Consider the following 56,787-nt stretch of genomic DNA (forward strand, 5'->3'; position numbering starts at 1 on the left):
GTCACTTTTCATACTGAATATGACCAAACTCCTGGGCAAAACGGTCCACCTGCTGCCAGTCGGTGTACTCCACTTCTTTACTGGTATCCGTTTCGCCCCCCGTCATACGCATAATAAGTTGAATCATGACTCGATCGAACCAGCGATAACGTGGATAGCGCAGCGCGCCGGCAAACACGACACACTGTTTTGGCTGCCAGGGAGAAGACAACAGGAACTTGCGGGTATAGGCGTTGGTCTGTGGCGAACGCTTGTCTGCCTTACGGGCTGTCAGGTTAACGCTAAAAAACGCGCTCGGCATCTGGTTCAACTGCTCAGCATGGCGCTTAACAAACTTATCCAGCGCCGGATGGAAATGGCCATAACGTATTGAGGCGCCAATCAGCACCTGCTGATACTGGCTGAGGTCGACATTATCCGCCTGTAGCAAATCAATTACATCGCAGCGCAGCGTATCCTGCAATTTGCTTGCTATATAAGAAGCAATAGAACGTGTTTGCCCATCACGGCTAGAATAAAGAATCAGTGCCTTCACGGCGTTACTCCTTCTATCAGGATCATTCACGCCAGAACGTCGGCGTGAACAGAACCAGCAGTGTAAAGACTTCAAGGCGCCCGAACAGCATCGTCAGAACCAGGATCCACTTCGCCGGTGCAGGCATAGTAGTGAAGTTATCCGCCACCACTCCCAGCCCTGGCCCAAGGTTGTTCAGCGTCGCCGTTACGGCAGCAAAGGCAGAAAAATCATCAACGCCGGTGGCGATAATCGCCAGCATGCTGACGATAAACACCAACGCATAAGCAGAGAAGAACCCCCATACCGCTTCCAGGATACGTTCCGGCAGCGCACGGTTACCCAACTTGATAGTGTAAACCGCATTAGGGTGCACCAGCCTTTTTAGCTCACGCGAGCCCTGTAAATACAGCAGCAGAATGCGAATCACCTTCAGGCCGCCACCGGTCGAGCCGGCGCAGCCACCAATAAATGCAGAGCACAGCAACAACATCGGCAGGAATAACGGCCACTTGGCAATACTGTCGGTGGTAAAGCCGGCAGTTGTCGCCATAGACACCACCTGGAAGAACGCCTGGTTGACCGTTTCCATACCGGTTTTGTAGACACCATGCCCCCAAAGCACGGCAGTACACACCACTACCAGCGTCAACTGCACGGCAATGAACATGCGGAACTCAGGATCGCGCCAGTAAACTTTCAGGCTGCGGCCGCTCAGCAAGGCGAAGTGCAAGCCGTAGTTACAACCGGAGATCAGCAGGAAAATAGCAATGATGGTGTTGATGGTCGGACTGGCGTAATAACCGATGCTGGCGTCATGGGTAGAGAAACCGCCAATCGCGATAGTCGAGAAGCTGTGGCCGATGGCGTCAAACACCGACATGCCGGCCCCCCAAAGCGCCAGCGCACAGGCAATGGTCAACAGGACATAAATCAGCCACAGGGTTTTGGCCGTTTCGGCAATGCGCGGCCGCATTTTATTATCTTTCAGTGGGCCTGGCATTTCTGCGCGGTACAGCTGCATGCCACCGACGCCGAGGATCGGCAGTATCGCCACTGCCAACACAATGATCCCCATCCCACCCATCCATTGCAGCATCTGCCGATAGAACAAAATGGCTTTGGGTAGCGAGTCCAACCCCACCAGCGTCGTCGCCCCGGTGGTGGTTAAACCGGAAAACGATTCGAAGAAGGCATCGGTCAGCGAAAGGTTAGGCCGTTCCGAAAATAAAAATGGTAATGCCCCGACGCTGCCCAGCACCGTCCAGAACAACACCACAATCAGGAAACCCTCTCGCGGCTTCAGCTCATGCTTTTGTTTACGGTTGGGCCACCACAGCATCAGACCGATGGTTACCGCCACAAAGAAGGTTTGGCTGAACGCCCGCCCAGCCCCATCGCGGTATATCAATGCCACCAGCCCAGGAATAAACATCGTCCCGGAGAACAGGATGACCAGCAAACCAACGATACGGGTTATAGCGCGAAAATGCATTTCAGCACGATCCTTAGCAATTCAGTTGGGGGAATTATTGCGAAATGGGGGTCAATTGCAAATTACCGCGACTGAGATCACGTAATTTATTCCCGAACGCCTCGACACCGGTGACCGGCAAAGTCAGATGCAGCATGACGGAAGCACCATATTCCCCCTGCACTATCCGCCCTTCAGTTTGCTGCAATAAATTTTCTACCAATGCCAACTGAGCATAGTCACATTGCAAAGTATATTCGGCCTGCGGGATTTTGTAGCTCACGGCCAATTGCTTTAATGCCTGCTGCACCCCACTACCGTAGGCTCTCACCAAGCCGCCGGTGCCCAACTTGATACCGCCGTAGTAACGCACTGCCACGGCGGTGATCTCGCCGATTCCACTGCCCATCAGTTGGGCAAGAATGGGTTTACCGGCCGTGCCGGAAGGTTCGCCGTCGTCGGAGAAACCCAACTGTTGTGAGTCAGTCGGTGATCCTGCGACAAATGCCCAGCAATGATGCCTGGCCGCAGGGTGTTCATCACGAACCTGCTGGATAAACGCCTTCGCCGCATCAACCCCGCTGGTCGCTGCCAGCAGGGTGATAAAACGACTCTTCTTTATTTCTTCACTGACACTGACGGGGCCTGCCGGGATCGGGTAAGGCTGCATCAGGCCAGATTCAGATCGCGCGTCATGTTCTCGATACGCTTTTCGTGGATCACGATATTGTCTTCAATACGGATACCACCATAAGGTTTCAGCGCATCGATGCGATCCCAGGCAAAGTGTTGACTGAATTCGCCGCTGCGCCATGGCGCCAACAGGGAATCAATAAAATACATGCCGGGTTCAATGGTTAACACCATGCCAGGTTGCAACACGCGGGTGCAGCGAAGGTACGGGTATTTGGACGGTGCAGCCAGATGGGTACCCTGTTCATCCTGCATAAAGCCGGCAGAGTCATGCACCTGTAAACCCAAAGGATGGCCCAGACCGTGTGGCAGGAATGGCGTGGTTAGCCCCTGCTCAACCATGGCTTCTTCACTGATGCCGGTCACCAGCTTGTGGTTCTTGAGCAATTTGGCGATACGTTGATGCATTTGCACATGGTAATCGGTGTAACGCACTCCGGCTTTGATGGTATCCATCAGTGCCAGTTGCTCACCGTTAAGATCTTTTATCAGGTGCGCGAAATCACTGCCGCTCTGACCAGCGTAGGTACGCGTCAGGTCGGCGGCGTAACCGTTATATTCGGCACCGGCGTCAAGCAGGAAGCTCAGCATTTCTGACGGTGGCTGTTGATCCAGCGTAGTGTAATGCAGCACCGACGCATGCTCATTGAGCGCAACAATGTTGTCATAAGGCACATCGGTGTCGCGATGACCCGTGGCGGTGAGATAAGCCTGGTTGATATCAAACTCACTCATGCCGGACAGGAAGGCCTCATGAGCAGCACGGTGCCCCATAACCGCGGTTTTCTGTGCTTCACGCATGCAGGCCAGCTCGTAGCCAGTTTTGATTGAACGATGGAAATCGAGGTAATTCAGCACCGCTTTCGGGTTGACGTTTTCTGCCAGAATACCGAGATCGCGGGCACGCTGCTGCGCATAGCCGATATAACCCACACGCTCACGCTGGGCAGGAAGCTGCTGCGCGATATCATCAGCATTGGCCAACGGCATCAGTTCAACGGACTTGGTCCAGAAACTCTCCGGCAGTGGCTCAACGCTGTGCCAGTAATCGACCGGCGAATAGAACCACAGCTTCGGTTTGTTAACGCCATCCACCCACAGCCAGCAGTTGGGTACCGAGGTGACTGGCACCCAGGCCTTAAAGTGCGCGTTCACTTTGAACGGGTAGCTGCGATCGTCCTGGAATATCCGTTGCAGCTCTCCTGAGTGAATCAGCAGCGCATCCAGTTTGTTGCGCGTTAACACTTCACGCGCCCGTTTTTGCAGTTCTGCCAGGTGGTCGTTATACAAAGAAGCCAGCGTTTCCATCACAATACCCTTATACATACCATTAGAACGGAATGAGTCATCTTAGCACAGCGTTCAGGTGCACCAACCCTATCCGCTCTGGCATGCGGAGCGGTTCGCAAATCGCTGTAAACGTCGTTACATCCGTAGCTTAACAATTAACCAGGCGATCAGACCAAGCAACGCGATAGCGGCCGCCCACAGGCCGTGATGTTCGAGTAGAACCGCGCCGGCTGCAGCTATGCCTGCCAGACACTGTTGCAGAAAACCACATAACGCCATGGCGTAGGCTCCCTGCTCTTTGGCATCGCTGACCGCCATCGCCATGCTGTTGGGAAACAGCACCGCCTGGCCAAAAATCGTCAGACAATACAAAGCGATGAAGACCGTTATACCGGAAAACCCCGCCAGTACACCGCTCCACCACAGCACCATTATCGCGGCAGTGGTGAGCGCTACGATACTCGTCCCCACCTGCATCAATCGTTTACCCCCAAAGCGTGCAACCGTCCGGTTTACCGTCATTGCTCCTGTAAAGTAAGCCACGCCGATCACCAGCCCCAGCGCCCCAAAGGCGGTAACGTTCAGGCCAAACCCCTGCTGCATGATAAACGGACTCACTTCCTGCAAAGTGACAGTAGTAGCAAACCCCAATCCGCCGACAACAGCCGGCCAGAAGAAACCCGGACGACGCAGAATGTGCCAATAGGTTGCCGCCATGGCCGGGCGCTGGCCCAAGGTGCGACCCGCTTCCAGTGGCAGCGTCCCCATCAGCAACAGGATCGCCAGCCCGGTCAGCCCCATCACCACAAAACCCATCTGCCAGTGTGAATACTGACTGAGCAGCCCGCCGATAAACTGCCCACCGCCCAACGCAGCGATAAAGGCTATCGACAGTACCGAAAGGCGCCTTGCCAGCTCATCACCGCTCCAGTTATCACGAACAATAATGCGCGCGATGATCGCAGCACCCCCGGCGGCAATCCCCTGTAGTGCACGCAGCACTAATAACTGAGTACCGTTACTGCAAAATGCCAGCAGAGCACTGCAACTGATAAACAACGCCAGAGACAATGTCAGCGGCAGGCGACGGCCAAAACGATCGGCCGCAGCCCCCCAGAACAACACCGGCAAGGCGGCACCTATCACGAATATCGATATAGAAAGCTCGGTGGCGCGGCGCGTCATTGCCAGTTCCTGCATCACCGTCGGTAATGAAGGCAAATACACCGTCGTCGCCATCTGCGCCATAAACACCAGCAGACAGGCCAGCGTCATGGTTCTGGCAGGAATACTCCAGAAACCGCTGTGTTTTACACATACCGCTTTACTCATTTCGCACCTCTGCGTGAGAAACATTCTGCTCCGGCAAGTGTATGAAGGCTTTCACACGTCGACAAATCACCATAAAGCATAAAATATAACTTCGTTTTAAATCAAAACCCTAACTCATAGTTATGTGATCAGACCAGCAAATATGCAATCTCTCATTTGCATATTGTTAACATAAAAACCACACTCCTCATCATCTGGTCATACCAGATCAAACGCTGATTCAGGAGATAGACATGCTCTACCAAGGCGAAACATTACAACTGCACTGGCTCGACAACGGCATCGCCGAGCTGGTGTTCAATGCCCCAGGCTCGGTAAACAAGCTCGATACACGCACCGTTGCCAGTTTGGGCGAAGCGCTCGCGGTGCTGGAAAAGCAGACCGAATTGAAAGGCCTGCTGCTGCGTTCTACCAAGGCCGCCTTTATTGTCGGCGCCGACATCACCGAATTCCTTTCGCTGTTTGCTGCCCCGGCTGAAAAGCTGCAGCAGTGGCTGAACTTCGCCAACGCGATCTTTAACCGGCTGGAAGATCTGCCGGTGCCGACCATTTCGGCCATTAACGGCTATGCGCTCGGCGGCGGCTGCGAATGTATTCTGGCGACCGACTTCCGCGTTGCGTCTCCGGATGCGCGTATCGGCCTGCCGGAAACCAAACTGGGTATTATGCCCGGCTTCGGCGGCTCGGTTCGCTTGCCACGCCTGTTGGGTAACGACAGCGCTCTGGAAATTATCGCCGCCGGTAAGGACGTCAGTGCCAAAGATGCATTGAAGGTCGGCCTGGTCGATGCGGTAGTTGCACCGGAGAAGTTGGTGGATGCCGCGCTGAAAATGCTGCAACAGGCGATTGAGGGCAAACTGGACTGGCGCGCCTATCGCCAGCCAAAGCTCGAGCCGTTGAAACTCAGCCCAATCGAAGCGGCCATGAGCTTCACCACCGCCAAAGGCATGGTGATGCAAACCGCCGGAAAACATTATCCGGCGCCTATGACCGCAGTCAAAACCATTGAGGCCGCAGCCAAACTGGGCCGTGATGAAGCGCTGAAACTGGAAAGCGCCAGCTTTGTGCCGTTGGCCCGCTCCAAAGAGGCCCGCGCGCTGGTCGGCATCTTCCTTAATGACCAGTTTGTGAAAGGTCAGGCGAAGAAGCTGGCAAAAGGTGTCGAAGCACCGAAGCAGGCTGCCGTGTTGGGTGCCGGCATCATGGGTGGCGGTATCGCCTACCAGTCGGCGCTAAAAGGCGTGCCGGTTGTCATGAAAGACATCAGCGACAAATCCCTGACGCTCGGTATGAATGAAGCCGCCAAACTGCTGAACAAGCAGCTGGAACGCGGCAAGCTCGATGGCATGAAAATGGCCCAGGTGCTGTCGACCATTCAACCGACACTGGATTACGCCGGTATCGAACGCGCTCAGGTGATCGTCGAAGCCGTGGTCGAGAATCCAAAGATCAAGGCAGCAGTCCTGTCCGAAGTAGAAGGCCTGATCGGTGAGGACACCGTACTGGCGTCCAATACCTCGACCATTCCTATTAATCACCTGGCCAAATCGCTCAAGCGCCCACAGAACTTCTGCGGCATGCACTTCTTTAACCCGGTACACCGCATGCCACTGGTGGAAATCATCCGCGGCGAGCAGACCAGCGACAGCACCATCGCCGCCGTGGTGGCCTATGCCAGCCGTATGGGCAAAACGCCGATTGTGGTTAACGACTGCCCTGGGTTCTTCGTCAACCGTGTGCTGTTCCCGTATTTTGCCGGTTTCAGCATGCTGCTGCGCGACGGTGCGGACTTCCGCCAGATCGACAAAGTGATGGAAAAACAGTTTGGCTGGCCAATGGGCCCGGCTTATCTGCTCGACGTTGTGGGGATTGATACCGCGCACCACGCCCAGGCGGTGATGGCGACCGGTTTCCCTGAGCGCATGAGCAAAGATTACCGCGACGCTATCGACGTGATGTTCGATAACCAGCGTTTTGGTCAGAAAAACCAGTTGGGCTTCTATCGTTACAGCCAGGACAACAAAGGCAAGCCGCGTAAAGACAACGATGAGCAGACCGATGTGCTACTGGCCGAAGTCAGCCAGCCGCGTCAGACCATCAGCGACGAAGAAATTATCGCCCGCATGATGATCCCGATGATTAACGAAGTGGTGCGCTGCCTGGAAGAAAACATTATTGCCAGCCCGGCCGAAGCCGATATGGCGCTGGTTTACGGCATCGGTTTCCCTCCGTTCCACGGCGGGGCGTTCCGCTACCTGGATACGCTTGGCACCGCCAATTATGTTGAGCTGGCCCAGCGTTATGCGCATCTCGGCGCCCTGTATCAGGTGCCTGCCGGCCTGCGCGCCAAAGCTGAACATAATGAAAGCTACTACCCGGTGGCAGCGCCGCTGTCCGATGTCTCCACTGGCCAACCGGCATGAGGTCATAAAGATGGAAAACGTAGTTATTGTTGATGCCGTACGCACGCCGATGGGCCGCTCCAAGGGCGGCGCCTTCCGCCAGGTACGTGCTGAAGATCTTTCCGCTCACCTGATGCGCGCCGTACTGAGCCGTAATCCGTCGCTGGATGCCGCCGAAATTGACGACATTTACTGGGGTTGCGTGCAGCAAACGCTGGAGCAGGGCTTTAACATCGCCCGTAACGCTTCGCTGCTGGCCGAGATCCCACACAGTGTCCCGGCGGTCACCGTCAACCGACTGTGCGGCTCATCCATGCAGGCGCTGCACGACGCCGCACGCGCCATTATGGTCGGCGATGCACACGTCAGCCTGATTGGTGGCGTAGAACACATGGGCCACGTACCGATGAATCACGGTGTGGATTTCCACCCGGGTCTAAGTCGCAGCGTGGCAAAAGCCGCCGGTATGATGGGGCTGACCGCCGAGATGCTGGCCAAGATGCACAATATCAGCCGCCAGATGCAGGATGAATTCGCAGCACGCTCGCACCAACGTGCGCATGCCGCCACCCTGGCCGGCTATTTCAAGAATGAAATCATTCCAACCACCGGCCACGACGCCGACGGTGTGCTGACCCGTTATGACTTCGACGAAGTGATCCGCCCGGAAACCACCGTCGCCAGCCTGGCGGCGTTGCGCCCGGCATTCGATCCGGTCAATGGTACCGTGACCGCCGGTACTTCCTCGGCGTTGTCCGATGGTGCGTCTGCCATGCTGTTGATGAGTGAATCACGCGCCAAAGCGCTTGGCCTGAAAGCCCGCGCCCGCATTCGTTCGATGGCGGTAGTCGGTTGCGACCCTTCCATCATGGGCTACGGCCCAGTGCCTGCCAGCAAGTTGGCGCTCAAACGTGCCGGACTGAGCGTGCAGGACATCGACCTGTTTGAACTGAATGAAGCCTTTGCCGCCCAGTCACTGCCGTGCATCAAGGATCTGGGTCTGTTGGACAGCATCGACGACAAGATCAACCTGAACGGCGGCGCCATTGCCCTGGGCCACCCATTAGGCTGCTCTGGCTCACGTATCTCGACTACCCTGCTGAACAATATGGAACGCCGCGACGTACAGTTCGGTCTGGCGACCATGTGTATCGGTCTGGGTCAGGGAATTGCCACCGTTTTTGAACGCGTTTAGCTGTGTCTGTTGGGGATGACTGCGTCAACACTTCAAACCGCAGCATCCCGCCAAGTTTAGTTGCCGTACTTCCCGCCTGTCAGGGGCGGGTTTTTTTATGTCTGAATTCTGCTGACGCCCCAATAAAAAGGGGCAGCCATTGGCCACCCCGTTTGCTACTGCTTCGCGCCTCAGATAAACGAGAAGGCGTCGCCAAACATATGCGCTTCCAGCGCGCCACGTTCAGCACAGAAGCGTTCGCGAGCGATTTTTGCCATCTCGAAGCGACCGGCAATATAAATGTCGTGCTCTGCCAGCGTCCCGAAATCTTGCAGCACCGCGCTGAGCACCGTGCCACTACGGCCACGCCACTCCTCTTCCGGCTGTTCAACTACCGGAATGACCTTCAGATTAGGATGCTGCAACGACAACGCTTCCAGCTCGCTCAAGTCATACAGGTGCTTCAGCTCACGTCCGCCCCAGTAGATGGAAATATCGCGATCCGGCTGCTGTTCCAGCGCGGCCAACAGAATCGAGCGCGCGTAGGAGAAACCAGTGCCGCCAGCGATCAACACCAGCGGACGGCTGCCTTCTTCACGCAGCCAGGCGTCACCGTGCGGGATATCAACGGTAATCGCCTGCTCTTTCAGAATGCGATCCATCACCGCCATGGCGTACAGATTCAGCTCCGAAGCGCCAATATGCAGCTCAATGTAATCCTGGTCTGACGGAGTGGAGGCCAGTGAGAACGGACGCTTGTCGCGATCATCCATCACCACCATCAGATACTGTCCTGCCTTGAAAGAAAACGGTGCCTCAGGCACCAAGCGTACCCGATAAACCGTATCGGTAATGGCCTCTACGGAGGTCACTTTACAGCTCAATATTGTCATGCGTTCCCTCTGTCGGGTCATCAATGCAAAACTGAGAACAAAGCCTGGCGCTAAAGCGTCGGTTCTCTGTCACTGAAAATTGCGAGCTCATCCCAGATTTCATCGACGCGCGCACGCACCTTTTCATCCATCTGAATCGGACGGCCCCATTCGCGCTGGGTTTCACCCGGCCATTTATTGGTGGCATCCAGCCCCATCTTCGAACCCAAGCCGGAAACCGGTGAGGCGAAGTCCAAATAATCGATCGGCGTATTCTCCACCAAAACGGTATCCCTTGCCGGATCCATTCGGGTGGTGATCGCCCAAATCACATCATTCCAGTCGCGTGCGTTGACGTCATCGTCGCAGACGATAACAAATTTGGTGTACATAAACTGACGCAGGAACGACCAGACCCCCATCATTACGCGTTTGGCATGACCGGCATACTGTTTCTTGATAGTCACTACCGCCAGGCGATAAGAGCAACCCTCAGGCGGCAGATAGAAATCAACAATTTCCGGGAACTGCTTTTGCAAGATAGGAACGAAGACTTCATTCAGCGCCACACCCAACACCGCCGGTTCATCCGGCGGACGGCCAGTATAGGTCGAGTGATAAATGGCGTCACGACGCTGGGTGATGTGGGTGATGGTAAATACCGGGAAGTGGTCGATTTCGTTGTAGTAACCGGTGTGATCGCCATACGGGCCTTCAGGCGCCATTTCACCCGGTTCGATATAGCCTTCCAACACGATTTCCGCGCTGGCGGGCACTTCCAGATCGCAGGAAATACACTTGACCACTTCGGTTTTGTTGCCGCGCAGCAGCCCGGCAAAGGCATATTCAGACAGGGTATCCGGCACTGGCGTGACCGCGCCGAGAATGGTGGCGGGATCTGCGCCCAGCGCAACCGCAACCGGGAAGCGCTCACCGGGATGCGCCTGGCACCATTCGAGGTAATCCAGCGCGCCACCGCGGTGCGACAGCCAACGCATGATGACTTTATTCTTGCTCAGCACCTGTTGGCGATAAATGCCCAGGTTCTGTCGCTCTTTTTGCGGCCCGCGGGTCACGGTCAGGCCCCAGGTGATCAGCGGTGCGGCGTCTTCCGGCCAGCAATGCATTACCGGGATACGGCTGAGATCGACGTCATCACCCTGCCATACCTGCTCCTGGCAAGGCGCTGAACCCAACACCTTGGTCGGCATGTTCAACACTTGCTTGAACTTCGGCAGTTTATCGAACAGATCGCGAAAGCCCTTCGGCGGCTCCGGCTCTTTAAGGAACGCCAGCAACTTGCCGACCTCGCGCAACGAGCTGACATCCTCCTGGCCCATCCCCATCGCTACGCGACCGGGAGTACCGAACAGATTGCACAGCACCGGCATGTCGTACCCTTTCGGGTTTTCGAACAGCAACGCCGGGCCGCCCGCACGTAAAGTACGATCGGCAATTTCTGTCATTTCCAGATAGGGATCAATCGGCTGGCTAATGCGTTTTAGTTCGCCTCTCTTTTCCAGCAACGAGAGGAAATCGCGTAAGTCACGGTATTTCATGCTGATCATTATAACGGCCAGTGAGGAGGGCATTATAGGCCCTCTTCACGGTTGTTGCTGCACTTTTGTTAAACACCGGTAAAGACCTCACCGGCACTCAGTGGCACGTAAACGGCACCAGCGGGCTTAATGCCTGCGTATCCTGATACTCCTGGGTCTCTACGCCGTGACGGAATACCTTGAAACCCTGGTCTCTGGCACTGAAATAACGCAGATCATTGCCTTCAACATGCAACAGGCTGCCCTCGCGCAGCGCCACCACAGATTCGCTCGGATTAACCGCGCAGAACTCCGCCAGGCGCTCATCACGGGTTTCCCCCATGTGACCGCTGATATGGGCGTCAATGTAATGCGGGTTAATCTGCACCGGGAACAGGCTCAACGCCGGCAACACTACGCTATTGCGTACCGGCATGTCATTGGTGGTACGGATACTTGGCGTAGCCACGTTACAACCGGCGCTCCAACCAACATAGGGGATGCTACGTTCACGAACGGCCCGCTGGATCGGGACAACCAGGCCCTTCTCATGCAGCATTTGGTTCAGCATCCAGGTATTGCCGCCGCTGACCAGGATACATTCCGCTTGTTCAAGCGCCGCAGCCGGGGATTCAGCATGGTGAATGCTGGTAACCTTGATGCCCAGAGTTTGCGCCAGCTCCTGCGCACGCTGATCGTAATCACCGCGGATCATGGCATATGGGATAAAGACGGCGGACGTGATAGCACGGCGCGCGATCATCGCCAACAGGTGGCTCTTGGCATAGCCCAGCAGTTCACTCTCACCGGACAGCTTGCCGTTGCTCAACAGAAATAACTCCATTTCTCCCCCTCAATCAAAAACGATGAATACCGTCACATCAGGCGACAGCGCCTCAAGGCATACTGCGACGGTAGCAAATTTTTAGCCCTCTGTTATACCCAAGCCGTGCGGATAAGTGTGTGACCCCTCGCTAATTGCCAACGATTCATGCAGATAGCGACTGTTACATGCTGAAACTTGCATCACTATGTATCCGTAATGGCTTTTGATATGCTTACCGGCTGACAGAAAGGCATGTGAAATTATGGAATCTTGGTATCTATTGTATTGCAAACGCGGCCAGCTCCTACGGGCGCAGGAACATCTGGAACGGCAGGAAGTAAACTGCCTGAGCCCGATCATTACGCTGGAAAAGATCGTTCGCGGCAAACGCATCGCGGTCAGCGAGCCCCTGTTCCCCAACTACTTGTTTGTGGAATTCGATCCTGAGCGTATCCATACCACCACCATCAGTGCAACGCGTGGTGTCAGCCACTTCGTACGCTTTGGTTCAACGCCGACCACCATCCCGCAGAAAGTGATCGAAGAGTTGCAGACTCATACTTGCGAGACCTACGTCGACCCGGAAACGCCGCAACCCGGCGATAGCGTGTTGATCGTCGATGGGATGTTCGAAGGGCTGCAGGCGATTTACACCGAGCCGGACGGCGAAGCACGCTCAATGCTGTTGCTCAACCTGATTAACAAACAGGTCAGCCAAAGCGTGGACAACCGACAGTTCCAAAAGCTGTAATGTAAAAAAGGCGCCCAAGGCGCCTTTTTATTGGATACTCGCGCCTTAGCGCTGCATCGCGTCGTCATGCATCCACTGAGCGACCCGCTTGGCGAAGTAGGTCAACACGCCATCGGCACCGGCACGCTTGAAGCACATCAACGACTCCATCACCGCCGGTTGTTCCTGCAACCAACCGTTTTGAATCGCCGCCATGTGCATCGCATATTCACCGGACACCTGATAGGCGAAGGTCGGCACACCGAAGGTGTCTTTCACCCGACGCACCACGTCCAGATACGGCATGCCCGGCTTCACCATCACCATATCCGCGCCTTCCTGCAGATCCTGTGCAATTTCCTGCAGCGCTTCGTCGCTGTTGGCAGGGTCCATCTGGTAGGTTTTCTTGTTGCCGCCTTTCAGATTGCCGCTGGAACCGAGCGCATCACGGAATGGACCATAGTAGCAAGACGCATATTTGGCAGAGTAAGCCATGATCTGAGTGTTAATCAGGCCCTGATGCTCCAGTTGATCGCGGATCGCACCGATACGGCCATCCATCATGTCGCTTGGCGCCACAATTTCTGCACCGGCTTCAGCATGGGACAGTGCCTGACGCACCAAAATTTCTTTGGTGATGTCGTTAATGACATAACCTTGCTCGTCAATGATGCCGTCCTGGCCGTGGGTGGTGTAAGGATCGAGCGCCACATCAGTCAAAATCCCCAGCTCTGGCACCGCGTCTTTCAAAGCACGTACCGTACGCTGCACCAAACCGTCCGGGTTATAAGCTTCTTCTGCGTGCAGTGACTTGAGGCCCGGCTCAATGACCGGGAACAGGGAGATCACCGGCACGCCCAGCTTGGCAATGGCTTCCGCTTCTTTAACCAGCAGGTCGATGCTCATTCGCGATACACCAGGCATGGATGCCACGGCTTCCTGGCGGTTACTGCCTTCCATGACAAATACCGGGTAGATCAGGTCGTTAACCGTCAGTTGGTTCTCCGCCACCAGGCGACGACTGAAGTCATGACGGCGCACGCGGCGCATACGGCGACCTGGGAAGGTGCCCGGAAATGCATAGCTCATAGTTTTCTCCTAACTCATTCCAGCCGGAATAGCCGGCGGGCGTTCTCATCGATTTTTTGCCCCAGCCATACGGGATCTTCTTGTCGCCAGGCGGCCACCTGCCGGACGATATGAGGCAAAAAACAGGGTTCGTTGCGGCGAGATGCGGGTTTCGGAAGTAAATCCCGGGGCAACAGATAGGGGGCGTCAGTTTCCAGCAACAGACGGTCCGCCGGGATCTGCGGCAGCAACGCACGCAATTCCAGGCCACGCCGCTCATCACAGACCCAACCGGTAATACCCACCGACAGGCCTAATGACAGGCAGCTTTCCAATTCTTCGGCAGTGCCGGTAAAACAGTGCACCACGGCCGCGGGCAGTTTATCCAACCAGGGTGTCAGCAGCGCGACAAATCGTGCGTGTGCATCACGGCAATGAAGAAAAACCGGCATCGCCAGCTCTGCTGCCAGCGCCAGCTGCGCGCTGAATGCCGCCTCCTGCTGTTCTGGTGTAGAAAAGTTACGGTTGAAATCCAGCCCGCATTCGCCAATGGCCGCGACCTGCGTCAAAGAGGCTAACTCGCGGATTTGGTCGGCGGCCCGATGGTCCCAACTGCTGGCATGGTGCGGATGTACGCCGACAGTGGACCAGCAAAAACCCCCATGCTGTTGCGCCAGTTCACTGGCAGCCTGGCTTTCCTGCAGGTCGGTCCCGGTAATCAGCAACCCTGTTACGCCTGCGGCACGGGCGCGATCCACCACCGCCGGACGGTCTTTGGCAAATTGTGAGCTGGTGAGATTGACGCCAATATCAAACATGATGTTCCCAAAGTAAAAGCCGCCCATCGGGCGGCTTGCGACATACTAATTTTTAAACTGCCGGGGGTTCATCACCCTCGTCTTCTTCTTCCGGCTGCGAACGACGCTTACCCGTGTAGAAACGGGCAAAGAACACGCCCACTTCAAACAACAGGTACATCGGGATCGCCAACAGAGTCTGAGAGAACACATCCGGCGGGGTCAACAGCATACCAACCACGAATGCGCCGACCAGAACGTAAGGGCGTTTCTTTTTCAGGTCTTCCGGTGAAGTGACGCCACTCCAGCACAGCAGAATAATGGCAACCGGTACCTCAAACGCCACGCCGAACGCCATAAACAGCGCCATGACGAAATCGAGATAGTTATTGATGTCGGTCGCGATCATCACCCCGACGGGCGCGGTCTTGGCAAAAAAGCCGAACGCCAGCGGGAACACGATAAAGTAGGCAAACGCCATACCGAGATAAAACAGCAGGCTGCTGGAGACCAGTAAAGGCATCATCAGGCGGCGTTCATGCTTGTATAACGCCGGTGCGATAAAGGACCACACCTGATACAGGATCACCGGTGCAGACACAAACACCGAGACGATCATGGTCAACTTGATCGGGGTAAAGAACGGTGAAGCCACATCGGTGGCGATCATGCTCGCCCCGGCGGGCAACTGCTTGATCAGCGGCGCAGACACCAGTTGATAAATGTCATTGGCGAAAAAAACCAGCACCAGGAAGACTCCCAGTATGCTGATAATCGAGTTTAACAACCGCTTACGCAGTTCTATCAGATGACTGATAAGGGGTTGGGTATCTTCAACAGCCATGTTTTAACGATCGCCACTAGGTTGGTGAGACGCTGGGGTTTTATCCACAACAGGTTCTGGTTTTGCCTGAGCGGCCGAAGCGACCGGTTGTTTAACCGGCTCGACCACGGGTTGTGCAACCGGCGGCGCTACCGCAACGACCGGCTCCGGCACGGCAGCCGGGGACGATGCCACGGCCGCAGCTTCTGCCGGCGTCACGCCGTCATGAATAGCTTCAGGATCGGTGACCAGAGGGTTATGGATGGTGTGCGCAGGTTCGGTTTTGTTGTCACTGTCGCCCTGATAAGAACGTTTCAGCGATTCCGCCGCGTCTTTCAGCTCATCCATTGACGCCTTCAGCTCCGGCGACAAATTCTGCATGCCCGCCTTCTCTACCTTTTTCAGACTGTCCTGCAGTTCCTGCAGCTTCAGTTCCTGAGAAAGTTCGTTCTGCACCGAAGCCGCCAAGGAACGCAGCGCGCGGATCCAGCCCGAAACTGTTCTTACCGCAACCGGCAACCGTTCCGGCCCGAGTACCACCAGGCCGATAACCAGAACCAGCAACAGTTCACTAAACCCAATGTCAAACACGGTTTATACCTGCTCTTTGTTCTTCGACTCTTCCGCTTTCACTTCCGGCTGCTTATCGGTAATAGGCTTGGCCGTGAAGTCAGCGTCATCCAGGCTGCTTTTCTCAGCCGTGTTGGTCGGCGGCGTATTTTCATCACCGATCGCCTTTTTGAAGCCTTTGATTGATGCACCGAGATCAGAGCCCAGCGTACGGAGCTTTTTGGTACCAAACAGCAGCACCACGATCACTGCGATGATCAACAATTGCGTAATACTAATACCGCCCATTGCAAATACCTCTATTTTAAAAGGGTTTTTCCAAAATCCGTCGCATTATACGGCAGATTTTTCCAGAGTTTCTAACCAATTCAGGTGGTTCGCTTCCAGCCAATCACCCAGGATACGATACCGGCCGCTATCAGCCACGCGGGGAACACTTCAACATCCCCCAACAGCAAAATCGTACCGCTTACTAACAGTGTAGCGCCAACGCCGAACAAATAACGCGATTGCCCCTGGCGAACCCGCTGGGCCTGCATCTGATTGGTCAGCTTATCAACGCTTTGTTGCAACAGTTTATGCTGCTGCAGGCTATCGTAAAATAATTCAGGCAGTTCGGGCAGTTTCTCGGCCCAAAACGGCGCTTTTTCTTTCAGTGCGCGGATCACTGCCGGTATACCGACCTGATCGCGCATCCAACTTTCCAGAAACGGCTTCGCAGTGGTCCACAAATCCAGCTGCGGATAAAGCTGCCGGCCCAGACCTTCAACATACAGCAAGGTCTTCTGCAATAACACCAGTTGGGGCTGCACTTCCATATTGAAACGGCGTGCGGTATTGAACAGGTTCAACAGCACGTTACCGAACGAAATTTCCGACAATGGCTTTTCGAAGATGGGTTCACACACCGTGCGAATAGCGAATTCGAAATCTTCCACGTTGGTGTCGCGCGGGACCCAGCCAGAATCTACGTGCAGCTCTGCGACCTTGCGATAGTCACGATTGAAGAAGGCGATAAAGTTTTCCGCCAGATAGCGTTTATCGTCTTTGTTCAACGAGCCGACAATACCGCAGTCAATGCCGATATAGCAGGGATCTTCAGGATGCTCATAGCTGACAAAAATATTACCGGGATGCATGTCAGCATGGAAGAAGCTGTCGCGGAAGACCTGGGTGAAGAACACCTGAACCCCGCGTTCGGCCAACAGTTTCATGTTGGTGCCCTGCTTTTCCAGCGTTGGGATATCCGAAACCGGAATTCCGTAAATGCGCTCCATCACCAACACGCTTTCGCGGCAGTAATCGGAATAAACCTCCGGCACGTACAGCATCGGGCTACCGTCGAAATTACGGCGCAGCTGGATGGCGTTGGCCGCTTCACGCAGCAGGTTCAACTCGTCCAGCAAGGTCTTTTCGTATTCGCGCACCACTTCACGCGGACGCAGACGGCGACCATCCGGCATCAGCTTTGGCACCCAGGCCGCCAAACGATACATCAGGCGGACGTCAGCCTTGATAATCGGCCGGATATCGGGCCGAATCACCTTCAGCACCACTTCCTGCCCGGTCGTCTTTAGCCGTGCGGTATGTACCTGAGCTATCGATGCCGAAGCCAGCGCCTGCTGGTCAAAATCATCAAACCAGGTTTCCAGCGGACCGCCCATCGCCAACTCAATATGCTTGCGCGCCAGTGCACCATCGAAGGGGGCAACCCGGTCCTGCAGCAAAGTCAGTTGATCGGCAATCTGTGGTGGAAACAGGTCGCGGCGGGTGGACATCATCTGTCCAAACTTGATCCATACCGGTCCCAGTTCCTGCAAGGCCAAACGCAGACGTTCACCCAGCGGTTTATCTGCATGGCGGTTTGGCATCCAGAACAGCAGACGGCGCCCCACGCGCAGCGGCAACGTCAAGCGCATCTGGGGGATCAGTTCATCCAGGCCATAGCTAAGAAAAACGCGGACGATCAAATACAGGCGGCGTAGTTCGCCAGGGGTCATCGTTTACCCTCCAACTTGTCCATGCGAGCAATCAGCGCTTCGAGGTTGCGAACGGTGGCATCAACTTCCTCGTTGAACCACACAACTTCCAGTGGGCCTGGCGCCACGCGCCACTCTTCCGTCAGCGTTTCCGCTACATAATGCTGTTGGCGCTGGAAGCCTGTTTTCAGCAGGTTCGCGCCCTTACCGAGCGCCTGCGTGATACCCTGCGCGGCAATATCGCCGATATAGGGAGCCAACCATTCAGCCGGATCCCACTCTGCCAGATCGAGCAGCCCAACCAGTTGTTGAACCACCTGAATATCCCCTTCGACGATCAGCTCACCGCTACGCATCAATGGCGAAAGTTGCTGGCGATCTCGCAGCTTTAGCAACACCGAGATGCGGCTACGCACCGTGCAGTCGGCGGTATCTTCAGACTGACCAAGCACATCGACACGCTGCTCACTGAACAGCAACACCAGCGGTGAGGAAAGCTCCTGCAATTCAATACGCAGGACCTTACCCGCCAGGCGCAAACGGGCGGCTTTCATGCTGCGATCGCGGAACAGCAGGCTGTTGAGCGATGTTTCCAGCACGCCGGTCAACAACGGGGTTAACAGCATCGGCATGTCCATATCAGAACTTGAAGCCACGATGCAGAGCCACAATGCCGCCGGTCAGGTTAAAATAGGTCACGTTGTCAAAGCCGGCAGCCCCCATCATGCCCTTCAGGGTTTCCTGATCGGGATGCATGCGGATCGACTCAGCCAGATAGCGGTAGCTTTCCGGATCCTTCACCACCAACTCGCCGATTTTCGGCAGCACGTGGAACGAGTAGGCGTCATAGGCTTTACTTAACGGCGCCAGCAGCGGTTTGGAGAACTCCAGCACCAGCAAACGGCCACCCGGCTTAAGCACGCGGAACATGGAACGCAGCGCTTTGTCTTTGTCGGTCACGTTACGCAGGCCGAAGGAAATGGTAATGCAGTCAAAATAGTTATCCGGGAACGGCAGCGCTTCGGCATTGGCCTGCACATAGTTGACGTTGCCGATAATGCCGCGGTCACGCAGCTTCTCGCGCCCCATCTTCAGCATGGAATCGTTAATGTCCGCCAGTACCACCTGCCCCTGCTCACCGACCATGCGGGAGAACTTGGCGGCCAGGTCACCGGTACCACCGGCCAGATCCAACACCCGCTGCCCACGGCGAACGCCGCTGCAGTCAATGGTAAAACGCTTCCAGATACGGTGGATACCAAACGACATCAGGTCGTTCATCACGTCATACTTTGCAGCTACCGAATGAAAAACATCTGCCACCATGGCCTGCTTCTCGTCTCTAGCTACAGTGCGAAAACCGAAGTCGGTGGTTTCCTGCGGTTGATCTGCCATTGTCCTGCCTGCTATTCAGTCAATTTAGTGTGGATGAGTGTACCAGAACCCTACGCAATACCCCACCTCGCAGCGGCTGTCATGCCTGAGATGCGGAGCGGGGTTCCTCTGCGGAGTCGTCGTCTTCCGCCCCGGGCAACGCGTCAACTTCATCGTCACCCGCCGTCTCGAATTCTTCATCATGCTGCGCACTGGCCTGCTGAGCCAGCAGCGGGTTAATCGGTCTTTTCACCTCAACCCCCAACGCACGGAACCCCTCGGTCTGGCCGATAAGATTACCACGGCCTTCGCTCAGTTTATTCATCGCCTGGCGATAACTCCCCTGGGCCTTGTCCAGGCTCTGCCCCAGCGCCGACATGTCGTCAACAAACAGCCGCATTTTGTCATACAACCGCGCCGCTCTGTCGGCAATGCGCTGGGCATTCTGGCTCTGATGCTCATAGCGCCAAAGGTTGGTGATGGTACGCAACGCCACCAGCAAGGTGGTCGGACTGACCAGCATGATGTTGTGTTTGAGCGCTTCGCTGATCAGCTCCGGCTCACGGTCAATGGCCAGCAGGAAAGCCGGCTCGACCGGAATAAACATCAGTACGTAGTCCAGCGAACGCAGGCCGGGCAACTGCTGGTAATCCTTGCGTCCCAACAGGCGGATATGGCCACGCAGCGAGCCAATATGCTCACTCAGCGCCGCCTCGCGTTCCACTTCATCTTCACTGTTGAAGTAACGTTCGTAGGCCACCAGCGACATTTTCGCATCGATGACCACGTCCTTCCCCTGTGGTAAACGAACGATGACGTCGGGCTGCATACGGCTCTGATGATCCAGCCGCACATTGACCTGGGTTTCGTATTCGTGTCCTTCGCGCAGGCCGGAGGCCTCCAGTACCCGACTTAACACCACCTCGCCCCAGTTACCCTGAGTTTTATTATCCCCTTTCAGGGCCTTGGTGAGGTTAATCGCCTCGCGCGCCATTTGTGCATTGAGCTGCTGCAGATTACGTATTTCGTGGGTCAACGTATGGCGCTCACGCGCTTCCTGGCCAAAGCTGTCCTGCACCTGGCGGCGGAAACCATCGAGTTGCTCACGCAATGGCAGTAACAGGCGGTCCAGGCTTTGCTTATTCTGCTCGTCAACCTTGCGTCCGCTGTGTTCAAAAATGCGGTTGGCCAAATTTTCAAATTGGGTGGTGAGGCGCTGTTCGCTGTTGATCAGCAGACGCTGTTTCTCTTCTGCCGCCATACGGGTTTCTTCCAGGCGGATAGTCACCTCACGCAGCTCGGCCTCCTGAGCGCTGTTAACCTCACGCTGGGCGCGCAGTTCCTGATTCAGCAACTCGCATTCGTTGCGCCAATGATTGAGCTGTTGAAGTTTTTCGTGCCCGGCGGCCAGCTGGCTGTGCAAATTACGCAGTTCCAGATCGCTCTGCCGCATTTGTTGCTCATTACGCTGCAGCGTTTCTTGCCGGGCTGTTGTCTCCTGCTGCGCCTGTTGCAGCGATTGTTCCAGCAGCCGTAGCTCGGTTTCATGCTGTGCATGCGTCTGCTGCACGCGCAGACTGGCGATTAGCCACCCCAGCAGCAGGCCAATTGCCACCCCGCCCATACCGTAAACCAAACTGGTATCCACCCTGCCTCCTGTTACACCTGACCGTTCCGGCGTTTTATGCGCCTGTTGCCCGTCACGTTAAGGGGATGCTGTATGGATGTCCAGTCTGTTTTTGCCCCAACGGCGCAAAATTGCGAAACGCTACGCAAGTCAGACCAGAACTAGCCAAACCACTGGCTTAACCACTTGATGCCAAACGCCCCCGGCGCGAGAATGCCGAACGCCCAGATCATCGCCGAAGTGATATTCGCGACCTGGAAATAACGCTGGGGCATGCCGCAAATGCCACCGACCAGCGGCACCACGGCACGCAACGGGCCGAAGAAGCGACCGATGAAAATGCCCAGTACGCCCCAGCGTTCAAAAAACGCATGGCCACGCGTGAGTAGCTGTGGATTGCGAGAAAGGGGCCACATATGCGCCACCCGGTCTTGATAGTGATAGCCAATCCAGTAAGAGAGCCAGTCGCCGAAAAAGGCCCCGGCAGCGGCGGCGGCCCAGATAGGCCAGAATGCAATGCCGCTTTCGCCGATCAAGGCTCCCAGCGCCAGCAAAATCACCGTGGCCGGCAACAGCAGCGACAGGAACGCCAGCGATTCGCCGAACGCCAGGAAGAAAATAATCGGGATAGCCCAGCCTTCGTGCTGACGCACGGTTTCGCTGACCCAGTGGATAATGTCATTGAGGCTCAATATGGGCTCCTGATGCGGGTTTTATGGCCCCAAGGATACGCAATGCCGGCCGGGGCCGATTAAACCCCGGCTAAACACCCGTGCAGTTTACTCGAGGTAAAATGCCTGCAGCGCTTCACGCTGATTTTGGCCCAGGCCGTACTCGGCTTCCAGCCAGCGATCGGTTGAACCGTATTGGTCACGGATGCAGCTCAGGGCGGTCATCAGGAATTCTTCACGGGCGCTGAGCACGTAGGCAAATTGCCCCAGCGCCGAGGCACTCAGGCGAATCGACAATTGATCCAGCATTTGTTCGCGGAAGGTCGCCAGCGTGGTTTCGGTCAGCAGGTAATCTTCCACTACCGTCGCCTCATCCGCTCCCAGAGCAAACAACACCAGCGCCGATCCTATCCCGGTACGGTCTTTACCTACCGCGCAGTGCTGGACGATAGCGCCGTTGCCGACATTGCTCAGCAATTGGGCCAACTGTTTATACGCCGCATTGCCGAAAGGCAACCGACGGTACAGTTCCAGCATAAATGCCTGCGCGTCGAAACCGGCCAATGTATCGCTGGTCAGTTTTTCCAGATTGGCATTCACTTCATTGCTCAAAGGATTGGCCGGGAAATGGTGGTAATCGGCACCGCGCCACAGGATGTCCGGCTTGGCCTGCACTTCATCGGCATCCCGGTAATCGAGTACCGAACGCACCGGCACACCAGCCAGGAAGGTGCAGTCGTCTTCGGTCAAACGCTCCAGTGAACCGGAACGGAACAACAGACCACGCTTGATGCGGCGGCCGTCGGCGACGCTGTTACCGCCGAGATCGCGAAAGTTAATGCCGCCATCAAGCGGCGCCAATGAAGGATGAAGCAGGATCTGGGCAGTCATAGACGTCCTCGCTGTTATTGTCTGAAAAAACGCAACCTGTAAGCAGCGGTAAAGCCGGGCTCAGCGGGTAAAGAGGCGGCCAGAAAGATGGCGCTGATGAGGTTAACCGTAACAGATTACGGCTGAATGGAGAAACGGGCCGCGTCAGCGACCCGTTGAAATACGAGATAATTACAGCAGGCGGCGCGCCGCATCAACCACGATCTGCACCGCTTTGCTTTCGGTGTTTTTCATGGTTTCTGCGTTCGGGATTTCCTGCTGGGTGCGGTTAACAATCACACCGGCAACCATACCGGCACGCAGGCCCTGGCTGGCACACATGGTCAGCAAGGTGGCGGACTCCATTTCATAGTTCATCACACCCATCGACTGCCATTCTTCCATCGAGCCTTTGAAGCGGCTGACGACGCGGCCGGAGAAGGTATCGTAACGTTCCTGGCCAGGGTAGAAGGTATCGGAAGACGCGGTCACGCCAATGTGCGTGGTAGCGCCGGCAGCCTTGGCGGCTTCGACCAGTGCCGTGGTACAGGCAAAGTCGGCCACGGCCGGGAACTCCATCGGGGCGAAATGCAGGCTGGCACCGTCAAGGCGAACCGCCGCGGTGGTGACCAGAACATCGCCGACATTGATGTTCGACTGGATGGCACCGGTGGTGCCGATACGCAGGAAGGTACGGATCCCCAATTGCGCCAGTTCTTCAACGGCAATAGAGGTAGACGGGCCGCCGATGCCGGTAGAGCAGACGATCACCGCCTTGCCGTCCAGCTCTGCGCGCCAGGAAGTAAATTCACGATGGGAAGCCAGATGCACCGGATTTTCCATCAGCTTGGCAATTTTCTCTACGCGCTGTGGATCGCCAGGAACGATGGCAAGCTGGGCCCCTTGTAAATCGTTTTTAGTGAGGCCGAGATGAAAAACGTCAGATTGGGACATGCGAGACTCCTCATGGATCATGTTTATTGGGAGGAACAAAAAAGTACTCTACTGAAAATTGCCACGCAATTTCGTGACAATCATCACTATGAATAAAGAAACAGAATGCAATCTACATAGTATTTGTGATTAAAGTCACAAAAACAAACCAGAAGCCACAATGGTCATCTCAGATGCCCCAAGTCTAGTCGACAAAATGCACCGCCGTTTTTCAATGCCGTTGTTGAGCGGAAGGCTGATTTCCTGATGAAACTATTGACACCGCCACAGAAAATAACCTTATTTTATCGGTGACTTAGCCACAATAAAGGGAGCTAACGCACCTTATGGTATTAATGCAGGTCAACATGCGTAATAGCATGATAAAAAGGCAACAAAAATGCGCTAAAGCCAGATAATTATTCGTTTTTTACAGACTTGGCCGAAAATGCTCCACCCGGTGCCAATAACGGGTAATCTTTCCTATAGTTAATCTCAGCGCTTTTCTCGATTGCACGGAGACCGCAATGAAAACCGATCAAGTGATGACATTAAAACAGGCTCAGGGGGGATTCACCCCGGCCGTTACACCCTTGGCTGCTTCAACCATTCTCACCGATGAACAAGGCATTCATGCCGGGGAAACCACGATTCCCTCGCAGGGTGACAATCTGCCGGCCTATATCGCCAAACCTGCCGATAGCAGCGGCCCCTTCCCGGTGGTGCTGGTGGTGCAGGAAATTTTTGGCGTGCATGAGCACATTCAGGATGTCTGTCGTCGCCTGGCCAAACAGGGCTATCTGGCGATAGCACCGGAGCTGTATTTCCGTCAGGGAGATGCCCGGGATTACACCGACATCGGCGAACTGTTCCAAAAGCTGGTGCTCAAGGTGCCGGACCGCCAGGTATTGGCAGATCTGGATCATGCCGCCCATTGGGCCACGCGCCACGGCGGTGATGCAGGCAAGCTGGCGATTACCGGTTTCTGCTGGGGCGGGCGTATTAGCTGGCTGTATGCGGCACATAATCCGCAGTTGAAAGCGGCCGTCGCCTGGTACGGTAAACTGGTGGGCGAAAAAACGCTGAACTCGCCAAAACAACCTATCGATGTCGCGACCCAACTCTCTGCGCCGGTGCTGGGATTATATGGCGGACAGGACACCAGCATCCCGCAGGATACGGTGGAAAGCATGCGTCAGGCACTGCGGGCGGCCAACGCCGATGCCGAGATCGTGGTCTATCCCGACGCCGGCCATGCCTTCAATGCCGACTACCGGCCAAGCTATGATGCCGAAGCGGCCGCCGACGGTTGGCAACGTATGCTGGCATGGTTCGCCCAACACGGCGTACCGGGCGTGAAATAAACCTCACCTCACGGCTGTCTGACCAGGCAGCCGTTTGCGATATAAAAAAGGGCGCCGAAGCGCCCACAATAATCACAACAAAGCATCATTGCCCAAGGGTGACAATCAGGCCTGCTGCTCGCGCAGGCGCTGTGCTGCCAGCACCATGTTGGCCAGCGACTGGCGGGTTTCCGGCCAGCCACGGGTTTTCAGGCCGCAGTCCGGGTTAACCCACAGGCGTTCTGCCGGGATGTTCTGCGCGGCTTTACGCAGCAGCGCTTCAATCCATTCCACGCTTGGCACGTTTGGCGAGTGAATGTCATACACGCCCGGGCCGATTCCGTTCGGATATTCGAACTCTTTAAAGGCTTCCAGCAAATCCATATCGGAACGCGAGGTTTCGATGGTGATCACGTCAGCATCCAGCGCCGCAATCGAATCCATGATGTCGTTGAACTCGCAGTAACACATGTGGGTGTGGATCTGAGTATCATCCTGCGCCACGGCGGCATTCAATTTGAACGCGTCCACCGCCCAATTCAGGTAGGCAGCCCAGTCGGATTGACGCAGCGGCAGGCCTTCACGCAGTGCCGGTTCGTCAATCTGGATGATGCCAATACCGGCCTTTTCCAGATCTTCCACTTCGTCACGCAGCGCCAGGGCGATTTGTTTGGCAATCACTTCACGGGTCACGTCTTCACGCGGGAATGACCAGCAAAGAATGGTCACCGGACCGGTCAACATGCCCTTCACCGGCTTGTCGGTCAGCGACTGGGCATACTTCGCCCACTCTACGGTGATGGCTTCCGGTCGGCTAATATCGCCGATGATCACCGGCGGTTTTACGCAGCGGGAACCGTAGCTCTGTACCCAGCCGTTTTGGGTGAAGACGAAGCCATCGAGGTTCTCACCGAAGTATTCGACCATGTCGTTACGCTCGGCTTCGCCGTGCACCAATACGTCCAGGCCCAGACGTTCTTGCTCAACGATCGCCTGTTTGATGTGCTCGCTAATGCTGGTGCGGTAGTTGTTACCATCCAAACGCCCCTGTTTGAAGTCCAGACGCAAACCGCGAATTTCGGTGGTTTGCGGGAATGAACCAATAGTGGTGGTCGGCCAGGCCGGCAGATTAAAACGTTCACGCTGTGCCTGAGCGCGCTCGGCGTAAGGACGCTGGCGTTCGCTGTCCTGCGCGGTAATAGCAGCCAGACGTTGGCCGACCTGCGCATTATGCACACGGCTGGACTGACGACGGGCACGGATGGGCGCGCTGTAGGCGTCCAGTTCAGCCTGTTTTGCTGCGCCCGGTGCGTTCAACGCCGCACTCAGCAACGCCAGTTCACCGCATTTTTGCAGAGCGAAGGCGAACCAGCTTTTCACCTCTTCGTCCAGGCGGGTTTCCACGCTCAGATCGATCGGGCTGTGCAGCAGTGAACAGGAAGTCCCGATCCACAGTGGGCGACTGCCCACCAATGGCTGCAAACGTTCGAACCAGTTGCTCAGATCGGCGCGCCAGACGTTGCGACCGTTGATCACCCCCAGTGACAGCAGCCACTCTTTCGGCAGCGCTTTATTCAATACCGCGATATCGTCGTGACCGCCAACCAGGTCAACGTGCAGCCCCTGCACCGGCAACTGTCGAAGGGTCTCAAGGTTGTGGCCAACGCTGTCAAAATAGGTGGTCAGCAGCAGTTTTACCTGGCCCTGCAGCGCGTCATAAGCCGGTTTGAAGGCGTTCAACCACGCCTGCGGCAATTCCAGCACCAGCGCAGGCTCGTCGATCTGCACCCATTCAACGCCGCGTTTCGCCAGCTCGGCCAGCACCTGCTGATAAACCGGCAGGATATCGTTGAGCAGCGACAGGCGGTCAAACGGCTCACCCTTCACTTTACCCAGCCACAGATAAGTGACCGGCCCCAGCAGCACAGGTTTGATTTTGTGGCCCAGCGCCAGCGCTTCGTCAACCTCGTCCAGCAATTGGGTCCAGCCCAGTTTGAACTGCTGGCCCTTATGGAATTCGGGCACCATGTAGTGGTAGTTGGTGTTAAACCATTTGGTCATTTCCGCCGCTGCCGCCGGTTCACCGGTCGGTGCGCGGCCACGGCCCAGGCGGAACAGCGTATCGAGATCGATTGTGCCGTCCGCATTTTGATGACGCGCCGGCACATTGCCGAGCAGCAGACTGGTGGTCAATACATGGTCGTACCAGGCGAAATCGCCGACCGGCACCAAATCCACCCCGGCCTGTTGTTGCTGTTGCCAATGGCGAGCGCGCAGCTCGCGGCCAACCGCCAACAGTTCTTCCTGCGTCGAGTTACCTGCCCAGTAGCTTTCCTGAGCTTTTTTCAGTTCACGTCGTAGCCCAACGCGAGGAAAACCCAGTGTGTGATTTAGAATTGCCATCGTCATATTCCCCATTTAGCCGTCCAGATGTTTACACATCCATAATCCGCAGGTACTGTATTAACCACAAGCGCAATTTATTCACTGTCACTGTGAAGGACTCTCATGATCGAACTGAAACACTTACGGACGCTGCAGGCTCTGCGCAATACCGGTTCGCTGGCGGCCGCGGCTGCTCAACTCCACCAGACGCAGTCTGCTCTTTCGCATCAGTTCAGCGATCTGGAGCAGCGCCTGGGCTTCAAGCTGTTCGTTCGTAAAAGCCAACCGCTGCGCTTCACCGCGCAGGGAGAGATCCTGTTACAGCTGGCGGAGCAGGTTCTGCCGCAAATTCAGCAGGCATTGCAGACGTGCCACGAACCGCATCAGGCCACGCTGCGTATCGCCATTGAATGCCACAGCTGTATTCAGTGGCTGACACCGGCGCTGGATAACTTCCGTCAGAGTTGGCCACAGGTGGTGATGGACTTTAAGTCCGGCGTCACCTTTGATCCGCAACCGGCCTTACAGCAAGGCGAGCTGGATCTGGTGCTGACTTCCGATATTCTGCCGCGCAGCGGTCTCCATTATTCACCGATGTTTGATTTTGAAGTGCGGCTGGTGCTGGCGCCGGATCATCCGTTGGCCAGCAAGCTGCACATTGAACCTGAAGATTTGATCGATGAGACGCTGATGATTTATCCGGTACAGCGTCAACGACTGGATATCTGGCGTCATTTCCTGCAGCCGGCAGGCATCAGCCCGGCGCTGAAAAACGTCGATAACACCCTGCTGCTGATCCAGATGGTGTCGGCGCGGATGGGGATTGCGGCGTTACCGCATTGGGTGGTGGAGAGTTTTGAGCGCCAGGGTTTGGTGGTGACCAAAACCCTCGGCGATGGCCTGTGGAGCCGTCTGTATGCCGCAGTTCGCGATGGTGAGCAGCGCCAGGCGGTAACCGAAGCCTTTATCCGTTCGGCGCGCCAGCATGCCTGCAATCATCTGCCGTTCGTCCGTGACGCTGCCCGCCCAAGCGCCGGTGTTGCCAGCGTCAAACCGTTGGCCTCACAGCCCTGACGACCAGGGCTGTCTGCGCTTGGGCAGCCCGGTTTATTTACTGATTATTTTGGGTGCCACCCAACGGCGATGCACCCACAGCGAAGCCACAATCACCGCCCCACCGATAATAAAACTTGGCCAGTGCGGCTGTTGCTGCCAGATGGCCAGATTCACCAGCAGTCCGGCAGGCACATGCATGTTATTCATGATGCCCAGCGTACCGGCGTCCACCTGCGTGGCACCGTAGTTCCACATGAAATAGCCCAGTCCGGAAGCCACCACGCCCAGCCACACCAGAATGCCCCATTGCAGATTGGTGGTCGGCAACTGTTGCGGATTGCCCCACAGGCACCAGGCCACCACCGCCACCACCAGCGCGCCCAGGTAGAACCAGGAAAACGCGGTGTGCTGTGGCAACGGGTGCACTTCCATCAGACGCTTGTAACCGACCATGCCAATGGCGAAGCTGATATTCGCCGCCTGCACCAGCAGCAGCCCCAACCAGAAATGCTCGCTAAGCTGGTGATAACGGATGATCGCCGCCCCCAAAACGGCCAGCAACGCACTGAATACGTAGCTCCACCGCAAACGCTGTCCGCTGATCAGGTCATAAATCAGCGTGACGTACAGCGGCGTCAGCACGGTAAACAGCAGGAATTCCGGCACCGTCAGGTACATGTAGGCACGGAAGCTGAACAGGTACATGATGCCGAGCTGGCAAGCCCCCACCAGCATGTACATCAGGATCACTTTCAGCCTGATATTGCGCCAGCGCAGAAAAGGCAGGAACACCAATGCCGCCAGGCCAATGCGCATCAGCACCGAGAACCAGCTGTCGACCTGGCCCGCCAGATATTCGCCAATCAGGCTGAAAGAAAACGCCCACAAAATGGTAGTAATCACCAGAAGCAGCACGATGGGTTCACCCTAAAAATTCACAAAGGGCGATTGTAACGGAAGGCGGGATAGGGGGTGACGAAAAGGCAGTTTACATCTGTATAAAATACAAACTGTCGGCAAATTTTCACCGCTGAGTTAGTCTTAATAGAAAACAGGAGTCAACATCATGAAAACTTATCAACTGCTTTACGGCCTGTTGCTGCTGTCCGGATTGGCTAGCGCAGCCAATGGGGTTACCGAACTCAGCTCGCAACAGCAGTTTCTCAACCAACGCAATCAACAAGCGCAGCAGCAGCGCATGCTGAATAACCAGCAGTTGGATCAGCGCCGCCTGCAACAACAGCGGCAGTTTGACAACAATCAGCAGCAACTGCAGCAAACTGCGCCGAACGGCGGAAAACTGCTGCCAAATGGCAACCAGCCGCGCAATCCGTTCGATCGCACCACGCCTGCGGTACCTCAGGCGCCGCTGCCGACGCCGGTCAACCGAGGTTAGCCATTGGGGAAATCGGGGCCAATCAAATCTATTCGGTCAGTACAAATGCAGTCAACGCCCCAGTTTAGCAACAAGCGCGCCCGCGCTGGCTGGTTAACGGTATAAACCAGAATGCGTAATCCCGCCGCCTTCAGCGCTGCCACCCGTTCGGCGGTCAGTTCTTTATGGTTGATGTGTAAAGACACACAACCCAGGCGTTCGGTCAGCGCCTGCCAGTTGTCATCCCACTGATCCAGCAACAGGCCGCGCGGCAATTCCGGCACGGTACGTTGTGCCGCTGCGAGCGCTTCAACCGAGAACGAAGACAGCAGCGGATCGGTCTGCCCCTGCCACAGCAGGCGTGCCGCCAGCGCCACGACCCGGCCGGTTTCGTCATCGCTGCCGGTGGTGGGCTTGATTTCAATGTTCGCCATCATGCCGTGCTGCAGGCAACGTTCCGCCACCTCCGCCAGCAAGGGGAGGCGTTCGCCTTTGTAGGCGGAGTTATACCAGTTGCCGGCATCCAGTTGCACCAGCTTATCCCATGGCAGTTCGCCCGCCACGCCCCAGCCGTTGCTGGTGCGATCCAGAGTATCGTCGTGCAGCAGAAAAATCTGCCCGTCCTGCGCCAGCTTGGCGTCAAACTCAATCATTTTGTGGCCGTGACGTGCGCCAACGTCGATCGCCGCCAGGGTGTTTTCCGGTGCCAGAGAGCCACCGCCGCGGTGGGCAACAATATGAGGGTAAGGCCAGGCTGTGGTCATTGTTCCATCCGTAATCCGCTATCGGTATCAAAAAAGTGCAGCGCCTGTGCAGGCAGTTGTAAATATAGCGTGCTGCCTGCCGTCGGCATAGTTTCATGCGATAGCCGCGCAATGACCCCGTGTCCCCCCCACTGTCCGTGTGCCAGATTATCCGCGCCCAGCAGTTCCAGCGTTTGCAGCACCAGCGGCACGCCACCCTGCCCATCGGGGAGCAGTTGAATATGCTCGGGACGGATACCCAGCGTCAACCGGCGTCCGCCCCAGTGCGGCTTCGCCTGCGGTAAATTCAAGGTCATGCCGTCTGCCAGTTGCAGTTGGCCGCCGTCGGCGCTCAGGGTGCCTGGCAACAGGTTCATCGCCGGTGAACCGATAAAGCTGGCGACAAACAGCGACGCCGGGCGCTGATAGACCTCACTCGGGGTGCCAATCTGTTCCGCCACGCCCTTGTTCATCACGATCACCCGCTGCGCCAGCGTCATCGCCTCCACCTGGTCGTGCGTGACGTACAGGCTGGTAGTTTTCAACCGGCGATGCAGTTGTTGTAACTCCAGACGCATCTGCACCCGCAGCTTGGCATCCAGGTTGGACAGCGGTTCATCAAACAGGAACACCGCCGGTTCACGCACGATAGCCCGCCCCATCGCCACCCGCTGACGCTGGCCGCCGGAAAGCTCACGCGGCTTGCGCTGCAACAGCGGTTCCAGTTCTAAAATGCGTGCCGCTTCCTCTACCCGCTGTTGGATATGCTGTTTGCCAAAGCCACGAATTTTCAAGCCATAGGCCATGTTGTCATACACACTCATATGCGGGTACAACGCGTAGTTCTGGAACACCATCGCAATGCCGCGATCTTTCGGCTCCATATCGGTCACACGCCGGCTGTCGATATAGATATCGCCGCTGGTGGTACGTTCCAGCCCGGCGACCATGCGCAGCAGCGTCGATTTACCGCAGCCGGAAGGGCCGACCATCACGATAAACTCACCGTCCGCCACGTCGAGATCGATCTGCTTAATCACCGGCGTTTTACCGTCGTAGGATTTGGTGACTGCCTGTAGTTTTAAACCTGCCATGTGAAAATTTCTCTCGTTACTTTTCGCTATCAACCAGGCCGCGTACAAACCAGCGCTGCATCAGAAGAACCACCGCCAGCGGTGGGATTAGAGTCAGGATCATCGCCGCCATTACCTGATTCCACTGGGTCGGCGCGCCGGAGGTGGAGATCATGCTTTTGATGCCCGCCACCGCAGTACCCATGGAGGCGTCGCTGGTAATCAGGATCGGCCACAGGTACTGGTTCCAGCCGTAGATAAAGGTGATGACAAACAGCGCCGCCAGGTTGGTCTTCGACAGTGGCAGCACGATGTCCCAGAAGAAGCGCATCGGGCCGGCGCCATCAATACGCGCGGCTTCCAGCAGTTCGTCCGGCAAGGTCATAAAGAACTGGCGCAGCAGGAAGGTCGCGGTGGCCGAGGCCATCAGCGGCAGCGTCAGGCCGGTGTAGCTGTCCAGCAGGTTGAGGTTGGAAATCACCTCCACCGTGGGGAAAATACGCACTTCCACCGGCAACATCAGCGTCATGAAAATCAGCCAGAAAAACAGGCTGCGCAGCGGAAAACGAAAATAAACGATGGCATAGGCCGACAACACCGATACCACGATTTTGCCGAAGGTAATCGCCAGCGCCATGATCACGCTGTTGAGCAGCAGCAGCGAAAACGGCACCTTGAGGTTGCCCACACCGCCCTGCCAGATATTGCTGATGTTTTCCCACAGGTGGCCGCCCGGTATCAGGGTCATCGGCACCTGGAACACCTGTTTGTCGTCCAGCGTGGCGGCGACAAAGGCCACATACAGCGGGAACAGCACCACCAGCACGCCGATAATCAGCATTACGTGGCTGAAGATATCCAGCCCGCGTCGGTTCTCAATCATTGGTAACGCACCTTACGTTCGACAAAACGGAACTGGATCACCGTCAGGCCAATCACCAGCAGCATCAGGATCACCGACTGCGCCGCAGAGCTGGACAAGTCCAGACCGGCAAAGCCTTCGCGGTAGATCTTGTAGATCAGCGTGGTCGTGGACTGCACCGGCCCACCGCCGGTCGCGGCATCGATCACCGGGAAGGTGTCGAAGAAGGCGTACACCAGATTCACCACCAACAGGAAGAAGCTCACCGGCGTGATCAACGGCAGTACCAGATTGAAGAAACGCCGCACCGGCCCGGCGCCGTCGATGGCTGCCGCTTCCACCAGCGAGCGCGGAATGGACTGTAATGCCGCCAGGAAAAACAGGAAGTTGTAGCTGATTTGCTGCCAGACCGAAGCCAGCACCACCAGGAACATCGCCTGCCCACTGTTCTGCGCGTGGTTCCAGTTGTAGCCCAGCCCGTTAAGGAAATGAGTAATCAGCCCCAGGCCGGGGTTGAACAGGAAGATCCACAGCACCGCTGCCACTGCCGGAGCTACCGCATAAGGCAGGATCATCAGAGTCTGGTAAATCCGGCTGCCGCGCAGCACGTAATCCACCAGCGCAGCGAAGAACAGCGACACCACCAGCCCGATACCCGCCACCAGGAAGCTGAAAATCAGCGTGGTGTAAAACGAATCAAGGTAGTAAGGGTCCTGGAACAGCTGAGTAAAGTTATCCAGGCCGACAAACTGGCTGGACAGACCAAATGGATCGAGGCTTTGCACCGAATACCACAGCGCTTCGCCGGCGGGCCACAGGAAGAAGATTGCGGTGATCAACAGTTGCGGCAGCACCAATACATAGGGCAGCCAGCTACAGCCGAAACCGGGACGGGAAGATGACATAGGGGTTAACCGTTAATGTGGGTGAAGGGCCGACTGAGCCCCTCCTCCCGGCCCTCTCCCTGGGGAGAGGGGGTGAAATCGGTGTCGTTCACCGGAAGGGAGTTCCGGTTGACGCTACTTGGTCTGGGACTCGAAGCGACGCAGCAATACGTCACCACGCTGCACGGCGGCATCCAGCGCCTGCTGTGGCGTTTTCTTGCCGGTCCACACGCCTTCCAGCTCTTCATCCACCACGGTACGGATCTGCGGCATATTGCCCAGGCGCAGGCCCTTGGTGAACGGTAACGGTGGCTTGTTCAACATCTGGCGGGTTGCTACGTCGGCACCCGGGTTCTTGTCATAGAAACCCTGTTGCTTGGTCAGATCGTAGGCGGCGGTGGTGATCGGCAGATAACCGGTCTTCTGGTGCCATTCGGCGGCAATTTCCGGCTGAGCCAGATACTGCAGGAACTCGGCGACCCCTTTGTAAGTGGCGGCATCTTTACCGTTCATCACCCACAGGCTGGCACCGCCAATGATGGCGTTTTGTGGTGCATTTTTGGCATCGGCATCGTACGGCATCATGCCCACGCCGTAGTTGAATTTGGCGTAGTGCTTGATATCCGCCAGGGAGCCGGATGACGCAGTAGTAATGGCGCAGTCACCGCTGTAGAACTTCTCGGTGGATTCGTCTTTACGGCCGAAATAGGTGAAATCACCCTTCTTGTTCATCTCTTCCAGCAGTTGGATGTGCTTGACCTGCAACGGCTTGTTGAACTCCAGCTTGGCGCTGGTACCGCCGAAACCGTTGTTCTCGGTAGCGAATGGCACCCCATGCCAGGCGCTGAAGTTCTCGAGCTGGATCCAGCCCTGCCAGCCGCTGGCGTAGCCACACTTCATACCGGCAGCACGCAGCTTGGCGGTATCCGCCGCCAGTTCCTGCCAGGTTTTCGGCGGCTGGTCCGGGTTCAGGCCGGCTTTTTTGAAGGCGTCCTTGTTGTAATACAGCACCGGGGTAGAGCTGTTGAACGGCTGAGACAGCAGGTGCCCGCTCTTGTTATCGGTGTAGTAACCGGACACCGTCGGCACGAACACCGACTCGTCAAAATTGATACCGGCGTCTTTAAACACCTCATACACCGGCTTGATCGCCTTGCTGGCCATCATGGTTGCCGTGCCCACCTCGTACACCTGCAAAATTGCCGGCGCTTTACCGGAGCGATAGGCCGCGATGCCCGCCGCCAGGTTCTGTTCGTAGTTACCTTTATACACCGGGACAATTTTGACGTCGGTGTGCGACTGGTTAAAGCGATCCGCCAGGGAATCGACTTCTTTACCCAATTCACCTTCCATCGAATGCCAGAACGGGATCTCGGTTGCCGCCAGTGCCTGAGTGCTGACCGCCAGGGTCAACGCGACGCACAGCGTAGTTTTGCGAATAGCGTAGGTGAGCATGCCTAACTCCTGAAAAAAGCTGGTGTAATAAGCGCGTGAGCGAAAAGAATCAATTCTTGTACGGAAGTGTTCCCCTATAGCTTTCAAGTCGCAGCTAGGCGGCAAGCTGATGGATCCCTCGGAGCTTAGTTAACTAAGTGACAGGGAAACATCAGGGCAGGCAACAACGCTGCGGCTTGAAAGATGACGGGGATAACATGCCATGCTCGGATGACAGAAATATAACCGTCAGATGACGGCCATGTGACGGGAGAGTGAAGTGCAGATTGCGGTTTGATGTCGGCGGCGGAGAAAAATGCCCCGCCGCCGTGGGGATTACAGAGAACGACGCAGGCGGGCAACGGCTTCCTGCATCTGTTGTTCAGTCGCCGTGGCGAACGACAGACGGAAGGTCGAACGATCCGGGTTGTCAGAGAAGAAGTATTCCCCCGGCACGAAGACCACACCCTGTTGCAAGGTGGTTTTCAGCCATTCGGTGGCGTTAAACGGCTGACGGAAACGCGCCCACAGGAACATACCGCCCTTCGGCATATCAAAGCTGATGTGGTCACCCAACTCTTGTTCCACCAGCCCGGCCAGGATCTCGCCCTTTTGCTTGTAGGCCGCACGGATCTTTTCGATCTGCGCCGGCAGGCGATCCAGCCCCAGGTAACATTCCACGATGCTCTGCGACAGCGCGCTGGCGTGCAGATCCGCCGCCTGCTTGATGATCGCCACTTTATGCAGCAGGAACGGCGGCAAAATGGCCCAGCCCAGACGCAGGCCCGGCGCCAGGATCTTGGAGAAGGTTGAGGTGTAGATAATGTTATCGGTATGGCCCAGCACCTGCTGCGAAATCTGGTGCAGCGTGGCGTTGCGCTCTTCGGTAAAACGCAGTTCGCCGTACGGGTCATCTTCGATGATCAGGAAATTGTGCTCGGCCGCCAGTTTTACCAACAGTTCACGGCGCGCCGCGCTCAGGGTAATGCCACTTGGGTTGCCAAAGTTCGGCACCACATACACACCCTTGATGCGCTGGGTTTTCAGCAACTCGGCCAGTTCTTCGACCACCATGCCGTCACTGTCGGACGACACCGACATGATGTTGGCTTCCGCCAGCTCCAGCGTCTGTAACGCCGCCAGATAGGTCGGACGCTCCACCACAAACACGTCGCCTGGGTTGACGATGGCACGCATCACCAGATCCAGCGCCTGCTGAGATCCTGCCGTGACCATCACTTCTTCGGCCGTGGCAGAAACACCACGCTGGGCGCACAGTTCGCAGATGCGCTCACGCAGCACCGGGCTGCCTTCGGTCAAACCATACTGGAAAGCGCTTTTCGGCTGCTCGGTGATCGCCTGATGAGTGGCGATGCTCAAGCCTTCGAAGTCAAACAGGGCATCAGAGGGGATGCCGCCCGCCAGCGAAATGACGTTTTCCATCTTACTGTGCTTGAGCAATTCACGGATTGCCGAGCTTTTTACTTTTACGATGCGCTGCGCGAGTAACCCTTCTGTGTTCATTTCTTCTTCTTCTCGTAATCGTTAAAAACTTTGTAGGGGCGCTGTACACTGCGCCCGAGTCACTCGGGGCGAATATATTCGCCCCCTACCGCTTAGACGGGTATTTCAGCCGCCCAGATATGCCGACCTAACTGCTTCGTTTGCTAACAATGCGGCTCCCGTATCTTCCAACACCACGCGGCCGTTTTCCAGTACATAACCACGATCGGCCAGTTTCAGTGCCTGATTGGCGTTTTGCTCCACCAGGAAGATGGTCATTCCCTCTTCGCGCAGTTGCTCAATGATGTCAAAAATCTGCTGGATAATGATCGGCGCCAGCCCCAGCGAGGGTTCGTCGAGCAACAGCAACTTGGGCTGGCTCATCAGCGCACGACCGATCGCCAACATCTGTTGTTCACCGCCGGACATGGTGCCGGAACGTTGGGCACGGCGCTCCAGCAGGCGCGGGAACAGGCCGAACACCCGTTCGATACGCTGCTGATACTGCTGGCGGTCGGCAAAGAAACCGCCCATCGCCAGGTTTTCTTCCACCGTCATGCGCGAGAATACCCGCCGCCCTTCCGGCACAATCGCCACCGCCTCACGCATAATGCGCGAGGTCTGCCACTGGGTAATATCCTGATCGAGGAAAGTGATGCTGCCCTCGCTGGCACGGGGTTCACCGCACAGCGTGCCGAGCAGCGTAGTTTTACCTGCGCCGTTAGCACCGATCAGCGTGACTATCTCACCCTGCTTAATATTCAGGCTGACCTGATGCAGCGCCTGGATTTTGCCGTAATGGGCGGAGACCTGATTAAATGACAACATAATTTATTCGCCCAGATAAGCCCGGATCACGTCCGGGTTGTTACGAATTTGTGCCGGGGTGCCCTGCGCCAACGGCGTGCCCTGGTTCACCACATAGATGCGGTCGGAAATGCCCATCACCAGCTTCATGTCGTGTTCGATCAACAGCACCGACACCTTATGCTGATTGCGTAGCTCGACGATCAGGTGATCCAGCTCGTCGGTTTCCTTCGGGTTCAGCCCCGCCGCCGGTTCGTCGAGCATCAGCAGTTCCGGCCGGGTAACCATGCAACGCGCAATCTCCAGCCGCCGCTGCTGGCCGTAAGCCAGGTTGCCCGCCGAGCGGTTAGCCATCTCCAGCAGGCCAACCCGCTGCAGCCACACCGCAGCACGTTCCAGCGCGTCGGCTTCGGCGCGACGGAAGGCCGGGGTTTTCAATAGCCCGGCGAAGACGCCGCTTTTCAGATGCTGGTGCTGCGCAACCAGCAGGTTTTCGATCACCGTCATTTCACGGAACAGCCGCACATGCTGGAAAGTCCGCACCACGCCCATGCGAGCGATGGTCTGGCCTGGCAAACCTTCCAGATGGCGTTCGCGCAGTTTGATGGTGCCGCCGGTTGGGCGGTAGAAACCGGTCAGGCAGTTAAACACCGTGGTTTTTCCGGCACCGTTCGGGCCGATCAGCGAAACGATTTCGCCTTCATTGAGTTCCAGCGCCACGTTATTGACCGCCAGCAGGCCGCCGAAACGCATCGACAGCCCTTCGACCTTCAGCAAAGGTTGCATACTCATGCCTGTTCCCCCTTGCCCGCGTGGATATCCGCCGCTTTCAGTTTCAGCTGTGGCCGCTTCATCGGCAGCAACCCCTGTGGTCGCCAAATCATCATCAACACCATCAGGGCGCCCAGCAGCAACATGCTGTATTCGTTCAGATCACGCATCATTTCACGCGACACCACCAGCAGAATAGCCGCCAGGATCACCGCAAACTGCGATCCCATGCCACCCAATACTACGATCGCCAACACGAAGGCCGACTCGACAAAGGTAAAGGATTCCGGGCTGACGAAGCCCTGACGCGCGGCAAACAGCGTACCGGCAAAACCGGCAAAGGCGGCGCTGATGGTAAAGGCGGTCAGCTTGATTTTGGTCGGGTTAAGGCCCAGTGAACGGCAGGCGATTTCATCTTCGCGCAGCGCTTCCCAGGCACGGCCCAGCGGCATGCGCAGCAGGCGGTTGATCACAAACAGCGTCAGTACCACCAGCAGCAGCGCCACCAGATACAGAAACACAATGCGATCGCTCGGATCGTATTTCAGGCCAAAGAAGTTGTGGAAGGTATCCCAGCCACCGTCGCGCACGCTGCGGTTGAACTCCAATCCAAAGAAGGTCGGTTTCGGGATCTGGCTGATACCGTTCGGCCCGCCGGTGATCTCGGTATTGTTCAGCAGCAGGATACGCACGATCTCCCCGAAGCCCAGGGTCACAATCGCCAGGTAATCGCCGCGCAGTCGCAGCACCGGGAAACCGAGCAGGAAACCGAAGATGGCGGTGACGATGCCCGCCAGCGGCAGGCTTTCCCAGAAACCCAGGCCATAGTAGTGGTTCAGCAGCGCGTAGGTGTAAGCGCCAATGGCGTAAAAGCCGCCGTAACCCAGCACCAGCAAACCGGACAGCCCCACTACCACGTTCAGACCCAGACCCAGCATCACGTAGATCAACGTCAGGGTGGCGATATCCACCGTGCCACGCGACACCAGAAACGGCCAGGCGACGGCGGCAACAATGATCGCCGCGGCCAGCAGCTTCTGACGCGCAGTGGTGCCATCAAAGCTCGGTAAGACGAATGAAGGGCCGGAGATTTTTTTCAGCCCCTGCTGCATCAGCGGGCGCAGTAACTGGAAGAAGAACACAATGACGCAGCCAATGCCGATCCACATCCAGCGGACTTCCGCCGCGCCATGCACCACCAGTTTGGTGCCGTCGAGACTCAGCTGCATCCCCATCAGGAATGAAGCCATCACAAACAGCACCAGCGTGGCGATCAACGCGTTGAGCAGATTGAGTTTCATACCTTCTCAACCTCCGGACGCCCAAGGATGCCGGTTGGCATGATCAGCAACACCACGATCAGCAGCGCGAACGACACCACGTCTTTATATTCAGTGCTCAGGTAGGCCGAGGTCAGCGCTTCCGCCACGCCCAGTACCAGGCCGCCAATCATCGCACCGGGAATACTGCCGATACCGCCCAACACCGCCGCGGTGAAGGCTTTCATACCGGCCATAAAGCCGATGTAGGGGTTGATCACTCCGTAGAACTGTCCCAGCAGCACGCCGGCCACTGCCGCCATCACCGCGCCAATCACGAAGGTCAGCGAGATAACCCGGTCGGTATTGATGCCCAGCAGGCTGGCCATCTTCAAATCTTCCGCGCAGGCGCGGCAGGCGCGGCCCATGCGTGAATAACGAATAAATATCGTCAGCGCCAGCATCGCCAGGAAGGTGACTACCCAGATAATCAACTGCATGGTAGTGATGGTGGCGGCAAAACCGTTACTTTCACCCAGCACCCATTGGCCGGTGACCAGGCTTGGCAGCGCCAGATCGCGCGAGCCCTGCGTCAGGCTGACGTAGTTTTGCAGGAATATCGACATCCCGATGGCGGAGATCAGCGCGATCAGACGTTTGGAGTTGCGCACCGGCTTGTAGGCCACTCGCTCAATACTCCAGCCGTAGGCGCTGGCAATGACGATCGACACCAGGAACCCGGCGCCAATCAGCAACCAGCTAACGTCGATGCCCACCATCATCAGGGCGGCAATAACAATAAAGGAGACATAGCTGCCGATCATATACACCTCGCCGTGGGCGAAGTTGATCATGCCGATGATGCCGTAGACCATGGTGTAACCGATGGCGATCAATGCATAGGTGCTGCCCAACGTGACGCCGTTGAACATCTGCTGCAGAAAATAGAGAACCTGCTCTGACATACTCTAACCCTTGGCTGCGAAACCTGAACGCGAAGAGCATTCAGGTAAAGGGATACGGAGCCGGCAAGCCGGCCCGCGGGCGCAGCAGAACTGCGCCCTACCCTGATGATTATGGCTTATTTAATGGGTGTTGATGTGCCGTCGGCATGCCATTCGAATACGCCGAACTCGAAGCCTTTCAGATCGCCCTTGTCATCCCAGCTCAGTGGCCCCATCACGGTATCCACCGGCTTGCCGGTTTTCAGATCCTTGACGATGTCGGCCGGTTCCTGGCTGCCGCTGCGCTCCATCCCGGTGGTCAGAGATTGCAATGCGGCGTAAGTCGTCCAGACGAACGGACCGGTCGGATCCAGTTTCTTGGCTTTCAGCGCATCGACCACAGGTTTGTTGGCCGGAACCTGATCGTAACGTTTCGGCAAGGTCACCAGCATGCCTTCAGAAGCGGCACCGGCGATGTTGGACAGTGAGGAGTTGCCCACGCCCTCTGGCCCCATAAAGCGGGTAGTCAGGCCGGCCTGTTTGGCCTGGCGCAGGATCTGGCCCATTTCCGGGTAGTAGCCACCGAAGTAAACAAAATCGACGTTCTCTTTCTTCAGGCGTGCCACCAGGGTAGAGAAATCTTTATCCCCGGCGGTGATACCTTCAAACATCACCACGTCGGTACCCTGCTTTTTCAGGCTGTCGCGCACCGAGCGTGCCAGACCTTCGCCATACTGCTGCTTGTCGTGGATCACGGCAATGCGCTTGGGTTTGATTTCACTGAGGATGTACTTGGCCGCGGTCGGGCCCTGATCGGAGTCCAGACCGGTGGTACGCATGATCATCTTGTAACCACGGGTGGTCAGATCGGCGTTGGTGGCCGCCGGGGTGATCATGATCACGCCTTCATCTTCATAAATATCGGAAGCCGGCTGCGTCGAGGAAGAACACAGGTGGCCGATCACATAACGGATACCGTCGTTGATCACCTTGTTGGCCACCGCTACCGCCTGTTTCGGATCACAGGCATCGTCGTATTCCACCCCAACCAGCTTATCGCCCTTGATGCCGCCCTTGGCATTGATATCGGCAATCGCCTGACGGGCACCGGTAAACTCCATATCGCCATACTGTGCGACCGGGCCGGACATCGCCCCGACGATCGCCACCTTAATGTCTTTTGCCATTGCCGCATGCCCGATTGCCATCGCGATACAGCCAGCCAACAATGCCTTACCTTTTGTTAATTTCATCCGCAAATCCCCATCTGTCGTTGTGAACGTACCTGTTGTGTTTGCCTGCACCTGACCCTTATTTACTGCTTTTATTCATAAGTAATAATGATTTAGGTGTTTTCACGGCAATATTTTCTAATAAGACTTTATTTTTCATGCCATTAAACAGGAATTTTCTGCTGCAAATCAACTTGCACAATCAGGAACAAGCGGTGTAAACAGCATAAAATCCGGATTAAATCTGCGCCATTTAGCGTCAGGCACAGCGCGTTATGCTGGTTCTCGATCGCTTTACTACATATTTACTCGGAAAATGCGTCTTGCAAAAAACATTTCGCGCAGTAATCGTACAGAAAAACTTACACAACGCTCTGTGCAAGATCTATTACACTGTCGGCATCGATTAGCCGTTCGGAAATCCTGCATGAAACTGACTATTGAGCGATTAACCTCGCTGTCCCCGCAAGACCTTATCGACCTTGGCAAAATCTGGCCGCATCAGCAACCGGAGCAGTGGGAAAGCTGGCTGGGCGGGGATAAAGCCCTGTTTGCCGCTCGCTTCAATGAACGGCTACTTGGTGCGGTGAAAATCGAGCTGGACGGCGACCATGCCCAACTGCAGGATTTACTGGTGCGTGAGGTGACTCGCCGTCGCGGCGTCGGGCTGTATCTGGTGCAGGACGCCCAGCGCCAATTGCCGCAGATAACGCACTGGCAGCTTTCGACCGCCGGTCTGAGCGCGCGCGAACGTGGTGAAGTGGATAACTTTATGCGCGCCTGCGGTTTCACTCAGCAAGGCGAACTCTGGCAGCAATGAAACGCGGGCTAATGGCGCTATTACTGCTGGCACTGGCATTAATCGCCTGGTTTGGCGGACGCCAGCAGGCACTGCAACTGCAGCAAGCCTGGGATAACCAGGTCTACGTTTGGCAACGGGTCTGGACGCCGCAACATGCTGCGGCATTGGCACAAAGCCGCGATCTTTTCTCTACGTTGCGGGTGCTGGGTTTGCAGGTACATCCGCGCGAAGGCTGGCGTGAAATTCCGGTTAATCTCTCGTTACTGAAACAAGATGGCCGCCCGCTGTGGCTGGTCGTGCGTCTGGACGGGCAGTTGGCGCAGTTGGACGAATCCGCCATTCGCCAGCGCCTGCTAAAACAGCTGCAACAGTGGCAGGCCGCCGGGCTGCAGGTCATCGGCGTTGAAATAGACCACGACGCCGCCACCGCTCGCCTGCCCGACTATCAGCATTTCCTTCAGCAACTGCGTCAGCAGCTACCTCGCTCATTGCAACTGGGCATCACCGCCTTACCGAGCTGGATCGACTCAGCGGCGCTGCCCGGCGTATTACAACAGGTGGATACTTCGGTACTGCAGGTACATGCGGTGCTGTCTCCGCAACAAGGGTTATTTTCCGGTCCGTTGGCACTGCGCTGGGTTAAGCAGTACGCGAAAATGACGCAGAGGCCCTTTCGGGTGGCCCTGCCCGCCTATGGCATGAGTCTGGTGGGGTTTGATGCGCAGGGCGCGCAGGTTGAAAGCGAAGCCTCGCTGCGTGTGGCTGGTACCACGCGTGAACTGACGGTTGCGCCACAGCAGATAGCTGATTTTCTACATCAATTGAACGCGCAGTCCACGCCACACCTGCGTGGCATTATCTGGTTCCGGCTGCCGCTGGCGGACGATCGCCGCGCCTGGTCACTGACGACGCTGCGGGCGGTGATTGAAAACCAACCGCTCAGCGTCAACTGGCTGGTAAAAATTAGCCCTCAGCCACAGCAAAATGGGCTCAATGATCTGATACTTCACAATAATGGGCCGATTGATGCCCCACTGCCCCATGAAATTGTCATCACCGCCAGCGACTGTCTGGCGGCGGATGCTGCGGGCAACTACCGGCTGGAAAGTGAGCCTCAACGGCAACGCTTTATCCTGATTAACGGCGACCAGTTACGCGCTGGGCAATCCCGGCCACTGGGCTGGCTGCGCTGCCAACAACTGACGCCAGGAGGCACCCTTGTCACACCTTAATGCTCGCACTCTTCCACTGGCGGCCCTGATCGCCTCAGCGTTGGCGATGCCGATTAACGGCTACGCCTGCGGGCCGGATTTCCCTAACCGGTTGCTGGTCGATCGCAATGGCACGCTGCTGTACATGCCGGAAGGTAACTTTGCCTTTGAGGCCGGGCGCCTGGTTGCGGTGGACAAACAGCTGCCGTTATGGAAAGCGCCACCGCCACCTATGCCGCCGAAACCGATGCCGCAGTCGCCGGAAACCATCATCATCGGCAAAATGCGCGCCGCCAAAACGGTTGAAGAAGCCGATGCGGTCAATACTCAAGGGTTGTCTAACGCCGCTCGCCTGTACCAACTGGGTGCAGTGGCCTTTGCCGGCCAGGATCCACGTGCCGGCGAATACTTCCAGCAGGTATTGGCGCTACCCACTGCAGAGCAGGGCGATTGGGGGCTGCGAGCGCAATACTCACTCGGCCGACTGCTGATGGGCGATCGCGGCACGCCCGAGAACGAGAGCGGCGAACCGGCTACGACGGTCAAACACCCGGCAAAACCACAGCTGGAGCAAGCGCTGGCGGCTTTCCAGCAGGTGATTGAGCGAGTGAAAAGCGGCACGGCCGATCCGGATCAACTGGCGCTGAGCAGTCTCGGCCAGCAGGCACGTATCCATCTTTGGCTCAATGACGTGACCCAAGCGGCGCGGCTGTATGCCCAACAGGCGGCGCAGGGGGATCAAGACGGCGGACTGTCGCTGCAGTACGTCTCCAGTTACCTGGTCAATCCTGACCACTTCGATACGCTAAAACAGGCGATTACCGATCCGCTGATCCAGCAATTGGTGACCATTGAATTGTTCGCCCGCAGCAGTAATCTGCAAATGGCCTACACCGACGGCACCAGCAGCCGCTCAACGCAGATCGTCAGCCAAATTCTGACGCTGTTGGACGCCTCGGTGAAAAGCGGCTTCAGCGGCAGCGACCGGTTGGCAGCCTTGGCTTACCGCGCCGGGCAATATCCGATGGCGGCAAGCCTGCTGAAACACGCCGGTGACAGTGGCCTGGCCTGGTGGCTACGCGCCAAGATGGCGCTGCGTGACGGTGATGTTAAAGCCGCTACCGCAAACTACGCCAAAGCGGCGGCCGCTTTCCCATCCAGTGAAAGCTGGGGCGAGCAGCGCAATGCCGACTTTGTGCAGGAAACCATGGTGCCCGAGTGTCGGGTAGCCGGTGAGCAGGCGATCCTGGCGTTGGATCGAGGTGACTATCTACAGGCAATGAATTTCCTGTATCGCGGTAAAGATATTTATTGGGCTGACGTCGCCGACGTGGCCGAACGGGTGCTGACCGTCGACGAGCTGAAAGGCTTTGTCGATAAGCATGCGCCAGCGCCGACCACGCCGCTGAAACCGGTCAATCCGGACGAGTACAGCGGTCAGCCACTGACGCCGGAGGTGCAGCTGCGCGAGCTGCTGGCGCGGCGACTGATGCGCGCCGGACGTCCTCAAGAGGCCATGGGCTATTTCGACATCCCTAACTATCGCCAGGTAGCGCAGCAGTACGCCGATACGCTGAGGACGGCACAGGACAAAACCGCCGACAAACTGGTTCGCGCCAAGGCCTATTATCAGGCGGCCACGCTACTGCGCACACAAGGGCTAACCTTCACCGGTTACGAGATGACGCCGGATTACGCGATTTATGACGCAGGTTATTCCTATCTGGGGGATGCATTTGATACCCGCGAACTCAAACATAAGAGTTGGATCAGCGGCGCGGAGGCGGCACGGGCCAAAGCAGCGCTACCGCCACAGGACAATCGCTTCCTGCACTATCGTTGGCAGGCCGTCACCCTGGCCCAGCAGGCTGCCGATTTGCTGCCGCCAAAAAGCCAGGCCTATGCCGCCGTGCTGTGTAATGCTGCCGGTTGGGTGATCAAACGTGATGCAAAAACCGGTCAGGCACTGTATCAGCGTTATATCAACACCGGGTCTCGTTATCCCTGGGCCAACAAGTTTGGCTATAGCTGCCCGGCGCCAGACTTCGCTGCCGTTACGCCATAGCGCCGAATTTCAGGCACAAAAAAGCCCGGTCAGTTCAGTGCCGGGCTTTTTAACGCTTACGCGGGATTAGGCTTCGATCGCCATTTTCAGTTTCTTCATGGCATTCTTTTCCAACTGGCGGACACGCTCAGCAGAAACGCCATACTGATCGGCCAGCTCTTGCAGCGTGGACTTATTATCGTCGTCCAGCCAACGGGCACGAATAATATGCTGGCTACGCTCGTCCAGGCCTTCCATCGCGTAGGCCAGTTTGTCTGCGGCGTTGCTTTCCCAGTTATCTTCTTCGATACCTTCGGCAAAGTCAGAGCTTTTATCCTGCAGGTACAGCACCGGTGCCATCGACTGGCCTTCACGGGCGTCGTCATCCGGCGTTGGATCGAAAGTCATATCCTGTGCCGCCATGCGGGATTCCATCTCGCGTACGTCCTTGCTGGTTACGCCCAATTCACGGGCCACCAACTCCACCTCATCCTGATTGAACCAGCCCAGACGCTGCTTGGTTTTACGCAGGTTAAAGAACAGCTTGCGCTGTGCCTTGGTGGTAGCAACTTTGACGATACGCCAGTTACGCAGTACGTACTCGTGAATTTCTGCCTTGATCCAGTGCACCGCAAAGGAAACCAGGCGCACCCCAACCTCTGGGTTGAAGCGGCGAACAGCTTTCATCAAGCCGATATTACCTTCCTGGATCAGATCCGCCTGCGGCAGGCCGTAACCAGAGTAATTGCGGGCAATATGAGCGACAAAGCGCAGGTGAGACAGGATCAGCTGCTTAGCGGCTTCCAGATCGCCCTGATAATGCAGCCGTTCAGCCAGCTCCCGCTCTTCCTCTGCCGTCAGCATCGGATAGGTGTTGGCGGCCCGGATATAGGCTTCCAAACTGCCCTGGGGCACTAAAGCTAAAGTTTGCATTTCTTTGGTCATTCAAACCCTCTCTTGAAAAAACAGGTCATGCAGGTGATTTATCACGGCGGGGAAATAATTGATTCTACGGCAGTTGCTATTGCAAAAGCGGTCCACACGCCGGGCACCATAACATTTTGCTGCAGATTTTGACCGTGTTCCGCCCCATTGGTTCACAGTTTTTCGATCATATTGTGCATGACAATACGTGACGAAGACTTGGGCCGATAGGGAATTTGTGCGCAAAGAAGAGACTGATTGAGGCTTGGGTTGGTGCCGGTAGCTCTTCTCCCACAACACGCTCGGAGCAGCAGGAGAAGAGTATACCAAAAAAACTTTATTGTGGTGTAAATCGACGTAAATGTTGCACCGTCGCCAGCCAGGCGGCGATCCAGCCGATCATCGCGGAGACAATCAGCAGCAACAAGGCTTCGTCCCAACCCAGACCGTGCAGGGTAAAGGTGGTGCCAAACACCTTGGCTACGCCGGTGACCACCGACTCCAGACGCCACACCATCCCGCCGGATAACAGCAACGACAGCAATGCGCCAAAGAAGCCCAGCATCGCCCCGCCATTCAGGAAAGGCCGCAGGATAAAGCCGTCGGTCGCACCGATCAGCTTCATCACGTTGATGGTGTCACGGCGGCTGAAGATGCTCAGCCGTACGCTGTTGCCGATCACCAGGAAGACCGCCACAATCATCAGCACGCCGATCATCGCAGCTACCTGGCCCACCAACCCGGTCAGCGCCGCCAGGCGGGCAAACCAGCTATCGTCCATTCTTACTTCATCCACGCCCTGTACCGCGGCTACGCGATCGCGCAGGGTATTGAGGGTGTCGGAACTTTGGAAACTCATTTTCGGCGTGATAATAGCTACCGCCGGCAATGGGTTCTCTTCCAGCATATCCAGTGCGCCGCCAAAGCCGGACCAGTTGCGGAATTCGCCCCGGGCCTCTTCACGCGACAGGTAATTCACTTTCTCGACGCCGGCTTCCGCCTTGATGACGTCGAGCACTTTCACCGCCGCGTCGTCATCGAGGGATTTATCCAGATAAACCGTCAACTGTGGCGTTGGGTACCACTGGGTCGCCGCGGTACTGACGTTTTTCCAGACGATGTAACACACGCTCGGCAGCGTCAGGGAGATTGCAATCACCATCACCGTCAACAGCGTTGCCAACGGCTGGCGCAGCATGTCCTTGATGGCATTCATCCAGGCATAACGCCATTGTTCACGCCAGCCGCCGCGCAGCGCTTTGCTCTTGGCGGTTTTTGCGTTATTCGCCATGATGCGCTCCTCCAGCCATACGACCCTGGCTCAGGCGCAGAGTGCGGTAATTGCGACGGGCAATCAGCCCGGTGTCATGGGTGGCCATCAGCACGGTCACGCCAACACGGTTAAATTCTTCAAACAGACGCAGAATGCCTTCCGACAGCGCATCATCCAGGTTACCTGTTGGCTCATCCGCCAACAGCACCGCCGGTTTGTTCACCACCGCACGGGCAATACCCACGCGCTGCTGCTCACCACCGGAAAGCTGGATTGGGAAGTTTTTCGCCTTATCCAGCAGCCCGACCTTGTCCAGCGCGGCGGAAACGCGGCGGCGGATGTCTTCGGTACTTGCACCTGCGATGATCAGCGGCATCGCCACGTTGTCATACACCGTACGATCCAGCAGCAGATGGTGATCCTGGAAAATCATGCCGATCTGACGACGCAGGAACGGCACCTCACTGTTTCTCAGGCGACTGATGTCGTGGCCACCAAACCAGATATGGCCGGCGCTCGGCCGTTCAATGCCACAAATCAGTTTCAGCAGGGTACTTTTACCCGCGCCGGAATGGCCGGTCAGAAACGCCATCTCTGCCGGGCGCAGATGAAAATCTACCCCCTGCAGTGCCTGCCGTCCGCCCAGATAAGCTTTACTGACCTGTTCAAAGCGAATCATCCGTATTAATCCTCTCGGGCAAAAAGTGCCTCAATAAAATCGTCAGCCTTAAACGGCCGCAAATCTTCGATGCCTTCCCCAACGCCGATATAGCGAATCGGGATAGCGAACTGATCGGCAATGGCGAAGATCACCCCGCCCTTGGCGGTACCGTCCAGTTTAGTCAGTGTGATACCGGTTAAGCCTACGGCTTCATTAAATAATTTCGCCTGGCTGACCGCATTTTGTCCGGTGCTGGCATCAAGAGTCAGCATAACCTCATGGGGGGCCTGGTCGTCCAGTTTTTTCATGACGCGGACGATCTTCTTCAGCTCTTCCATCAGGTGCGCTTTGTTCTGCAGACGCCCTGCCGTATCTGCCAGCAATACGTCAATACCGCGCGCCTTGGCGGCCTGCACCGCATCGAAAATCACCGAGGCGGAGTCAGCGCCAGTTTGCTGCGCTATTACCGGAATACGGTTACGTTCGCCCCACACCTGCAACTGCTCTACCGCCGCCGCACGGAAGGTATCCCCCGCAGCCAGCATCACCGATTTGCCTTCCGCCTGGAACTGGCGAGCCAGCTTACCGATGGTGGTGGTTTTACCCACGCCGTTCACCCCAACCATCAGAATGACATACGGGGTTTTACCACTAACATCCAGCGGCTGTTCAACTTTAGTCAGAATTTCGGACATTTCCTCCTTCAGCTTGCCGTACAGCGCCTCGGCATCTTTCAACTGCTTGCGGCTGGCATGCTGGGTCAGGGAGGTAATGATTTTACGCGTGGTTTCCACGCCAACGTCGGCGATCAGCAGCTGTTCTTCCAGCTCTTCAAACAAGTCGTCATCGATTTTCTTGCCACGGAACAGACCGATAAAGCCGGAACCCAGATTCTGCTTGGTTTTCACCAGGCTGCGCTTCAGGCGGGCAAAGAAGCCTTCTTTGGTCGGGCGTTCCTGTTCCTGAGTCACCGCAGGGGCCAGCAGCTCAGGTTGTTGTTCTTCAATCTCTTCAATAATGGCCGGAGCGACGATAATCGGTTCCAGCGCTACGCTGGCCGGCAGAGGTTCTGGCTCAGGCTCTGGCTCTGGCTCTGGCTCTGGCTCTGGCGCGATGACCTCAGGTTCAGGCTCGACCACTTCAGGTTCAATCACAGCCACCGGTTCTGGCTCAGGTTCGATAACCGGCTCAGGTGCAATCACTTCCGGTTCAGGCTCAACCTCGGCAATCGGCTCGGCGATCTCCTCTACTACCGCAGGTTGTTGCTCTGCCGCCACCTGTTCGGTAAGGATAACAATCTCTTCCGCCAGCGTTTCTGCCGCTGTAGGGTGCTCAGTCACCACCGGCACGCTTTCTGCGATATGCTCGCCGGTCAGGCTGCCGTCCCATTCTCCTGGGGTTTCTACGGAGGCGGCAGGTTCAGATTCCTGGGCGGGGAGCTGGTCATCAAGCTTGGGAGCAACCGGTTCAGCCGGGGTCTCCACGGCCTGATGTTCCGCCGGTTCTACCGCCGTCTCAGGTTGCTGTTGCTCTTCTTCCTTCTGGCCGAAGCCCAGCCAGGAGAAAAACCCGCGTTTCTTATCTTTTGCCATGTTATGACTCTACTCCGTACCGAAGGCTTGCTTATGCTGACAATTATTCCGCCGAGTCTATCACTTTCCCTCGCCCAGCAACACGCATCCGGTATGCTTTCCACTGTGAAATCAGGCAACAAAGTTTTACCGTTTCCCCCGACGCGTCTCACCGGTAGAATAGAGACAACTTTTCGTTAACTTGTGCGGCCTTCACCGCCCCAAACAGAAATAAACCAATCCTATGACAAGAATATCGCCACGGGCGTCGGCAAAAAAACCGCCTCAGGCTGCGGCCGGGCAGATCCGTATTATCGGCGGCCAATGGCGCGGACGGAAACTGCCGGTGCCCAATAGCCCTGGGCTACGTCCAACTACCGATCGCGTCCGTGAAACCCTGTTCAACTGGCTGGCGCCGGTGATCCAGGGCGCGCGTTGCCTGGACTGTTTCGCCGGTAGCGGCGCACTCGGCCTGGAAGCGCTGTCCCGCTATGCCGGTAGCGTTACGCTGTTGGAGTTTGAACGCCCGGTGGCGCAGCAGTTGGAAAAGAATCTGGCGCTGCTGCAAGGCAAAGGCCATGTGGTCAATACCAACGCGCTGAGCTGGCTGGCGAAAAATGCCCAACCGTTTGACGTGGTGTTCCTCGATCCGCCGTTTCGCAAAGGGCTGCTGGCGGAAACCGTCACGCTGCTGGAACAACAGGGCTGGCTGGCCGATGAAGCCTGGATCTACGTAGAAGCCGAAGCCGAAAGCGCCGCCACCGACGTCCCGGCCAACTGGCAGCTACACCGTGAAAAAGTCGCCGGTCAGGTGGCTTACCGTCTTTATATCCGTTCTCAAGAGAAAAACGACAATGCTGATTAATCTGGGTCGCCTGCTGATGCTGTGCGTATGGGGCTTTCTGCTCTCCAATCTGTTTCACCCTTTTCCCAAGCCGCTGAAGTACTTCATCGACGTGGCGCTGTTCTTTATGGTGGTGATGCACGGGTTACAACTGGTGCTGCTGAAATCCACGCAACCGAAAGATCAGCCGATTAGCTACTGGCAGGAAGCCAAGATCTTCATCTTTGGCGTCTTCGAACTGTTGGCCTGGCAGAAAAAGCAGCCGCCGATCAAAAGAAAATAGCTTAGTGCTGCGCCGATTGAGCAGTAAATGACACAAAACGCGTGCCCTGCACCATCAACATGCCCTGCGCACCTTTCTCTATCGGGTTGTATTGCTGCTGTTTCAGCCGCAGGGTAATGTCCTCTCCCCCACGCTGCGGGTGGAACACCACTTCATAGCGCATTGCCTCATTGACGATATGCTCGCGCTGGCGTGAACGGTTATTTGAGGCAGGGAATTCACGCTTCTCGCTCACCGTAACCTGCAGGCTGCGAACCGGCGCGCGGTCGTTTTCCGCCTCAGATCGGCGCTGGTTGAAATAGCGCTGCGTGGCCAGTACGGCGATCAGTGCTATCACGGCGATAAAAAACAGCGGCGGTTTGCTCATCTTGGCTCCCTGATGTTCAGAATTTAGTGCGGCTGGGCAGTGGCCACCGCATCGCTGGTCGCTGGCTGGCCACGATAATCGCCCCCCAGCGACTTAATCAACGTAATGTCGGTGCTGAGCCGTTGCGCCTGAATATCCAGTAACAACAACTGCTGCGCGATAGTGGCTCGCCGGGCTTCCTCAGCAGCGTAACGGCTGGCCAGCCCGCGCTGGTAATGAGCGCCTGCGCTCTCCGTGGTGGCCATGGCGGCGATGACTTTCTGCTGCTGCAGCATGACCTGCTGATTGAGATCGTTGAGTTGGCTCGAGCTGATGGCCACATCACGCACCGCATCAAGTACTGCCTGATTATACTGCTTTATCAGAATGTTGCTGGCCGTACGGACCGATTTCAGATTGGCGTTCAGCCGGCCACCATCGAACAAAGGCAGCTGCAAGCCGGGCAGAATATTGATCTGCTGGAAGGAGTATTTAAACAGGTCACCCACGCTTAAGGCGTTATATCCCCAGAAGGCCTTGATATCAAAATGCGGGTAAAAGGCCGCCTTGGCCGCATCGACCCGGCTTAAAGAGGCGGTCACGTAACCGCTCAATGCTTGCAGGTCCGGACGTCTGGCCAACAGTTCGAAAGACAAGGAAGCCGGCAGGGTTTCCTGCAGCACCGGCAGGTCAACCGGATGAATACTCGGCATATTGTGCGCATCTGCCCCTATCAGGGCGCGTAGCGTTTCACGATACTGGGTCAACATCCCCTGTTCGGTAATCACCTGCTGTTGTGCCGCCAGCAGTTCAGCCTGCGCGTTGGCAATATCAACCCTATCTTCCAGCCCGCGTGCGGCGCGATTTTCGTGGGCCTGCACCGATAACCGGGCAATGGACTCCAGTTGATTGAGCAGCGCAATCTTCTGGAAGCTGCTCTGCATGGCGAAATAGAGCTGTGCGACACTGCTGGCAAGATCCAGTTCGATACCGGCCGTCTCCGCTGTTCGGGCATTTTTCTCCCCGATGGCGGCAGCCACCTGAGCGCGATCCGCCCCCCATAGATCGATATCCAGGGTGGCACCCACGCCGACGGTATTGAGCGTATACCAGGGCCCATTGCGGTCCGCGGGCAGCGAAAATGAGTAGGGCCAGGTAAAGTTGCGATCGGTTACTCTCACCCGATTCTGGGCCGCAACCCCCACGGCCTGAAGCCCCTGGGCCGCCTGAGCCAGTTCGACCGAGGATTGAGACTGACTAATGCGCAGGCGAGCCGCCTGCATGGTCGGTGAGTTTTGCAATGCGCGGTTGACCAGCATATTGAGCTGAGCATCATGATAGCCCTCCCACCAGTTGGCCGCCGGCCACCCGCTGTGAGCCAAATGAATCACCTGCGATAACTGCGCCTGCTGCGGATTGACTATGGTCACCTGACCGGGATCGTCCTGAATTAACGCGCACCCGTTCAGCAGCAGGCTCAAACTCAGCACTAGCGGCGCGAGGCGCGGCTGACCTCCTGCCATCATCATAATTTTCATTGTTTAATCTCGGAAAGATGAGGCTGCCGCCAGTCAGGCAAACTTTGCACCGCCTGTATCAGAGGATATAAAAAAGGATTTATCGGCCTGTCTTGTTCCACCTGCGTCAATATTGCAGCAGCGCCAGGCTGCTCTATGTTATCGGCGTAGCTGCGCAACAGCTGCGCGCACTGGGGCAGGAAAGTATCCCCTGGCGCCATGTACAGCCGATACCCTTCACTCAAGCGCACAATTTCCTGAGCCTGCATAAAAGCGGCGTTAATCGGCCAACTTTTCGCTTGCGGATAAGGATGGGCGTAGGTATTGAAAGGCTCTGCGGAGACCCGACCGATCAGGGTTTCAGTTTTTATCAGGGTCTGCAACAGCGGCGCTATCTTAGCTTCATCCTCTTTTGCCGTCAGATAGTCGGCAATTTGGCGATAAAGGCGCGCCAACTGCGCTTTTAACTGCGGAGCCTCACTGTCTGGCCACAGGTAAAGATGGACAATCGATGAAACCAATACCCCCAGCAGGATACCGATAACCCGATCGCGTAATTCCGTCAGGTTATACAACGGCCCAAACCAGCTGAAAAATGCCAGGGAAAAAGTAAAGGCGATCTGGATACCCGCGTAGGCGATTCTTTCGGAGCCGGCTGCCAGCCAGGCTCCCAGAGCCATAACCGGCAGTGCCATCGCCAACAACCCGGTGAGGGAATCCGTATGGGGCTGAATAAAGACGATACATACCAGCGCCAGCAGCGTAGCCAGCAACGCCCCGCCAATACGCAACAGCGTCTTCTGCATAGTGGCACCCAACCCAGGCTGGGCCACAATAACGCAGCTCAACATAATGGTGTGTATCCCCTGCCAGTCTGTCGCTGTATAAAACACATAGCAGATCAGGGTCGCCAGCAGGGTCTTCAGGGCAAAGTGCAGGTAGGCCGGATTTGACCAGGCATCCGGCAACAGCAAAGGCTCTTTCACCTGCCCTTCAGTTCGCAAGGGGATCGCCTCGCCCTGAGCCAGACGGGTCAAGGTTCGCGTCATTTCCAGCAAAATGGCTACGTTTGCGCTGTCGCTTGCAGCCGACATCTCCATTTGGGCCGGTACAACGTCGCTATCGAGATGTTCCGCCAAATCGGCCAGCACGCCAGAGAGTATCCGGGCTTGTTGTTGGATTTGCGGGTCATGTTCATCCTGCTGAAGCAGCGCAGTCAGGTGGTAACAACGGCTGGCCGCCGCCATGAGCAACTGCCATTTCTCCGGATCATTGCTGATTTCGGCACTGGAACGCCCCGCCAGCTTATGCAGCAATTGCAAACGGGAAAATTGCGCCGCCACATCCAGCAGCTTCGGTTGCCCTTCCAGCCTGAGGTTGTCGCCCAAACGGGCCCATTGTGCAGACATTTGGCGAAGCATCTGCGCCAGCAGGGCTTTGAACTGATAGCCGGGAAAGGCCTGATAAAAACAGGCATTGACCAGCAGCGTAACCAAAATAGCGGTATTGATCGCCACCCACAGCCACAGCAACAGCCGAACCAGAACTTCGCTTTCGCTGGTCATGGAAGGGAATGTCTGGGCATAAATCACCGACAGAGCGACGACAAAAAATGCCAGCCCCAGCTTGCCCAGCACCCTCATCAGATACATGGCGCAGAAAAACAGCAGCGTCGAAGCCACCAGCCGTATCAGCGGATAATCATAGGTCCATTTGAAAATCAGCAGGATACCGCCGATAGCGACGCTGATGGTGATCAAAAACACGATTCCGATCAGTTTGATCATCAGGACATTTTGCTGGCTGACATAGAAAACCACGATCAGCGCCACGGCCAGGAAAGGGATCTGCTGCGTCATAAACAACGTGATCAACACCGCACAACTCAGCGTCAAACGCAGGGTATAACCCCCCCTGCCAGGCGTGGCGCGTAACTCTCTGCTCAGATATTGCCAGATATTCTGCACACGCCGCCCTTACTCAGACTCGGTTCGGGGCAATAAAACCGCGCTGGCGGACGCTCCCATGCGCAACAACTGACGATCCGGATGAGTAATGGCGATCTTCACCGGGAAACGTTGCGACACGTGAACCCAGTTAATGCTCTTTTGGATTAGCGGCAAACCGCCGATCACGCTGCCCCCTTCTCCGGGCAGGACACCGGCGCCAATAGAGTCCACCACCCCGTCGAAAGTTTTGGAGTGATTGGTCATTACCGTTATCCGTGCCGGTACGCCGGCGCGAATATTTTGCAGATCGGTTTCCCGGAAGTTGGCGATGACAAACCAGTGATCGTCATCCATTAAGGTAAATACCGGCTTTAAAGCGGAGGCATACTGACCGACGGTGGTCTTCAGCGCCACGACCACGCCATTAAAGGGAGCCCGTACCTCGGTATATTCCAGGTGCAGTTCAGCCAGCGTAATCTGGGCCATCACTTCTGCCCGTTGCGCGACCATCGCATCCACCCCGGTGACCGCCGCGGCCGCCTGCTTCGCCTGCAATTGGGTGGTTGCCAGTTCTGATCGAGCCGCTTTTTCCGCCGTTCTGGCCTGATCCAGGTCTTCCTGAGAAGCGAACCCCTGAGGGACCAGAGGTTCAAGGCGAGTGCGGGTGGAGGTGGTCTGTTTAACTAACGCCTGGGCGCGGGCTACGGCAGCGGCAACAGACTGGGCGTTATACTCCTGCGCTTTGACCGTGCGATTCGTCAGCCCAATCTGGGCATCCAGCGTGGCCAACCGGGCGATGGCGTCGTCCAGCATGGCCTGATAAGGGCGGGGATCGATACGGAACAGCAGGTCACCTTTTTTCACCCGCTGATTATCCCGAATGGGCATCTCGGTAATGCGTCCGCTCACTTCCGGAACCACGTCAATGGTGTCCGCATAGACATAAGCGTCGTTGGTTTCCGGCGAAGTCTGTAGCTGCCATATCAACAAGATCATCGCAACGATAGCGGCCAGAACGATGACCAGCAATGGCCATTTCTTGCGTAATACACTGGAACGGGAATCAGTCATAGATGTTTACTTAACAAAGAGTAAGAACCAGAGGATCGCGGCAAACAGGAACATCAGCGCCAGGTAACTAATCACCAGCGGTGAAAAACGCGCCTGCCAGCCTTTACGCACAATCAACATATGGCAGGGGATCAACAAGAATGCGCCGCTCAGCAAACAAAAGAACCAGCCGGGGAATGTTGCACCGAATACCGGTATTGCCGGTGAGAATGAACAACCGGTGAGTGAATAAACGCTTGAAACGACAAGCAGCCGAACCAGCATGGAAATATGTTTCAAGCGCTATCCCTGATATTTTCTTTTCTGAAGTCGAGTCTAAACAGCATTACCGCTAAATAAAAGTCTGCGGCGTATTTAACCTGGCAATCGGAGAATCTAAAGTCCATTTCTTGCAACCTCAGATAGGTTACAGTTCATACGCAAGAAAGCGTTGTCGATTACAGGCCTGCTGCCTACACTGCAAGCAGGAAGTGACACTGGTGACAATTTGGAGCCGGAGGCTGTGGCTCCCATAATGAATAAGGAAGACATATGAGTTGGCCGTTCCTTGCCGTATTCTTTTCCGGTTGGCTGTTCGTCGACGCCTCCTACCGTGGGCCTCGCTGGCAACGTTGGGTATTTAAACCGGTTACCCTGCTGTTGCTGTTATTGTTGGCCTGGCAAGCGCCGGTACTGGGCGCGGCAGGCTATCTGATCGTTCTCGGCCTGTTGGCGACGCTGATCGGCGACGCTCTGTTGCTGCTGCCGCGTGAACGCGTACTGTACGCCATCGGCGCATTTTTCCTGTCGAGCCTGCTGTATACCCTGAGCTTCGCCAGCCAGATGACCTTTAGCCTGTTTTGGCCGCTGCCACTGGCGCTGCTGGTGATTGGCGTGCTGTTGCTGGCGACCATCTGGACCCGGTTGGAAGAGATGCGCTGGCCGATTGCCACCCTGGTTGCGATGACGCTGCTAATGGTGTGGCTGGCGGGGGAACAGTACTTCATGCGCAGCACCGATTTCGGTTTCTCGCTGCTGGCAGGGACCTCATTGCTGTTGCTGGCCAATATCATTTGGCTGCTTA

Annotated in this window: 54 protein-coding genes (1 of these 54 only partly in view); 12 read left to right on the plus strand and 42 right to left on the minus strand. The window is 56.5% G+C overall.

Going from position 1 to position 56,787, the window contains the following annotated elements; all coding sequences use genetic code 11:
* Position 1: 1 nt before the first annotated feature.
* The 5 genes from hemG to FCL49_RS18430 all read right to left on the minus strand — a co-directional run bounded on the left by hemG (position 2) and on the right by FCL49_RS18430 (position 5,303).
* Positions 2-535 carry a menaquinone-dependent protoporphyrinogen IX dehydrogenase gene (gene hemG / locus FCL49_RS18410; protein ID WP_174354659.1) on the minus strand — a complete coding sequence of 178 codons (534 nt, stop codon included), beginning with the start codon at positions 533-535 and terminating at the stop codon, positions 2-4.
* A gap of 22 nt (positions 536-557) precedes the next feature.
* Complete coding sequence (gene trkH / locus FCL49_RS18415; protein ID WP_012004734.1) at positions 558-2,009, minus strand: Trk system potassium transporter TrkH; 1,452 nt, start codon at positions 2,007-2,009, stop codon at positions 558-560.
* 34 nt (positions 2,010-2,043) lie between these two features.
* A complete protein-coding gene (locus FCL49_RS18420; protein WP_174354660.1) occupies positions 2,044-2,658 on the minus strand; it encodes an IMPACT family protein in 615 nt (204 codons plus the stop codon).
* Positions 2,658-3,989: a Xaa-Pro dipeptidase gene (gene pepQ / locus FCL49_RS18425; RefSeq protein ID WP_174354661.1), complete on the minus strand. Its 1,332-nt coding sequence runs from the start codon at positions 3,987-3,989 to the stop codon at positions 2,658-2,660. Before pepQ ends, FCL49_RS18420 begins: the two co-directional genes overlap by 1 nt.
* 117 nt (positions 3,990-4,106) lie before the next feature.
* Entirely contained in the window at positions 4,107-5,303 is a 1,197-nt protein-coding gene (locus FCL49_RS18430; protein ID WP_174354662.1) for an MFS transporter, read from the minus strand.
* Between the two features lie 233 nt (positions 5,304-5,536).
* On the opposite strand from FCL49_RS18430, the gene fadB reads away from it, so the two are divergent.
* Together fadB and fadA are read left to right on the plus strand one after the other, a co-directional pair.
* Positions 5,537-7,726 carry a fatty acid oxidation complex subunit alpha FadB gene (fadB, locus tag FCL49_RS18435; RefSeq protein ID WP_174354663.1) on the plus strand — a complete coding sequence of 730 codons (2,190 nt, stop codon included), beginning with the start codon at positions 5,537-5,539 and terminating at the stop codon, positions 7,724-7,726.
* Positions 7,727-7,736: 10 nt separating this feature from the next.
* Positions 7,737-8,900 carry an acetyl-CoA C-acyltransferase FadA gene (fadA, locus tag FCL49_RS18440; protein WP_012004729.1) on the plus strand — a complete coding sequence of 388 codons (1,164 nt, stop codon included), beginning with the start codon at positions 7,737-7,739 and terminating at the stop codon, positions 8,898-8,900.
* A 170-nt stretch (positions 8,901-9,070) separates the two neighbouring features.
* On the opposite strand, the gene fre is transcribed toward fadA, so the two are convergent.
* The 3 genes from fre to pepE form a co-directional block, all read right to left on the minus strand.
* A complete protein-coding gene (gene fre, locus FCL49_RS18445) occupies positions 9,071-9,772 on the minus strand; it encodes an NAD(P)H-flavin reductase (protein ID WP_174354664.1) in 702 nt (233 codons plus the stop codon).
* Between the two features lie 50 nt (positions 9,773-9,822).
* On the minus strand, positions 9,823-11,319 hold the full coding sequence (ubiD, locus tag FCL49_RS18450; protein ID WP_135314738.1) for a 4-hydroxy-3-polyprenylbenzoate decarboxylase: 1,497 nt from the start codon (positions 11,317-11,319) through the stop codon (positions 9,823-9,825).
* A gap of 88 nt (positions 11,320-11,407) precedes the next feature.
* On the minus strand, positions 11,408-12,133 hold the full coding sequence (pepE, locus tag FCL49_RS18455; RefSeq protein WP_174354665.1) for a dipeptidase PepE: 726 nt from the start codon (positions 12,131-12,133) through the stop codon (positions 11,408-11,410).
* Positions 12,134-12,377: 244 nt separating this feature from the next.
* Here pepE and rfaH point away from each other — a divergent pair, with 244 nt between their 5' ends.
* A complete protein-coding gene (gene rfaH, locus FCL49_RS18460; RefSeq protein WP_135314736.1) occupies positions 12,378-12,866 on the plus strand; it encodes a transcription/translation regulatory transformer protein RfaH in 489 nt (162 codons plus the stop codon).
* A gap of 45 nt (positions 12,867-12,911) precedes the next feature.
* On the opposite strand, the gene hemB is transcribed toward rfaH, so the two are convergent.
* From hemB to udp, 12 genes are all read right to left on the minus strand, one after another.
* A complete protein-coding gene (gene hemB / locus FCL49_RS18465; RefSeq protein WP_012004724.1) occupies positions 12,912-13,934 on the minus strand; it encodes a porphobilinogen synthase in 1,023 nt (340 codons plus the stop codon).
* 14 nt (positions 13,935-13,948) lie between these two features.
* Complete coding sequence (gene tatD / locus FCL49_RS18470) at positions 13,949-14,731, minus strand: 3'-5' ssDNA/RNA exonuclease TatD (protein ID WP_174354666.1); 783 nt, start codon at positions 14,729-14,731, stop codon at positions 13,949-13,951.
* Positions 14,732-14,783: 52 nt separating this feature from the next.
* A complete protein-coding gene (gene tatC, locus FCL49_RS18475) occupies positions 14,784-15,554 on the minus strand; it encodes a Sec-independent protein translocase subunit TatC (RefSeq protein ID WP_174354667.1) in 771 nt (256 codons plus the stop codon).
* Positions 15,555-15,557: 3 nt separating this feature from the next.
* Positions 15,558-16,124 carry a Sec-independent protein translocase protein TatB gene (tatB, locus tag FCL49_RS18480; RefSeq protein ID WP_174354668.1) on the minus strand — a complete coding sequence of 189 codons (567 nt, stop codon included), beginning with the start codon at positions 16,122-16,124 and terminating at the stop codon, positions 15,558-15,560.
* A 3-nt stretch (positions 16,125-16,127) separates the two neighbouring features.
* Positions 16,128-16,391, minus strand: coding sequence for a Sec-independent protein translocase subunit TatA (gene tatA / locus FCL49_RS18485; RefSeq protein WP_135314731.1), 264 nt, complete (start codon positions 16,389-16,391; stop codon positions 16,128-16,130).
* A gap of 80 nt (positions 16,392-16,471) precedes the next feature.
* Positions 16,472-18,103: a ubiquinone biosynthesis regulatory protein kinase UbiB gene (gene ubiB / locus FCL49_RS18490; RefSeq protein ID WP_017891313.1), complete on the minus strand. Its 1,632-nt coding sequence runs from the start codon at positions 18,101-18,103 to the stop codon at positions 16,472-16,474.
* Positions 18,100-18,708, minus strand: a complete 609-nt coding sequence (gene ubiJ / locus FCL49_RS18495) for a ubiquinone biosynthesis protein UbiJ (RefSeq protein ID WP_017891312.1) — start codon at positions 18,706-18,708, stop codon at positions 18,100-18,102. The genes ubiB and ubiJ overlap by 4 nt, the downstream gene beginning before the upstream one ends.
* 13 nt (positions 18,709-18,721) lie before the next feature.
* Positions 18,722-19,477 (minus strand): bifunctional demethylmenaquinone methyltransferase/2-methoxy-6-polyprenyl-1,4-benzoquinol methylase UbiE, encoded by a 756-nt coding sequence (gene ubiE / locus FCL49_RS18500; RefSeq protein ID WP_012004718.1) that lies wholly within the window; start codon positions 19,475-19,477, stop codon positions 18,722-18,724.
* 79 nt (positions 19,478-19,556) lie between these two features.
* Positions 19,557-21,104, minus strand: coding sequence for a DNA recombination protein RmuC (gene rmuC, locus FCL49_RS18505; RefSeq protein WP_174354669.1), 1,548 nt, complete (start codon positions 21,102-21,104; stop codon positions 19,557-19,559).
* Between the two features lie 140 nt (positions 21,105-21,244).
* On the minus strand, positions 21,245-21,775 hold the full coding sequence (locus FCL49_RS18510; protein ID WP_085116535.1) for a DedA family protein: 531 nt from the start codon (positions 21,773-21,775) through the stop codon (positions 21,245-21,247).
* Positions 21,776-21,862: 87 nt separating this feature from the next.
* Positions 21,863-22,645, minus strand: coding sequence for a tyrosine-protein phosphatase (locus FCL49_RS18515; RefSeq protein WP_174354670.1), 783 nt, complete (start codon positions 22,643-22,645; stop codon positions 21,863-21,865).
* Positions 22,646-22,816: 171 nt separating this feature from the next.
* Positions 22,817-23,578 carry a uridine phosphorylase gene (gene udp, locus FCL49_RS18520; protein ID WP_153858756.1) on the minus strand — a complete coding sequence of 254 codons (762 nt, stop codon included), beginning with the start codon at positions 23,576-23,578 and terminating at the stop codon, positions 22,817-22,819.
* 506 nt (positions 23,579-24,084) lie between these two features.
* Here udp and FCL49_RS18525 point away from each other — a divergent pair.
* Positions 24,085-24,921, plus strand: coding sequence for a dienelactone hydrolase family protein (locus FCL49_RS18525; RefSeq protein WP_153858755.1), 837 nt, complete (start codon positions 24,085-24,087; stop codon positions 24,919-24,921).
* A gap of 105 nt (positions 24,922-25,026) precedes the next feature.
* Here the strand turns inward: FCL49_RS18525 and metE are convergent, their stop codons facing one another.
* A complete protein-coding gene (gene metE / locus FCL49_RS18530; RefSeq protein ID WP_174354671.1) occupies positions 25,027-27,303 on the minus strand; it encodes a 5-methyltetrahydropteroyltriglutamate--homocysteine S-methyltransferase in 2,277 nt (758 codons plus the stop codon).
* Between the two features lie 105 nt (positions 27,304-27,408).
* On the opposite strand from metE, the gene metR reads away from it, so the two are divergent.
* Positions 27,409-28,359, plus strand: a complete 951-nt coding sequence (gene metR, locus FCL49_RS18535; RefSeq protein WP_012004711.1) for an HTH-type transcriptional regulator MetR — start codon at positions 27,409-27,411, stop codon at positions 28,357-28,359.
* A gap of 33 nt (positions 28,360-28,392) precedes the next feature.
* Here metR and FCL49_RS18540 read toward each other — a convergent pair whose 3' ends face one another.
* Positions 28,393-29,256, minus strand: coding sequence for a carboxylate/amino acid/amine transporter (locus tag FCL49_RS18540; RefSeq protein ID WP_153858753.1), 864 nt, complete (start codon positions 29,254-29,256; stop codon positions 28,393-28,395).
* A 151-nt stretch (positions 29,257-29,407) separates the two neighbouring features.
* Between FCL49_RS18540 and FCL49_RS18545 the strand changes: the two genes are divergently transcribed.
* Positions 29,408-29,737: a hypothetical protein gene (locus FCL49_RS18545; RefSeq protein ID WP_174354672.1), complete on the plus strand. Its 330-nt coding sequence runs from the start codon at positions 29,408-29,410 to the stop codon at positions 29,735-29,737.
* On the opposite strand, the gene ugpQ is transcribed toward FCL49_RS18545, so the two are convergent.
* From ugpQ to FCL49_RS18600, 11 genes are all read right to left on the minus strand, one after another.
* On the minus strand, positions 29,734-30,480 hold the full coding sequence (gene ugpQ, locus FCL49_RS18550; RefSeq protein ID WP_174354673.1) for a glycerophosphodiester phosphodiesterase: 747 nt from the start codon (positions 30,478-30,480) through the stop codon (positions 29,734-29,736). The genes FCL49_RS18545 and ugpQ overlap by 4 nt on opposite strands.
* Positions 30,477-31,553: a sn-glycerol-3-phosphate import ATP-binding protein UgpC gene (locus FCL49_RS18555; protein ID WP_174354674.1), complete on the minus strand. Its 1,077-nt coding sequence runs from the start codon at positions 31,551-31,553 to the stop codon at positions 30,477-30,479. Before FCL49_RS18555 ends, ugpQ begins: the two co-directional genes overlap by 4 nt.
* A 16-nt stretch (positions 31,554-31,569) precedes the next feature.
* Positions 31,570-32,415: a sn-glycerol-3-phosphate ABC transporter permease UgpE gene (gene ugpE / locus FCL49_RS18560; RefSeq protein WP_135314718.1), complete on the minus strand. Its 846-nt coding sequence runs from the start codon at positions 32,413-32,415 to the stop codon at positions 31,570-31,572.
* Positions 32,412-33,299, minus strand: a complete 888-nt coding sequence (gene ugpA / locus FCL49_RS18565) for a sn-glycerol-3-phosphate ABC transporter permease UgpA (RefSeq protein WP_012004705.1) — start codon at positions 33,297-33,299, stop codon at positions 32,412-32,414. The genes ugpE and ugpA overlap by 4 nt, the downstream gene beginning before the upstream one ends.
* Positions 33,300-33,413: 114 nt before the next feature.
* A complete protein-coding gene (ugpB, locus tag FCL49_RS18570; protein ID WP_174354675.1) occupies positions 33,414-34,733 on the minus strand; it encodes a sn-glycerol-3-phosphate ABC transporter substrate-binding protein UgpB in 1,320 nt (439 codons plus the stop codon).
* 315 nt (positions 34,734-35,048) lie between these two features.
* On the minus strand, positions 35,049-36,236 hold the full coding sequence (locus FCL49_RS18575; protein ID WP_174354676.1) for a PLP-dependent aminotransferase family protein: 1,188 nt from the start codon (positions 36,234-36,236) through the stop codon (positions 35,049-35,051).
* A 105-nt stretch (positions 36,237-36,341) separates the two neighbouring features.
* Entirely contained in the window at positions 36,342-37,043 is a 702-nt protein-coding gene (livF, locus tag FCL49_RS18580; RefSeq protein ID WP_012004702.1) for a high-affinity branched-chain amino acid ABC transporter ATP-binding protein LivF, read from the minus strand.
* A 3-nt stretch (positions 37,044-37,046) separates the two neighbouring features.
* Complete coding sequence (livG, locus tag FCL49_RS18585) at positions 37,047-37,814, minus strand: high-affinity branched-chain amino acid ABC transporter ATP-binding protein LivG (protein ID WP_174354677.1); 768 nt, start codon at positions 37,812-37,814, stop codon at positions 37,047-37,049.
* Positions 37,811-39,094: a high-affinity branched-chain amino acid ABC transporter permease LivM gene (locus FCL49_RS18590; RefSeq protein ID WP_017891301.1), complete on the minus strand. Its 1,284-nt coding sequence runs from the start codon at positions 39,092-39,094 to the stop codon at positions 37,811-37,813. Before FCL49_RS18590 ends, livG begins: the two co-directional genes overlap by 4 nt.
* Positions 39,091-40,017, minus strand: coding sequence for a high-affinity branched-chain amino acid ABC transporter permease LivH (livH, locus tag FCL49_RS18595; protein WP_012004699.1), 927 nt, complete (start codon positions 40,015-40,017; stop codon positions 39,091-39,093). Before livH ends, FCL49_RS18590 begins: the two co-directional genes overlap by 4 nt.
* A gap of 116 nt (positions 40,018-40,133) precedes the next feature.
* On the minus strand, positions 40,134-41,249 hold the full coding sequence (locus tag FCL49_RS18600) for a branched-chain amino acid ABC transporter substrate-binding protein (protein ID WP_012004698.1): 1,116 nt from the start codon (positions 41,247-41,249) through the stop codon (positions 40,134-40,136).
* Positions 41,250-41,655: 406 nt separating this feature from the next.
* On the opposite strand from FCL49_RS18600, the gene panM reads away from it, so the two are divergent.
* From panM to FCL49_RS18615, 3 genes are read left to right on the plus strand one after another with little or no spacing between them, the layout of a single operon-like run.
* Positions 41,656-42,048 (plus strand): aspartate 1-decarboxylase autocleavage activator PanM, encoded by a 393-nt coding sequence (gene panM, locus FCL49_RS18605; RefSeq protein WP_174354678.1) that lies wholly within the window; start codon positions 41,656-41,658, stop codon positions 42,046-42,048.
* Complete coding sequence (locus FCL49_RS18610; protein ID WP_174354679.1) at positions 42,045-43,262, plus strand: DUF3142 domain-containing protein; 1,218 nt, start codon at positions 42,045-42,047, stop codon at positions 43,260-43,262. Before panM ends, FCL49_RS18610 begins: the two co-directional genes overlap by 4 nt.
* Positions 43,263-43,308: 46 nt before the next feature.
* Positions 43,309-45,306, plus strand: a complete 1,998-nt coding sequence (locus FCL49_RS18615) for a hypothetical protein (RefSeq protein WP_254611114.1) — start codon at positions 43,309-43,311, stop codon at positions 45,304-45,306.
* A 66-nt stretch (positions 45,307-45,372) separates the two neighbouring features.
* On the opposite strand, the gene rpoH is transcribed toward FCL49_RS18615, so the two are convergent.
* The 4 genes from rpoH to ftsY all read right to left on the minus strand — a co-directional run bounded on the left by rpoH (position 45,373) and on the right by ftsY (position 49,735).
* Complete coding sequence (gene rpoH, locus FCL49_RS18620) at positions 45,373-46,230, minus strand: RNA polymerase sigma factor RpoH (protein ID WP_012004694.1); 858 nt, start codon at positions 46,228-46,230, stop codon at positions 45,373-45,375.
* Positions 46,231-46,546: 316 nt separating this feature from the next.
* Positions 46,547-47,500, minus strand: coding sequence for a permease-like cell division protein FtsX (gene ftsX, locus FCL49_RS18625; protein WP_135314708.1), 954 nt, complete (start codon positions 47,498-47,500; stop codon positions 46,547-46,549).
* Complete coding sequence (ftsE, locus tag FCL49_RS18630; RefSeq protein ID WP_012004692.1) at positions 47,490-48,161, minus strand: cell division ATP-binding protein FtsE; 672 nt, start codon at positions 48,159-48,161, stop codon at positions 47,490-47,492. The genes ftsX and ftsE overlap by 11 nt, the downstream gene beginning before the upstream one ends.
* Positions 48,162-48,166: 5 nt before the next feature.
* The gene (gene ftsY, locus FCL49_RS18635; protein ID WP_174354681.1) at positions 48,167-49,735 is read right to left on the minus strand and encodes a signal recognition particle-docking protein FtsY; all 1,569 of its coding nucleotides are present in this window, start codon (positions 49,733-49,735) and stop codon (positions 48,167-48,169) included.
* Between the two features lie 223 nt (positions 49,736-49,958).
* On the opposite strand from ftsY, the gene rsmD reads away from it, so the two are divergent.
* Both rsmD and FCL49_RS18645 read left to right on the plus strand, forming a co-directional pair.
* Positions 49,959-50,579 carry a 16S rRNA (guanine(966)-N(2))-methyltransferase gene (rsmD, locus tag FCL49_RS18640; RefSeq protein ID WP_174354682.1) on the plus strand — a complete coding sequence of 207 codons (621 nt, stop codon included), beginning with the start codon at positions 49,959-49,961 and terminating at the stop codon, positions 50,577-50,579.
* Positions 50,569-50,841: a DUF1145 family protein gene (locus tag FCL49_RS18645; protein ID WP_006317223.1), complete on the plus strand. Its 273-nt coding sequence runs from the start codon at positions 50,569-50,571 to the stop codon at positions 50,839-50,841. The genes rsmD and FCL49_RS18645 overlap by 11 nt, the downstream gene beginning before the upstream one ends.
* 1 nt (position 50,842) lies before the next feature.
* Here FCL49_RS18645 and FCL49_RS18650 read toward each other — a convergent pair whose 3' ends face one another.
* The 5 genes from FCL49_RS18650 to FCL49_RS18670 are packed head-to-tail and all read right to left on the minus strand — an operon-like array spanning position 50,843 to position 55,988.
* Entirely contained in the window at positions 50,843-51,208 is a 366-nt protein-coding gene (locus FCL49_RS18650; protein WP_174354683.1) for a DUF2500 domain-containing protein, read from the minus strand.
* Positions 51,209-51,231: 23 nt separating this feature from the next.
* The gene (locus tag FCL49_RS18655) at positions 51,232-52,716 is read right to left on the minus strand and encodes an MdtP family multidrug efflux transporter outer membrane subunit (protein WP_174354684.1); all 1,485 of its coding nucleotides are present in this window, start codon (positions 52,714-52,716) and stop codon (positions 51,232-51,234) included.
* 5 nt (positions 52,717-52,721) lie between these two features.
* The gene (locus FCL49_RS18660; RefSeq protein ID WP_174354685.1) at positions 52,722-54,671 is read right to left on the minus strand and encodes an FUSC family protein; all 1,950 of its coding nucleotides are present in this window, start codon (positions 54,669-54,671) and stop codon (positions 52,722-52,724) included.
* 9 nt (positions 54,672-54,680) lie between these two features.
* The gene (gene mdtN / locus FCL49_RS18665) at positions 54,681-55,724 is read right to left on the minus strand and encodes a multidrug transporter subunit MdtN (RefSeq protein WP_135314702.1); all 1,044 of its coding nucleotides are present in this window, start codon (positions 55,722-55,724) and stop codon (positions 54,681-54,683) included.
* Positions 55,725-55,730: 6 nt separating this feature from the next.
* Positions 55,731-55,988 carry a YtcA family lipoprotein gene (locus FCL49_RS18670; protein WP_174354844.1) on the minus strand — a complete coding sequence of 86 codons (258 nt, stop codon included), beginning with the start codon at positions 55,986-55,988 and terminating at the stop codon, positions 55,731-55,733.
* Between the two features lie 267 nt (positions 55,989-56,255).
* Here FCL49_RS18670 and FCL49_RS18675 point away from each other — a divergent pair, with 267 nt between their 5' ends.
* Positions 56,256-56,787: the 5' portion of a lysoplasmalogenase gene (locus FCL49_RS18675; protein WP_174354686.1), read on the plus strand. 95 nt of this gene lie beyond the right edge of the window; only the first 532 of its 627 coding nucleotides appear in the window; it begins with the start codon at positions 56,256-56,258; its stop codon lies off the right edge, out of view.

Origin of the sequence: Serratia proteamaculans (assembly GCF_013337185.1) — a bacterium.
In the GTDB taxonomy this organism is placed as follows: Bacteria; Pseudomonadota; Gammaproteobacteria; order Enterobacterales; family Enterobacteriaceae; genus Serratia; species Serratia proteamaculans_D.

What these genes read in the sequence shown, in the direction of transcription:
- FCL49_RS18525 (WP_153858755.1), top strand. Translation starts at nt 24,085, where the DNA reads ATGAAAACCGATCAAGTGATGACATTAAAACAGGCTCAGGGGGGATTC.
- metE (WP_174354671.1), bottom strand. Translation starts at nt 27,303, where the DNA reads ATGGCAATTCTAAATCACACACTGGGTTTTCCTCGCGTTGGGCTACGA.
- ubiE (WP_012004718.1), bottom strand. Translation starts at nt 19,477, where the DNA reads ATGGCAGATCAACCGCAGGAAACCACCGACTTCGGTTTTCGCACTGTA.
- ftsX (WP_135314708.1), bottom strand. Translation starts at nt 47,500, where the DNA reads ATGGCGAATAACGCAAAAACCGCCAAGAGCAAAGCGCTGCGCGGCGGC.
- metR (WP_012004711.1), top strand. Translation starts at nt 27,409, where the DNA reads ATGATCGAACTGAAACACTTACGGACGCTGCAGGCTCTGCGCAATACC.
- ugpQ (WP_174354673.1), bottom strand. Translation starts at nt 30,480, where the DNA reads ATGACCACAGCCTGGCCTTACCCTCATATTGTTGCCCACCGCGGCGGT.
- FCL49_RS18650 (WP_174354683.1), bottom strand. Translation starts at nt 51,208, where the DNA reads ATGAGCAAACCGCCGCTGTTTTTTATCGCCGTGATAGCACTGATCGCC.
- livF (WP_012004702.1), bottom strand. Translation starts at nt 37,043, where the DNA reads ATGTTGTCATTTAATCAGGTCTCCGCCCATTACGGCAAAATCCAGGCG.
- pepE (WP_174354665.1), bottom strand. Translation starts at nt 12,133, where the DNA reads ATGGAGTTATTTCTGTTGAGCAACGGCAAGCTGTCCGGTGAGAGTGAA.
- panM (WP_174354678.1), top strand. Translation starts at nt 41,656, where the DNA reads ATGAAACTGACTATTGAGCGATTAACCTCGCTGTCCCCGCAAGACCTT.
- ftsY (WP_174354681.1), bottom strand. Translation starts at nt 49,735, where the DNA reads ATGGCAAAAGATAAGAAACGCGGGTTTTTCTCCTGGCTGGGCTTCGGC.
- FCL49_RS18430 (WP_174354662.1), bottom strand. Translation starts at nt 5,303, where the DNA reads ATGAGTAAAGCGGTATGTGTAAAACACAGCGGTTTCTGGAGTATTCCT.
- FCL49_RS18590 (WP_017891301.1), bottom strand. Translation starts at nt 39,094, where the DNA reads ATGAAACTCAATCTGCTCAACGCGTTGATCGCCACGCTGGTGCTGTTT.
- rpoH (WP_012004694.1), bottom strand. Translation starts at nt 46,230, where the DNA reads ATGACCAAAGAAATGCAAACTTTAGCTTTAGTGCCCCAGGGCAGTTTG.
- livG (WP_174354677.1), bottom strand. Translation starts at nt 37,814, where the DNA reads ATGAGTATGCAACCTTTGCTGAAGGTCGAAGGGCTGTCGATGCGTTTC.
- rsmD (WP_174354682.1), top strand. Translation starts at nt 49,959, where the DNA reads ATGACAAGAATATCGCCACGGGCGTCGGCAAAAAAACCGCCTCAGGCT.
- ubiB (WP_017891313.1), bottom strand. Translation starts at nt 18,103, where the DNA reads ATGACCCCTGGCGAACTACGCCGCCTGTATTTGATCGTCCGCGTTTTT.
- tatA (WP_135314731.1), bottom strand. Translation starts at nt 16,391, where the DNA reads ATGGGCGGTATTAGTATTACGCAATTGTTGATCATCGCAGTGATCGTG.
- FCL49_RS18670 (WP_174354844.1), bottom strand. Translation starts at nt 55,988, where the DNA reads ATGCTGGTTCGGCTGCTTGTCGTTTCAAGCGTTTATTCACTCACCGGT.
- fadA (WP_012004729.1), top strand. Translation starts at nt 7,737, where the DNA reads ATGGAAAACGTAGTTATTGTTGATGCCGTACGCACGCCGATGGGCCGC.
- ugpB (WP_174354675.1), bottom strand. Translation starts at nt 34,733, where the DNA reads ATGCTCACCTACGCTATTCGCAAAACTACGCTGTGCGTCGCGTTGACC.
- trkH (WP_012004734.1), bottom strand. Translation starts at nt 2,009, where the DNA reads ATGCATTTTCGCGCTATAACCCGTATCGTTGGTTTGCTGGTCATCCTG.
- ugpA (WP_012004705.1), bottom strand. Translation starts at nt 33,299, where the DNA reads ATGTCATCTTCCCGTCCCGGTTTCGGCTGTAGCTGGCTGCCCTATGTA.
- fre (WP_174354664.1), bottom strand. Translation starts at nt 9,772, where the DNA reads ATGACAATATTGAGCTGTAAAGTGACCTCCGTAGAGGCCATTACCGAT.
- fadB (WP_174354663.1), top strand. Translation starts at nt 5,537, where the DNA reads ATGCTCTACCAAGGCGAAACATTACAACTGCACTGGCTCGACAACGGC.
- FCL49_RS18655 (WP_174354684.1), bottom strand. Translation starts at nt 52,716, where the DNA reads ATGATGATGGCAGGAGGTCAGCCGCGCCTCGCGCCGCTAGTGCTGAGT.
- FCL49_RS18645 (WP_006317223.1), top strand. Translation starts at nt 50,569, where the DNA reads ATGCTGATTAATCTGGGTCGCCTGCTGATGCTGTGCGTATGGGGCTTT.
- ubiJ (WP_017891312.1), bottom strand. Translation starts at nt 18,708, where the DNA reads ATGCTGTTAACCCCGTTGTTGACCGGCGTGCTGGAAACATCGCTCAAC.
- livH (WP_012004699.1), bottom strand. Translation starts at nt 40,017, where the DNA reads ATGTCAGAGCAGGTTCTCTATTTTCTGCAGCAGATGTTCAACGGCGTC.
- hemB (WP_012004724.1), bottom strand. Translation starts at nt 13,934, where the DNA reads ATGAGCTATGCATTTCCGGGCACCTTCCCAGGTCGCCGTATGCGCCGC.
- FCL49_RS18555 (WP_174354674.1), bottom strand. Translation starts at nt 31,553, where the DNA reads ATGGCAGGTTTAAAACTACAGGCAGTCACCAAATCCTACGACGGTAAA.
- ugpE (WP_135314718.1), bottom strand. Translation starts at nt 32,415, where the DNA reads ATGATTGAGAACCGACGCGGGCTGGATATCTTCAGCCACGTAATGCTG.
- pepQ (WP_174354661.1), bottom strand. Translation starts at nt 3,989, where the DNA reads ATGGAAACGCTGGCTTCTTTGTATAACGACCACCTGGCAGAACTGCAA.
- FCL49_RS18600 (WP_012004698.1), bottom strand. Translation starts at nt 41,249, where the DNA reads ATGAAATTAACAAAAGGTAAGGCATTGTTGGCTGGCTGTATCGCGATG.
- FCL49_RS18515 (WP_174354670.1), bottom strand. Translation starts at nt 22,645, where the DNA reads ATGACTGCCCAGATCCTGCTTCATCCTTCATTGGCGCCGCTTGATGGC.
- rfaH (WP_135314736.1), top strand. Translation starts at nt 12,378, where the DNA reads ATGGAATCTTGGTATCTATTGTATTGCAAACGCGGCCAGCTCCTACGG.
- ftsE (WP_012004692.1), bottom strand. Translation starts at nt 48,161, where the DNA reads ATGATTCGCTTTGAACAGGTCAGTAAAGCTTATCTGGGCGGACGGCAG.
- udp (WP_153858756.1), bottom strand. Translation starts at nt 23,578, where the DNA reads ATGTCCCAATCTGACGTTTTTCATCTCGGCCTCACTAAAAACGATTTA.
- FCL49_RS18575 (WP_174354676.1), bottom strand. Translation starts at nt 36,236, where the DNA reads ATGAACACAGAAGGGTTACTCGCGCAGCGCATCGTAAAAGTAAAAAGC.
- tatD (WP_174354666.1), bottom strand. Translation starts at nt 14,731, where the DNA reads ATGTTTGATATTGGCGTCAATCTCACCAGCTCACAATTTGCCAAAGAC.
- FCL49_RS18545 (WP_174354672.1), top strand. Translation starts at nt 29,408, where the DNA reads ATGAAAACTTATCAACTGCTTTACGGCCTGTTGCTGCTGTCCGGATTG.
- FCL49_RS18420 (WP_174354660.1), bottom strand. Translation starts at nt 2,658, where the DNA reads ATGCAGCCTTACCCGATCCCGGCAGGCCCCGTCAGTGTCAGTGAAGAA.
- tatC (WP_174354667.1), bottom strand. Translation starts at nt 15,554, where the DNA reads ATGGCTGTTGAAGATACCCAACCCCTTATCAGTCATCTGATAGAACTG.
- ubiD (WP_135314738.1), bottom strand. Translation starts at nt 11,319, where the DNA reads ATGATCAGCATGAAATACCGTGACTTACGCGATTTCCTCTCGTTGCTG.
- FCL49_RS18615 (WP_254611114.1), top strand. Translation starts at nt 43,309, where the DNA reads ATGCCGATTAACGGCTACGCCTGCGGGCCGGATTTCCCTAACCGGTTG.
- mdtN (WP_135314702.1), bottom strand. Translation starts at nt 55,724, where the DNA reads ATGACTGATTCCCGTTCCAGTGTATTACGCAAGAAATGGCCATTGCTG.
- FCL49_RS18610 (WP_174354679.1), top strand. Translation starts at nt 42,045, where the DNA reads ATGAAACGCGGGCTAATGGCGCTATTACTGCTGGCACTGGCATTAATC.